This is a genomic window from Streptomyces sp. NPDC044704, assembly GCF_056433525.1.
This window is the reverse complement of record NZ_JBWKGY010000009.1, coordinates 1-54,997: the sequence shown is the minus strand read 5'-3', so window position 1 is coordinate 54,997 and position 54,997 is coordinate 1. Positions and strand designations below refer to the sequence as shown.

Annotated in this window: 56 protein-coding genes (1 of these 56 cut by a window edge); 25 read left to right on the top strand and 31 right to left on the bottom strand. The window is 72.1% G+C overall.

Translation table 11 applies throughout. From position 1 onward, the window contains the following. A protein-coding gene (locus AC07B0_RS22445) for an NAD(P)-dependent oxidoreductase (RefSeq protein WP_356882960.1) crosses the window boundary here: on the top strand, nt 1-515 show its 3' portion. 385 nt of this gene lie to the left of the window's left edge; 515 of the gene's 900 nt are visible here — the last part of the coding sequence; its start codon lies off the left edge, out of view; it ends in the stop codon at nt 513-515. A 78-nt stretch (nt 516-593) separates the two neighbouring features. Here AC07B0_RS22445 and AC07B0_RS22440 read toward each other — a convergent pair whose 3' ends face one another. The 4 genes from AC07B0_RS22440 to AC07B0_RS22425 form a co-directional block, all read right to left on the bottom strand. Beyond that, nucleotides 594-1,493 (bottom strand): sigma-70 family RNA polymerase sigma factor, encoded by a 900-nt coding sequence (locus AC07B0_RS22440; RefSeq protein WP_356882958.1) that lies wholly within the window; start codon nt 1,491-1,493, stop codon nt 594-596. Nucleotides 1,494-1,606: 113 nt separating this feature from the next. After that, nucleotides 1,607-2,410: a putative protein N(5)-glutamine methyltransferase gene (locus AC07B0_RS22435; protein ID WP_467296421.1), complete on the bottom strand. Its 804-nt coding sequence runs from the start codon at nt 2,408-2,410 to the stop codon at nt 1,607-1,609. Nucleotides 2,411-2,452: 42 nt separating this feature from the next. Then, complete coding sequence (locus tag AC07B0_RS22430) at nt 2,453-3,697, bottom strand: GNAT family N-acetyltransferase (RefSeq protein WP_478898787.1); 1,245 nt, start codon at nt 3,695-3,697, stop codon at nt 2,453-2,455. Between the two features lie 244 nt (nt 3,698-3,941). After that, on the bottom strand, nt 3,942-4,523 hold the full coding sequence (locus tag AC07B0_RS22425) for an RsiG family protein (RefSeq protein WP_478898786.1): 582 nt from the start codon (nt 4,521-4,523) through the stop codon (nt 3,942-3,944). A gap of 131 nt (nt 4,524-4,654) precedes the next feature. On the opposite strand from AC07B0_RS22425, the gene dtd reads away from it, so the two are divergent. Continuing rightward, a complete protein-coding gene (gene dtd / locus AC07B0_RS22420) occupies nt 4,655-5,080 on the top strand; it encodes a D-aminoacyl-tRNA deacylase (protein WP_356881956.1) in 426 nt (141 codons plus the stop codon). Nucleotides 5,081-5,122: 42 nt separating this feature from the next. Here the strand turns inward: dtd and ygfZ are convergent, their stop codons facing one another. The 13 genes from ygfZ to AC07B0_RS22355 all read right to left on the bottom strand — a co-directional run bounded on the left by ygfZ (nt 5,123) and on the right by AC07B0_RS22355 (nt 15,035). Continuing rightward, a complete protein-coding gene (ygfZ, locus tag AC07B0_RS22415) occupies nt 5,123-6,091 on the bottom strand; it encodes a CAF17-like 4Fe-4S cluster assembly/insertion protein YgfZ (protein ID WP_356881958.1) in 969 nt (322 codons plus the stop codon). 78 nt (nt 6,092-6,169) lie between these two features. Continuing rightward, entirely contained in the window at nt 6,170-6,622 is a 453-nt protein-coding gene (locus AC07B0_RS22410; protein WP_356881960.1) for a Fur family transcriptional regulator, read from the bottom strand. A 100-nt stretch (nt 6,623-6,722) separates the two neighbouring features. Then, the gene (locus AC07B0_RS22405; RefSeq protein ID WP_356881962.1) at nt 6,723-7,295 is read right to left on the bottom strand and encodes a heme-binding beta-barrel domain-containing protein; all 573 of its coding nucleotides are present in this window, start codon (nt 7,293-7,295) and stop codon (nt 6,723-6,725) included. 271 nt (nt 7,296-7,566) lie between these two features. Beyond that, entirely contained in the window at nt 7,567-8,451 is an 885-nt protein-coding gene (locus AC07B0_RS22400) for a hypothetical protein (RefSeq protein ID WP_478898785.1), read from the bottom strand. Continuing rightward, nucleotides 8,448-9,308 carry a hypothetical protein gene (locus tag AC07B0_RS22395; protein ID WP_478898784.1) on the bottom strand — a complete coding sequence of 287 codons (861 nt, stop codon included), beginning with the start codon at nt 9,306-9,308 and terminating at the stop codon, nt 8,448-8,450. The genes AC07B0_RS22400 and AC07B0_RS22395 overlap by 4 nt, the downstream gene beginning before the upstream one ends. Beyond that, nucleotides 9,305-10,114: a hypothetical protein gene (locus tag AC07B0_RS22390; RefSeq protein ID WP_356881968.1), complete on the bottom strand. Its 810-nt coding sequence runs from the start codon at nt 10,112-10,114 to the stop codon at nt 9,305-9,307. The genes AC07B0_RS22395 and AC07B0_RS22390 overlap by 4 nt, the downstream gene beginning before the upstream one ends. A 116-nt stretch (nt 10,115-10,230) precedes the next feature. Further along, nucleotides 10,231-10,566: a DUF3099 domain-containing protein gene (locus AC07B0_RS22385; protein WP_478898864.1), complete on the bottom strand. Its 336-nt coding sequence runs from the start codon at nt 10,564-10,566 to the stop codon at nt 10,231-10,233. 75 nt (nt 10,567-10,641) lie between these two features. Then, nucleotides 10,642-10,932 (bottom strand): DUF1416 domain-containing protein, encoded by a 291-nt coding sequence (locus tag AC07B0_RS22380; protein ID WP_356881972.1) that lies wholly within the window; start codon nt 10,930-10,932, stop codon nt 10,642-10,644. Between the two features lie 62 nt (nt 10,933-10,994). After that, entirely contained in the window at nt 10,995-11,840 is an 846-nt protein-coding gene (locus AC07B0_RS22375) for a sulfurtransferase (RefSeq protein ID WP_356881974.1), read from the bottom strand. A 189-nt stretch (nt 11,841-12,029) separates the two neighbouring features. Beyond that, nucleotides 12,030-12,113, bottom strand: coding sequence for a putative leader peptide (locus AC07B0_RS22370; RefSeq protein WP_467296631.1), 84 nt, complete (start codon nt 12,111-12,113; stop codon nt 12,030-12,032). 162 nt (nt 12,114-12,275) lie between these two features. Then, nucleotides 12,276-12,992 carry an LmeA family phospholipid-binding protein gene (locus AC07B0_RS22365; protein ID WP_478898783.1) on the bottom strand — a complete coding sequence of 239 codons (717 nt, stop codon included), beginning with the start codon at nt 12,990-12,992 and terminating at the stop codon, nt 12,276-12,278. 89 nt (nt 12,993-13,081) lie between these two features. Beyond that, nucleotides 13,082-14,770, bottom strand: a complete 1,689-nt coding sequence (locus AC07B0_RS22360) for a hypothetical protein (protein ID WP_478898782.1) — start codon at nt 14,768-14,770, stop codon at nt 13,082-13,084. Between the two features lie 10 nt (nt 14,771-14,780). Then, nucleotides 14,781-15,035: a MoaD/ThiS family protein gene (locus tag AC07B0_RS22355; protein WP_356881980.1), complete on the bottom strand. Its 255-nt coding sequence runs from the start codon at nt 15,033-15,035 to the stop codon at nt 14,781-14,783. Nucleotides 15,036-15,503: 468 nt separating this feature from the next. On the opposite strand from AC07B0_RS22355, the gene AC07B0_RS22350 reads away from it, so the two are divergent. The 5 genes from AC07B0_RS22350 to AC07B0_RS22330 all read left to right on the top strand — a co-directional run bounded on the left by AC07B0_RS22350 (nt 15,504) and on the right by AC07B0_RS22330 (nt 21,033). Then, nucleotides 15,504-16,319 (top strand): response regulator transcription factor, encoded by an 816-nt coding sequence (locus AC07B0_RS22350; RefSeq protein ID WP_356881982.1) that lies wholly within the window; start codon nt 15,504-15,506, stop codon nt 16,317-16,319. A 24-nt stretch (nt 16,320-16,343) separates the two neighbouring features. Next, nucleotides 16,344-17,366, top strand: coding sequence for a LacI family DNA-binding transcriptional regulator (locus AC07B0_RS22345; protein ID WP_356881984.1), 1,023 nt, complete (start codon nt 16,344-16,346; stop codon nt 17,364-17,366). A gap of 183 nt (nt 17,367-17,549) precedes the next feature. Beyond that, entirely contained in the window at nt 17,550-18,770 is a 1,221-nt protein-coding gene (locus AC07B0_RS22340) for a S1C family serine protease (protein ID WP_478898781.1), read from the top strand. 86 nt (nt 18,771-18,856) lie between these two features. Further along, nucleotides 18,857-19,591 carry a response regulator transcription factor gene (locus AC07B0_RS22335; protein WP_356882049.1) on the top strand — a complete coding sequence of 245 codons (735 nt, stop codon included), beginning with the start codon at nt 18,857-18,859 and terminating at the stop codon, nt 19,589-19,591. Then, a complete protein-coding gene (locus tag AC07B0_RS22330) occupies nt 19,588-21,033 on the top strand; it encodes a sensor histidine kinase (protein ID WP_356881988.1) in 1,446 nt (481 codons plus the stop codon). Before AC07B0_RS22335 ends, AC07B0_RS22330 begins: the two co-directional genes overlap by 4 nt. Here AC07B0_RS22330 and AC07B0_RS22325 read toward each other — a convergent pair. Next, nucleotides 21,013-21,897: a phosphatidylinositol-specific phospholipase C gene (locus AC07B0_RS22325; protein ID WP_478866566.1), complete on the bottom strand. Its 885-nt coding sequence runs from the start codon at nt 21,895-21,897 to the stop codon at nt 21,013-21,015. The two genes, AC07B0_RS22330 and AC07B0_RS22325, sit on opposite strands and share 21 nt — an antisense overlap. A gap of 60 nt (nt 21,898-21,957) precedes the next feature. Beyond that, a complete protein-coding gene (locus AC07B0_RS22320) occupies nt 21,958-22,545 on the bottom strand; it encodes a TetR family transcriptional regulator (protein ID WP_478898780.1) in 588 nt (195 codons plus the stop codon). A gap of 121 nt (nt 22,546-22,666) precedes the next feature. Between AC07B0_RS22320 and AC07B0_RS22315 the strand changes: the two genes are divergently transcribed. After that, nucleotides 22,667-23,449, top strand: coding sequence for an alpha/beta fold hydrolase (locus tag AC07B0_RS22315; RefSeq protein ID WP_469384615.1), 783 nt, complete (start codon nt 22,667-22,669; stop codon nt 23,447-23,449). A gap of 85 nt (nt 23,450-23,534) precedes the next feature. Here the strand turns inward: AC07B0_RS22315 and AC07B0_RS22310 are convergent, their stop codons facing one another. Next, on the bottom strand, nt 23,535-25,352 hold the full coding sequence (locus AC07B0_RS22310) for a bifunctional metallophosphatase/5'-nucleotidase (protein WP_356881996.1): 1,818 nt from the start codon (nt 25,350-25,352) through the stop codon (nt 23,535-23,537). 171 nt (nt 25,353-25,523) lie between these two features. Here AC07B0_RS22310 and mshD point away from each other — a divergent pair, with 171 nt between their 5' ends. From mshD to pstB, 7 genes are all read left to right on the top strand, one after another. Beyond that, nucleotides 25,524-26,450 carry a mycothiol synthase gene (gene mshD / locus AC07B0_RS22305; RefSeq protein WP_467296397.1) on the top strand — a complete coding sequence of 309 codons (927 nt, stop codon included), beginning with the start codon at nt 25,524-25,526 and terminating at the stop codon, nt 26,448-26,450. Nucleotides 26,451-26,726: 276 nt separating this feature from the next. Next, the gene (locus AC07B0_RS22300) at nt 26,727-28,982 is read left to right on the top strand and encodes an RNA degradosome polyphosphate kinase (protein ID WP_356882000.1); all 2,256 of its coding nucleotides are present in this window, start codon (nt 26,727-26,729) and stop codon (nt 28,980-28,982) included. Next, a complete protein-coding gene (locus AC07B0_RS22295) occupies nt 28,963-29,907 on the top strand; it encodes a CHAD domain-containing protein (RefSeq protein ID WP_478898779.1) in 945 nt (314 codons plus the stop codon). The genes AC07B0_RS22300 and AC07B0_RS22295 overlap by 20 nt, the downstream gene beginning before the upstream one ends. A gap of 551 nt (nt 29,908-30,458) precedes the next feature. Next, nucleotides 30,459-31,598, top strand: coding sequence for a phosphate ABC transporter substrate-binding protein PstS (gene pstS / locus AC07B0_RS22290; RefSeq protein WP_478898778.1), 1,140 nt, complete (start codon nt 30,459-30,461; stop codon nt 31,596-31,598). 129 nt (nt 31,599-31,727) lie between these two features. Continuing rightward, nucleotides 31,728-32,717, top strand: a complete 990-nt coding sequence (gene pstC / locus AC07B0_RS22285) for a phosphate ABC transporter permease subunit PstC (RefSeq protein ID WP_356882006.1) — start codon at nt 31,728-31,730, stop codon at nt 32,715-32,717. Beyond that, the gene (gene pstA / locus AC07B0_RS22280) at nt 32,717-33,799 is read left to right on the top strand and encodes a phosphate ABC transporter permease PstA (protein WP_356882008.1); all 1,083 of its coding nucleotides are present in this window, start codon (nt 32,717-32,719) and stop codon (nt 33,797-33,799) included. The genes pstC and pstA overlap by 1 nt, the downstream gene beginning before the upstream one ends. A gap of 29 nt (nt 33,800-33,828) precedes the next feature. Beyond that, complete coding sequence (pstB, locus tag AC07B0_RS22275) at nt 33,829-34,605, top strand: phosphate ABC transporter ATP-binding protein PstB (RefSeq protein WP_356882010.1); 777 nt, start codon at nt 33,829-33,831, stop codon at nt 34,603-34,605. Nucleotides 34,606-34,725: 120 nt separating this feature from the next. On the opposite strand, the gene AC07B0_RS22270 is transcribed toward pstB, so the two are convergent. Beyond that, complete coding sequence (locus tag AC07B0_RS22270) at nt 34,726-35,727, bottom strand: inorganic phosphate transporter (RefSeq protein ID WP_356882012.1); 1,002 nt, start codon at nt 35,725-35,727, stop codon at nt 34,726-34,728. 5 nt (nt 35,728-35,732) lie between these two features. Then, the gene (locus AC07B0_RS22265; RefSeq protein WP_356882014.1) at nt 35,733-36,353 is read right to left on the bottom strand and encodes a DUF47 domain-containing protein; all 621 of its coding nucleotides are present in this window, start codon (nt 36,351-36,353) and stop codon (nt 35,733-35,735) included. A 195-nt stretch (nt 36,354-36,548) separates the two neighbouring features. On the opposite strand from AC07B0_RS22265, the gene AC07B0_RS22260 reads away from it, so the two are divergent. After that, nucleotides 36,549-36,890 (top strand): metal-sensitive transcriptional regulator, encoded by a 342-nt coding sequence (locus tag AC07B0_RS22260; protein ID WP_356882016.1) that lies wholly within the window; start codon nt 36,549-36,551, stop codon nt 36,888-36,890. 91 nt (nt 36,891-36,981) lie between these two features. On the opposite strand, the gene AC07B0_RS22255 is transcribed toward AC07B0_RS22260, so the two are convergent. Together AC07B0_RS22255 and AC07B0_RS22250 are read right to left on the bottom strand one after the other, a co-directional pair. Beyond that, complete coding sequence (locus AC07B0_RS22255; RefSeq protein WP_356882018.1) at nt 36,982-37,134, bottom strand: hypothetical protein; 153 nt, start codon at nt 37,132-37,134, stop codon at nt 36,982-36,984. A 147-nt stretch (nt 37,135-37,281) separates the two neighbouring features. Further along, nucleotides 37,282-38,133: an SCO4651 family lipoprotein gene (locus AC07B0_RS22250; protein WP_478898777.1), complete on the bottom strand. Its 852-nt coding sequence runs from the start codon at nt 38,131-38,133 to the stop codon at nt 37,282-37,284. A gap of 142 nt (nt 38,134-38,275) precedes the next feature. Here AC07B0_RS22250 and AC07B0_RS22245 point away from each other — a divergent pair, with 142 nt between their 5' ends. Both AC07B0_RS22245 and AC07B0_RS22240 read left to right on the top strand, forming a co-directional pair. Continuing rightward, entirely contained in the window at nt 38,276-38,494 is a 219-nt protein-coding gene (locus tag AC07B0_RS22245; RefSeq protein WP_356882052.1) for a hypothetical protein, read from the top strand. Nucleotides 38,495-38,579: 85 nt separating this feature from the next. After that, entirely contained in the window at nt 38,580-38,813 is a 234-nt protein-coding gene (locus tag AC07B0_RS22240; protein WP_356882022.1) for a hypothetical protein, read from the top strand. 129 nt (nt 38,814-38,942) lie between these two features. Here the strand turns inward: AC07B0_RS22240 and AC07B0_RS22235 are convergent, their stop codons facing one another. The 5 genes from AC07B0_RS22235 to AC07B0_RS22215 form a co-directional block, all read right to left on the bottom strand. Next, nucleotides 38,943-39,638: a phosphatase PAP2 family protein gene (locus AC07B0_RS22235; protein WP_478898776.1), complete on the bottom strand. Its 696-nt coding sequence runs from the start codon at nt 39,636-39,638 to the stop codon at nt 38,943-38,945. Between the two features lie 182 nt (nt 39,639-39,820). Continuing rightward, nucleotides 39,821-40,837, bottom strand: a complete 1,017-nt coding sequence (locus AC07B0_RS22230; protein ID WP_356882051.1) for a C40 family peptidase — start codon at nt 40,835-40,837, stop codon at nt 39,821-39,823. Nucleotides 40,838-40,911: 74 nt separating this feature from the next. Next, nucleotides 40,912-42,666 (bottom strand): serine/threonine-protein kinase, encoded by a 1,755-nt coding sequence (locus tag AC07B0_RS22225; protein WP_478898775.1) that lies wholly within the window; start codon nt 42,664-42,666, stop codon nt 40,912-40,914. 63 nt (nt 42,667-42,729) lie between these two features. Beyond that, nucleotides 42,730-43,527 (bottom strand): thioesterase family protein, encoded by a 798-nt coding sequence (locus AC07B0_RS22220; protein ID WP_469384958.1) that lies wholly within the window; start codon nt 43,525-43,527, stop codon nt 42,730-42,732. A 54-nt stretch (nt 43,528-43,581) separates the two neighbouring features. Beyond that, entirely contained in the window at nt 43,582-44,190 is a 609-nt protein-coding gene (locus tag AC07B0_RS22215) for a LysE family translocator (RefSeq protein ID WP_356882030.1), read from the bottom strand. Between the two features lie 68 nt (nt 44,191-44,258). Here AC07B0_RS22215 and AC07B0_RS22210 point away from each other — a divergent pair, with 68 nt between their 5' ends. After that, a complete protein-coding gene (locus AC07B0_RS22210; RefSeq protein ID WP_478898774.1) occupies nt 44,259-45,080 on the top strand; it encodes a pentapeptide repeat-containing protein in 822 nt (273 codons plus the stop codon). A 436-nt stretch (nt 45,081-45,516) separates the two neighbouring features. Here AC07B0_RS22210 and AC07B0_RS22205 read toward each other — a convergent pair whose 3' ends face one another. Beyond that, nucleotides 45,517-46,668, bottom strand: coding sequence for an alpha/beta fold hydrolase (locus AC07B0_RS22205; protein ID WP_469384964.1), 1,152 nt, complete (start codon nt 46,666-46,668; stop codon nt 45,517-45,519). Nucleotides 46,669-47,239: 571 nt separating this feature from the next. Here AC07B0_RS22205 and AC07B0_RS22200 point away from each other — a divergent pair. From AC07B0_RS22200 to AC07B0_RS22175, 6 genes are all read left to right on the top strand, one after another. Further along, nucleotides 47,240-47,548, top strand: coding sequence for a hypothetical protein (locus AC07B0_RS22200; RefSeq protein ID WP_008742356.1), 309 nt, complete (start codon nt 47,240-47,242; stop codon nt 47,546-47,548). A gap of 102 nt (nt 47,549-47,650) precedes the next feature. Further along, nucleotides 47,651-48,484: a DUF8175 domain-containg protein gene (locus AC07B0_RS22195; protein WP_478898773.1), complete on the top strand. Its 834-nt coding sequence runs from the start codon at nt 47,651-47,653 to the stop codon at nt 48,482-48,484. Continuing rightward, entirely contained in the window at nt 48,474-49,790 is a 1,317-nt protein-coding gene (locus tag AC07B0_RS22190) for a hypothetical protein (protein WP_478898772.1), read from the top strand. The genes AC07B0_RS22195 and AC07B0_RS22190 overlap by 11 nt, the downstream gene beginning before the upstream one ends. Beyond that, complete coding sequence (locus AC07B0_RS22185; protein ID WP_356882039.1) at nt 49,787-51,349, top strand: SCO6880 family protein; 1,563 nt, start codon at nt 49,787-49,789, stop codon at nt 51,347-51,349. Before AC07B0_RS22190 ends, AC07B0_RS22185 begins: the two co-directional genes overlap by 4 nt. Nucleotides 51,350-51,368: 19 nt before the next feature. Beyond that, complete coding sequence (locus AC07B0_RS22180; protein ID WP_478898771.1) at nt 51,369-52,784, top strand: ATP-binding protein; 1,416 nt, start codon at nt 51,369-51,371, stop codon at nt 52,782-52,784. Nucleotides 52,785-52,786: 2 nt separating this feature from the next. After that, complete coding sequence (locus AC07B0_RS22175; RefSeq protein ID WP_478898770.1) at nt 52,787-54,325, top strand: type VI secretion protein; 1,539 nt, start codon at nt 52,787-52,789, stop codon at nt 54,323-54,325. On the opposite strand, the gene AC07B0_RS22170 is transcribed toward AC07B0_RS22175, so the two are convergent. Then, the gene (locus AC07B0_RS22170) at nt 54,322-54,873 is read right to left on the bottom strand and encodes a GNAT family N-acetyltransferase (protein ID WP_478898769.1); all 552 of its coding nucleotides are present in this window, start codon (nt 54,871-54,873) and stop codon (nt 54,322-54,324) included. The two genes, AC07B0_RS22175 and AC07B0_RS22170, sit on opposite strands and share 4 nt — an antisense overlap. Between the last annotated feature and the right edge of the window lie 124 nt (nt 54,874-54,997).

Genomic DNA, 54,997 nt, shown 5'->3' with positions numbered 1-54,997 from the left:
TCATGACCCCGACCACCACCATCGGCACGCCCGCCGCGGTGTTCCTCCACAGCGGCCCGCAGGACCTGTACGAGGAACTGCGGCCCGTACTCGACGCGTTGGGCGGCACCCACACCCACCTCGGGGAGGACACCGGCCGCGCGGCGGCGTACGACATCGCGCTGCTCGACATCTTCTGGACGGCGATGGCGGGCTACGCGCACGCCGTGGCGGTGGCCCGGGCCGAGGGCATCACGGCGCGGGAACTGGCCCCGTTCGCCCAGGGCATCGGCGCGATCCTGCCCCCGATCTTCGCGGAGACCGCGGCGGACGCGGACGACGGCGGCTTCTCGGGCGAGGGCAACCCCCTCACCTCGGCGGTGTCGTCCATGGCCCACATCGTGCACGCCTCGGAAGCGCACGGCATCGACGCGGGCGTGATGCGCGCCGCCGAGGGCATGGCCCGCCGCGCGATCGGGCTCGGCCACGGTACGGACGGGTTCATCCGGATCGCCGAGGTCCTCGGCCGCCGCTGAGGCACCCCTGAGGCAACCGCCGGGGCCGTCGCCGCCCGCGTCCCCCAGGGGGGCGGAGCGGCGACGGCCGCGGGTGGTTCAGCCCTCCAGGGCCGTCAGGTCGAGCTCCTTGAGGCGCTGCGGGTCGGACAGTACGTCGATCGCGACGATCTTCCCGTCGACGACCGTGAAGGCCATCACGGAGACCGCCCGCGCCTGCGGGACCACGACCACACCGGCGGCGCCGTTGATCAGCGCCGGGCGGACGAACGGCGACAGCGGGCCGAAGGTGACCGCCTGGCTCGCCACGGTCCGCGCCCCGGTGAGCACGACGGTGTGGCGGCCGCCGGCACCGCCGTCGGAACGGAGCACCACGTTCGGGTCGAGGACCGCGACGAGCGCCTCGAACTCGCCGTCCCGCGCGGCCGCGAAGAAGGCGTCGACGGCCTCCCGCTGCCGGGCCAGGTCGGGGTCGGGAGCCGGGGCCTGCCCCTGCACCTTGCGGCGTGCGCGGCTGGCCAGCTGCCGGGTCGCGGCGGCCGACTTCTCGATCAGCGGGGCGATCTCGTCGAACGGTACGGCGAACATGTCGTGCAGGACGAACGCCAGCCGCTCGGCCGGCGCCAGCGATTCCATCACCACCATCAGCGCCAGCCCCACCGAGTCCGCGAGCAGCACCTCCTGCTCGGGGTCGACGCCCCGCTCGGGGCTGATGACCGGGTCGGGAATGCGGGTGTCCACGCCCTCCACGGGCTCCATGGGTTCCTCGCGGCGCTGCTCGCGCGAGCGCAGCATGTTCAGGCACACCCGCGCCGTGACCGTGGTCAGCCAGCCGCCGAGGTTGTCGATCTCGCTCGCGTCGGTGCGGCTCAGGCGCAGCCAGGCCTCCTGGATGGCGTCGTCCGTCTCGCTGAGGGAGCCGAGCATCCGGTAGGACACCGCCCGCAGGTGGGCCCTGTGCTCCTCGAACCGCTCCGCCAACGAAGCATTACCGTCCACCTGTCACGTTCCTTCCCGGTCGGGCACCCCTACAGAAGATCAACTTGCCGGTCGGGGCGCGCGGAGGGAAGGGTTCCGCAACGGCGGCCGTCGGCCGCGCCGGCCGGCACCCACTAGCTCACCGGGGCCTGCCCGATCACCACGGTCGCGTACAGCTCCTCCGAGGTGACGGCCCGCACCGCGAGCCCGCCCGCCGTCAGCGCGGAGGCCGTCACCGGCGACTGCCGGGCGCTGGTCTCGATCAGCAGGTGCCCGCCCGGGGCGAGCCACCGCGCGGCTTCCGCCGCGACCCGGCGGTGGACGTCCAGCCCGTCCGCGCCCCCGTCGAGGGAGACGAGCGGCTCGTGGTCACGGGCCTCCGCCGGCATGAGCCCGATCTCCTCCGTCGGCACGTACGGGGCGTTGACCACGAGGACGTCCACCCGGCCGCGCAGTTGCGCCGGCAGCGCCGCGTACAGGTCGCCCTCCCAGACCGTGCCCGCGTACGGGGCCACGTTGCGCCGCGCGTACGCCAGCGCCGCCGGGTCGATGTCGGCGGCGTGCAGCTCGACCCCGCCGGGGACCTGGGAGGCGACGGCCGCGCCGAGGGCGCCGACCCCGCAGCACAGGTCCAGGACGACCGCTCCGGGCCGGGCCAGCGCCACCGCCTCCTGCACCAGGAACTCGGTGCGCCTGCGCGGCACGAAGGCGCCCGCGCCGACCTCCACGCGCAGGCCCCCGAACTCCGCCCAGCCCACCACGTGTTCGAGCGGTTCTCCGGCGACCCGGCGGGCGACCATGCCGGCCAGGTGTCCGTCGTCGGTGGCGGCCGCGACCAGCAGGTCCGCCTCCTCCTCCGCGAAGACGCAGCCGGCCGCGCGCAGGCGTTCCACAATCGATGCCACGGGAAAGTCGGTCCTCTTCGGTCGTCGGTGCATGTCCGTAGCCGGGCAGTGCGTCGGGGGTCTGGCAGGGGTGCGTCAGAAGACGTCCGGGCACCACGGCCGGCGCGCGGTGCGGAACACCGCGTCCGCCAGCGCCAGGGCTCCGGCCCGTTCCTCGGTGACCTCGCCCAGCGCCCCCAGCCGGACCGCCGAGGCGTCGCCCAGGTACAGGGAGCCCAGCGCGGCCGCGTCGAGCCGCAGGTCGGCGGGCTCCTCCGTACGGGAACAGGTGCCGGCGCCCGCGTCGAGGCGGTAGCGGCCCTCCGCCGGGCCGCCGGGGTCGGTGACCTCCAGGACGAGCACGCCCGGAACGGCGTACGTCCGCGCGCCCAGGGCCCGTACGACGTCCAGGACGCGTACCCACAGGAAGTCGGCGGCGGTCACCAGGGCGGCCGCGCGCGGGTCGGGCAGCAGCTGCGGGAGGAGGTCGTCGGGAGCCCGGTAGCCGCTGCGGACCCGGGTGACCCAGTCGATGGAGCACAGGAAGTGCCACAGGGCCCGCTCGGCGTCCGGGGTGACCGCGATCAGGTCCTTGACCCGCACCGTGTTCTGCGGGGTCTTCGCGTCGGTCCAGTGGTCGTCGGCGCCGTAGACGGCCAGGCCGGCGACCTCCCCCGCCGCCGTCCGGTACACGGCGTGGAACTTCTCCTTGTACGGGCGGTGCGACATCTCCTCCACGCCCGTCGTCAGGTTCCACCAGCGCGCGTCCCGGTCGACCGCGCCGTGGGTGCCGGCGCGCAGCCGCTCGTGCAGCGCGGGGCCGACCCGCCGGACCTCGGCGGCGTCCACCAGGTCGATCCGGCCGCCGTCCGCGGGGGCCGACCAGCGGCGGTCGAGGCCGGTGCGCGGGACGTCGACCTCCCATTCGGCGACGGCGGTGGCGGGCCCGAAGCCGTAGCGCCCGTAGATCGGGTACTCGGCGGCGATCAGCGTGGCCAGGACGTCACCGCGCTCGCGGGCGGCGGTCAGCTCGGCGGCCATCATGCGGGTCAGCAGGCCCTGGCGGCGGTGGGTGGGCAGCACGGCGACGTTGGAGATGGCGCTGCACGGGACGGCCGCCCCGCCCGGAACGGTCAGTTCCTGGCCGAAGGAACGGAAGGCGGCGACGCAGCGGCCGGTGTCCTTGTCGAAGCCGCCCTGGATGCGGGCGAGGTCGCTGTACTCGGCACGCTGGGCGACATCGGAGTCCGTCACACGGGTCGCGGTGAGGAAGCCGGTGTTCAGCGCGTGCAGCCAGTCGGGGAGTTCGGATGCGGCGATCGGCCGGACGTCAGCACTCATAACCGGCCACGCTAATCGCCCGGACGGCGGAGGTCGCCCGATTTTCCCGCCGCGGGACTCCCCCCGGGGCCTAGGGCCTGTCGTCAAACTCCCGTCGTCGCCCGGAGGGCGGCCCTGCGGCGTCTGGTGCGTGCTCTCGGTGCGCCGGGCGGAAGCCCGCGTACTGGACGTACTTGGCTTTCGCCCGGTGCGGCGAGAGCGCGTGCCAGGCGTCGCGGGGCAGACGGGAGTTTGACGACAGGCCCTAGGCCAGCAGGTCGTCCACCTGCGCCTCGCCCTCCCGGTAGCGGCGGGTGATCTCCGCGCTGGAGTCGTCCGCCATCCGCTGGAGCTGCTGCCGGCGGCGCGAGACCTGCTGCTCGTACCGCACCAGCCGGGCCATCCCGTCGTGCAGTTCGGCGTCGGTACGGGCCTCCAGGTCGGACAGTTCGACGTCGGAGAGCATCTCGGCGGCCAGCAGCCGGAACTCCTCGTTGTGCGGGGTGCCGAGCGTGACGTGCCGGGCGGAGGCGCTGCGGCTGGACGGCGCGTCGGCGAGGATCTCGGAGAGCCGGTCCACGACCGGCGCCTCGGGGTCCGTCCGGCGGGCGAGTTCGGCGCGCAGGATGTCGATGCGGCCTTGCAGGATTCTGCGGACGTAACTGAGGTCGGCCTCGTCGCGCTGCGCGTCGCGGCGCAGCGCGCGCAGCTCCGGCAGGCCGAGCGCGGTGGCGGGGGTGGCCTGGGTGGTCGGGCCCGGGCCGTCGCCGGTGCGCTGTGCGGGAGGCCGCCCGCCGGGCGACGTCGGTGACGCGGGTGCAGGTGCGGAGGTACCAGAGGTGTTCATCGTTCGTATCCGTCCCCTCGACCGGTGCAGGGGGCACCGCCTGCGTGCATGGTGCCACTCTCCGTGGTGCCGACGCAGTCCCACTGCACCCGATCGGCCCCGGACGGGTGCACGCCTGGTACACAGGTGGTATGCGAGCAGTGGTGCAGAGGGTGGACGGCGCGAGCGTGGTCGTGGCCGGGGAGACGGTCGGCGAGATCGTCGGCGAGGGGCTGTGCGTCCTGGTGGGGGTGACCCACGACGACACCCCGGAGAAGGCCGCGGTGCTGGCGCGCAAGCTGTGGTCCGTACGGATCCTGGACGCGGAGAAGTCCTGCAGCGACATCGGCGCGCCGCTGCTGGTGATCTCCCAGTTCACGCTCTACGGGGACGCCCGCAAGGGCCGGCGCCCCACCTGGAACGCGGCCGCGCCCGGCCCGGTGGCCGAGCCGCTGGTCGACGAGGTCGTGGCGCAGCTGCGCGCGCTGGGCGCGACGGTGGAGACGGGCCGGTTCGGCGCGGACATGCGGGTCTCGCTGACCAACCACGGCCCGTTCACCATCGTCATCGACGTCTGAGGCGCCGGCCCCGGCGTACGGGAGCTACGGCGCGCGCCGGGGCTACGGCGCTACGACGACCTCCTGCGCGGCGGCCGTGTTCCCGGCGAGCAGCGGCGCGTCCACGGGCACGTTCCGCTTGACCAGGGCGAGGGCGATCGGGCCGAGCTCGTGGTGGCGCACGGCGGTGGTCACGAAGCCGAGCTGGCGGCCCTCCTCCCCGTCCGCGGCGAGCCGTACGGGCGTGCCGTGCGCCGGGAGCAGGACCTCGGAGCCGTCCAGGTGCAGGAAGACCAGCCGGCGCGGCGGCTTCCCCAGGTTGTGGACGCGGGCGACGGTCTCCTGGCCGCGGTAGCAGCCCTTCTGGAGGTGCACGGCGGTGCCGATCCAGCCCAGCTCGTGCGGGATGGTGCGGTGGTCGGTCTCCAGCCCGACGCGCGGGCGGTGGGCCTCGACGCGCAGGGCCTCGTAGGCGAGGAGTCCGGCGGCGGGGCCGTGCGTGGCGGCGAAGGCCTCCAGCCCGTCCCGGGGCAGGAACACGTCGCGGCCGTACGGGGTTTCGCGTACGGCGAGTTCCTTGGCGACCTCGGCGATCGAGCCGGCCGGGAGGTGGACGACCGCGAAGTCGGCGGTGCGGTCGGCCACTTCGACGCGGTAGAAGAACTTCATCGCCTCCAGGTAGGCGATCAGCGCCTCCTGGGTGCCGGGCTCGACGTGCGCCCACACCGTCTCCCCGTCGTCGACGAGGTAGAGGGCGTGCTCGATGTGGCCGTTCGCGGACAGGATCAGCGCTTCGGTGGCCTGTCCGGCGGGGAGGTCGGTGACGTGCTGGGTGAGCAGCAGGTGCAGCCAGCTGAGGCGGTCCGCCCCGGTGACGGTGACGACACCGCGGTGGGAGAGGTCGACGAAACCTCGGCCGTCGGCGAGGGCGCGCTGTTCGCCGTAGAGCTCTCCGTAGTGGGCGGCGACGCCCTCGTCACGGCCTTCGGCCTGTACGGCGCCGGGGAGATGGAGCAAGGGGCTGCTGGTCATGCCACCAAGCGTACGACCCCGCCCGGACGCCCCCCAGGGCGCTCCCGCCGCGCGCCGCGACACGGGCTGCGGCACGGGCTACGGCTGCTCCGGCCCGTCCGGGTCGGCCGCGCGCCGGGCGGCGCACTTCTTGCACAGCCCGAAGATCGCGAAGTGCTTCATGTCGGTCTCGAAGCCGAAGGTGGTGCGGAGCTTCGCCGTGAACTCGGCGGCGATGTCCAGGTCCGCCTCGATGACGTCGGTGCAGTCCCGGCAGACGAGGTGGATGTGGTGGTGCCGGTCGGCGAGGTGGTAGGTGGGGGCCCCGTGCCCGAGGTGGGCGTGCGACACCAGGCCGAGCTCCTCCAGGAGCTCCAGGGTGCGGTAGACGGTGGAGATGTTGACCCCGGAGGCGGTCTTGCGCACCTCGACGAGGATCTCGTCGGGGCTGGCGTGCTCCAGGGCGTCGACCGCTTCCAGCACAAGCTGCCGCTGCGGTGTCAGCCGGTATCCGCGCTGCCGCAGGTCGCTCTTCCAGTCGGTGGTCACCACCCGGCCAGTGTAAGCGCGCGAAGGGGACCGCGGGCGAGTCCGCGGTCCCCTTCGTTTCGTACGGCTGTGCGCCCGGCCGGCGGGATCCGGCGCGGGGGGCTCAGCGGAAGAAGGCGATGCCGTCTTCCGGGAGCTCCGGGAGGTTGCGCGCCATGTCGGCGATCTCCTCCGGGGTGACGACCTTCTTCAGCTGGGCCGACATGTAGGGGCGCAGCTCGACGTCGGGCGTGGCCTTCTCGCCGACCCACATGAGGTCGCTCTTCACGTACCCGTAGAGGCGCTTGCCGCCGCTGTACGGGCCGGACGCGGCCGTGCGGGCGACCGCGTCGGTGACGACGTCGATCTGGGGCTTCTGGTGGGCGAGCTCGCCGTACCAGACCTCGACGACGCCCTGGTCACGGACCATGACGATCTCGACCTTGCGGTCCGCGTCGATGCGCCAGTAGCCCGACTCGGACTCCAGCGGGCGCACCTTGTTGCCCTCGGCGTCGAGGACCCAGGTGTGGGAGGTGTACTCCAGGAAGTCCCGGCCGTCGTGGCTGAAGACGACTTCCTGGCCGAAGTTGCACTTCTCCTCGCCGGGGAAGTCGAAGACGCCGGCGCCTTCCCAGTTTCCGAGGAGGAAGGCGAGGGGGACGAGACCCGGGTTCAGGTCCGACGGGATCTGGATCATGGTTGGCTGCTCAGGCGATCTGTTTGAGGGGTTCCGGGGCGGTCGGCTGGGCGGACGCTCAGCGCTGACCCTGGTACAGCTTCTTGACGGCCAGGACGGTGAAGGCCATGACGCCGACGCAGACCAGGACCAGCAGGGAGGTGAAGACTGCCTCAAGCACGGGGTGCTCCTCGGAGGATTCGATGGCGGGGTACGGGCCGGTCCCCAAGCCTACTGGCCCGGGGACCGGCGCACTGTGTGAGGTAGGCCGTACGCCCGTATGGCGGCCGGGTCAGCGCAGCAGCTGGTGCTGGAGGATCACCGTCTGGTGGAGGGGGACGGCGGGCACCGTGCCCTTGCGGGTCTGGAGGATCACGGCCTGGACGTCGCCGGACTGGACGCAGGCGGCCCGGACCATGTCGTCGCCGACGGGGGCGGACTCCTCCATCACGGTCACGCCGGTGGTGTCGGGGGCGCCCTGGTCGACCTTGGCCCTGCCCCAGACGGAGTCGGTCTCGATGCGGTTGACCCCGCTGAGGTTCATGTCGGCGCCGCAGCCCTCGAAGGCGTCCGCGAAGCCGGAGGAGTGGAAGCGCAGCAGGTAGACGCGGGTACGGGTGCCGTCCGGGGTGGTCCAGCCGCGGGCCACGGCCTGGCGCAGGCCGTTGTCGGCGAGGCCCTGCTTGAGCTTCTCGCGCGCGCTCCCCTCGTACTCCTCCATGAGGGTGTCCACGGAGACGGCCGAGTCCTTCTCCAGCTTCAGCGCGGCGTCCGGTACGGAGCCCTTCGGCGCGGGCAGCAGCAGCTGGGTCAGGCCGGCGTAGTGGATGCCGTCGGCGTTGTCCTTGGCGAAGGGCAGCGCGGCGCCCGGGGGCAGCGCGGGCTTGGCCAGGGCCGGGTACTCCCAGCGGCCGTCGCCGAGGGTGGCGAGGCCGGGGAGGTCGGTGCGGTCGGACTGGACGACGCCGTACGCGGCCCCCGTGCCGGCGGCGCCGAAGACGAGGACGGCGGCGGTCCAGCGCAGGGCCGCGAACAGCTTGCGGCGGTCCTTGGGGGCGGCGGGGACGGGGGCGGCAGCGGTGGGGGCCTGGGCCGGGGGCGCGTCGGCCGGGGGCGGGGGCGGCGGCGGGGTGTCCAGCGGAGACGTTTCCGCCGGGGTGGTGTGCTGCTCGGTCACGCGGACTCCCCGGGGGACTTCAGGTGGTTCAGCTGCTTCTTGAGGAAGTCGACCGCGTCGGTCGTGTAGAAGCCGGACTTGGGGCCGTAGGCACGGAAGTCGACCATCACGTCGCCCTCGACCGCCACGCAGTAGACGGAGTCGATCTTCTCCTCCTTCTCCTCGCCGACGGCCAGCAGCGAGCACTTGGCGTCCGGGTACCCGTCCACCTTGGGGCCCTCGCGGTCGTCCCCGAGGACCTCCAGGAACTTCTTCGACATCCCGGCGAAGGCGTTCAGGGCCTGCGGGTCGGCCTGGAGGATCCTGACCTCCACGACCAGGTTCCCGCCCCACTTCATGTACGTGCGGCCCGCCTGGCCCTTGAGCTTGAGATCGGCCAGCAGCTCGTCGCGCATCTTGCGCTCCGTGGTGGACAGGCCCTTGCGGACCTCCTTGAAGCCCTCGACGGCCTTGTCGCCCGAGACGACGAAGTCGTTGCCCTGGACCCCGAAGTCGGGACCGAGCTCGTAACTGGAGGGCACCGGGAGCAGCTTGGCCGACACCGCGTTGGCGGGCACGCTCTCCGGCTCCGGCGTCTTCCCCGGCTCCGTGCCGGCGGGGGCCCAGTAGGCGGTGGGCGCGCTGCGGTCGGCGTCCTCGACGGTGGCGGACGCCCAGACCCCGGCGCCCACCAGGACGGCCAGGCTGAGCACGCCGACCACCAGCGGGCCGGCCTTGACGCGGCTCCCCGCGGGGACGGCGGCGGGCGCCGCGGCGTCGGGGGCGGGGGCCGGCACGGCGGTCTGCACGGCGGTCTGCCCCGCGTTCTGCACGGCGGTCTGCGCGGCCGTCTTCGGGTCGTTCGTCGGCTCGGTCACAGTCGCTCCAGCTGTCGCTTGGCCAGGTCGATGACGTCGGATTCGGCGATCTTCGCGCCCCGGTTGTCGTTGTAGAAGATCTCCATGACCACGTCACCGCGCCGGACGACGGCGCGGGCACCGCGGATCGGCTCGTAGCCGGCCTTCTGCTGGACCTTCGAGTCCACCCAGACGTGGCCGAGGTCGTCGGGCACGCCGGGAACGGCCACACCCGGGTTGCCGGCGAACTTCGCCAACGGCATGTACTCGGCCTGCTGCTTCTGGTAGTCGTCCGCGTCCTCCAGTTCGGCGAACTGGATGAGCCGGACGTCCACGTAGTACCGGCCGTCCGTCACCCACGCGGTCAGCGCGACCCGGCGCACGCCGGTGGCGAAGTCCCGCAGGGCCGCTTCCGGGTTCTCGAAGGGCGCCGCGAAGAAGTCGAGCGACTCGAAGGACGGCGGCACGGTGACCTTCGCCCCCGACGGCGGCGCCAGCAGCAGCTTCGTCAGGTCGTCGTCGGTCTTGTGCCAGCGGTTGGCGTTGATCGACTTGAAGGTCGTCTCCGTGTCCGCGGCCAGCGGCTTCGGCGTGTCCAGCCCCTGCTGCGCCAGCGGGGGCAGCGGGGTCGGTTCGCGGTGGAACTGGACCGCGTAACCGGTGACCGTGCCGGCGAGGGCGCCGAGTACGAGGGCGGCGGCGATCAGGAGCGTCGTACGCCCGCGGCGTCGCGGCCGGGGCGCGGCGGGAAGGGCCGGTCCCGGAATTCCCGCGCCCTCACTCTCCCCCGGTGCGGGCAGCTCGGCAACGGTCTGTTCTGGTTCCAAAGGAGGTCCCCCCACAGGACTGGAAGGCGCCGGTTGACTTACCTGCGCACAGCCAAGACCGGCCGCAGCGGGAACCAGTTGTACGTACCCTTATTACATTTTTATATAGGCGGGTTTCAGTCCTCGTGCCGCCGCTTTCCGTCCAGTTCGTCCCACCACTCGTCCGATTTCGGATCCCCCGAGGGGTCGTCCCACCAGCGGTCTTCGGGGCCGCGCCGGTTCGCGATCATCGCGGCGACCGGCGGGATGACCATGGCGACCACGCAGAGGGCCACGGCGGCCTCCACCGACCACAGGCGCACGAAGGACCAGGCGGAGACGAAGAGGAACAGGCATCCGCCCATGAGCAGGAAGTAGGCGCGACGGCGCCGGGCGTACATGCCTCCAGCGTAGAGCGGCCGGCGCCGCCCGCAAGGCCCCGGGACGGCACGAAGGGCCGCACCCCGCTCCAGTGGCGTCCAACCCCCGGGGGTGCGGCCCTTCGGCCGGTCAGTCGTTCAGGCGTACGGTGCTCAGACCGCCGGTGCTCAGACCGCGATCGCCACGTCCGTCACGCCGCCGGCCTCGGCGACGACGACGCTGCGGTCGGCCGTGCCGCCCGGCACGAGCGCGCGCAGCGTCCAGGAACCGGTGGCCGCGTAGAAGCGGAACTGGCCCGTCGCCGAGGTCGGGACCTCGGCGGTGAACTCGCCGGTCGAGTCCAGCAGCCGGACGTAGCCGGACACCGGCTCGCCGCCCTGGGTGATCTGGCCCTGGATCGCGGTCTCACCGGGCTTCAGCGTCGCGAGGTCGGGCCCGCCGATCTGTGCTCCACACATGTTCTCTGTCCTGTCCTAGAGAGGTCGTACTGGCTACTACGGGCCCTGCGCGCCCGGCAGGGTTACTTGTTGGGGCCGAGCTCGATCGGCACGCCGACCAGCGAGCCGTACTCGGTCCACGAGCCGTCGTAGTTCTTGACGTTCTCCTGGCCCAGGAGCTCGTGCAGCACGAACCACGTGAGCGCGGAGCGCTCGCCGATGCGGCAGTAGGCGATGGTGTCCTTCGCCAGGTCGACCTGCTCGGCCTCGTAGAGGGCGGTCAGCTCGTCGTCCGACTTGAAGGTGCCGTCGTCGTTGGCGTTCTTCGACCACGGGATGTTGCGGGCGCTCGGCACGTGGCCGGGGCGCTGCGACTGCTCCTGCGGGAGGTGCGCCGGGGCGAGCAGCTTGCCGGAGAACTCGTCGGGCGAGCGGACGTCGACCAGGTTCAGGGAGCCGATCGCGGCCACGACGTCGTCGCGGAAGGCGCGGATCGAGGTGTCCTGGGCCTTGGCCTTGTACGTGGTGGCCGGGCGGTTCGGGACGTCCTTGCCGTCGACCAGGTCGCGGGAGTCGAGCTCCCACTTCTTGCGGCCGCCGTCGAGGAGCTTCACGTCCTGGTGGCCGTAGAGCTTGAAGTACCAGTAGGCGTAGGACGCGAACCAGTTGTTGTTGCCGCCGTAGAGGACGACGGTGTCGTCGTTGGAGATGCCCTTGGCGGAGAGGAGCTTCTCGAAGCCCTCCTGGTCCACGAAGTCACGGCGGACCGGGTCCTGGAGGTCGGTCTTCCAGTCGATCCGGACGGCGTTGGTGATGTGGTTCTTGTCGTAGGCGGACGTGTCCTCGTCCACCTCGACGATGACGACGTTGGCGTCGTTCAGGTGGGCCTCGACCCAGTCGGCGTCTACGAGGACGTCGCTGCGGCTCATGATGTTCTCCTCCGGGGCAGTGTGCGGCGGGGCTGTGCTGGTGCTGCTGCGGGGCTGGGCGGTGCGGTGGCGCGCCGTTCCGGGATGTCGCGCTCGGTCCCTGCGCGGGGAGGCGTCAGGGGCGGGAGGCGGGTGCGGTCACGCGGATGAAGGCCGTCGTTCCGGCCGGTGGAGCGGAAGGCTCACACCTCACATGGCGCGACAGAGCATGGCGGCGACGCGACACAGGTCTACTGCCCGCCGCTTCGTGAGGTCCGCCTGCTGATGCTTCATAGGCATGGATCGTAGGGACGAATCGGCCGCCCTGTCACCGGTGTGTCATATGTCGAGACAGGATCGTCCGGATGATGGGACGAGAAAGCCCCGGAGGCCTGCCTGGAGGCCTTCCGGGGCTCTTCGTACGGTCGTCCTATCTGCGGATCGGACCGCGCCGTCTCACGATCCGGCCAGGGACACGTCCGTACCGCTCAGGCTGAGGTGGACACCGGCTTCGTCCGAGGTCAGCGAGGAGAGGCCGAGCCCGGACGGCAGTCCGCCGTCGAGGCGGCGGTCGAAGTCGGTCCGCTTGCGGATCTCCCGCTCGATCCCGGGGAGGCCCTCGCCCGGGACCTCGTCCGCGCGCACCCGGACGATCTTGCCGCCCTTGCCGTCCTTCGCGTCGACGAGGGCGACGGTCGACACGACGTGCCGGGTGACGGACTTGCCGAGGAAGTCGAGCGTCGCGGTGACCTTCACCTTGCCCGGGGACCCGCCGTAGGTCAGCACCACGCCCTTGTCCGAGGCCTTGGTGAGGTCCTCGTACGAGATCAGCGCGCTGCCCTCGGCGCGCCGGGCGGTGCCGCCCGTGTAGTCGCCGTTCAGCTTCACCTCGCGAAAGCTCGCGTCGATCTGCGAGAGGCGCGTCTTGCGGCCGTCCGCGGTGGCCTCGACGCCGCTCAGCTTCAGGTTCACGCGGTCGAGCTCGTGGCTGAAGGCCTGGGTCAGGAAGGGGAAGCCCTCTATCTCCACCTCGGCGCTGCCCCCGGCCCCCTGCCGCGCCTGGATGCGGTCGGCGAGCTGGTTCTCGGCGTAGCCGACGGCCCAGCGGTCCGCCCCCACGAACAGGGCCCCCAGAACCACTCCGATGATCAAGACGACGCGCAGGAAACGCACGTGCCCTCCCCCTACTAGTCGGTACGTGCGTTCTAGTGGACCACGGCCGGCCGTGAGCCCGGTGTGAGGCCGCCGTCAGCGCCCGCGGATCAGCCCACCACCCGTCCGATCAGGTACACGGCGGGGGCGGCGACGGCCAGCGGCAGCGCGACCCCGGCCGTCATGTGGACGAACTTCGACGGGTAGTCGTACGCCGCCACCCGCAGGCCGACCAGGGCGCAGACCCCGGCGGCGAGACCGAGCAGCGCCCCGCCCGCCCCCAGGCCCGTGACGGTGCCGACCGCGATGCCCGCACCGGCCGCGGCGGCCAGCGAGACGCCGACGGAGGGCACGGTCGGCAGCGGCAGGGCCCGGGTGAAGACGGCGACCGCGACGGCCGCCGCACCCACGCTGACGGCCTTGCCGTCGGCCGCGAGGAAGCCCGCGCAGACGATCGCGAGGGCGGCGGAGGCCACCGAGGCCATCAGCCCGTACATCCGCTCGTCGGGGTCCGCGTGGCTGCGCAGCTGGAGGACCAGCGTCAGCAGCACCCAGGCGCCGAGGGTGCCGATGATCGCGCCGGGGCCGTACGTACTGTCCACGGCGAGTACCGCCGCGTCCGCGACGAGGGCTCCGAGGAAGGCGAGGGCGATGCCCTGACGGGCGGGCCACATGCCGTTCAGGCGGAACCAGCCGGCGGCGGTGAGGCCCTGGAGGGCGATCAGCGGGAGCAGCAGGGCGAAGTCCCCGAAGGCGGCGGCCACGGCCAGCAGCAGCCCGAGGGCGGCGGTCAGTATGGCCGGCTGCGGACCGGGGTCGATGATCGGCGAGCGGCCCTCGGCGCGGGCCTGGGCGGGGTCGACGGCGCGGATGGTGTTGCCGCCCAGGGTCGGGGGGGAGTACTCGGCGGCGGGCCCGGCCGCCGCCGGGGCGGGGGCGGCGGCGGGAACGGCAGCGGCAGCCGCCCCGGCGCCGTCGGGGCCGGGGTAGGGCGGCAGGTACGCCGTCTGCTCGGCGGCGTCCTCACGGACCGGCGGGAGGTACGCCGTCTGCTCGGCGGCACCCTCACGGACCGGCGGAAGGTACGCCGTCTGCTCGGCGGCGGGGTCGGGTGCGGCCGGCTGGGGCGGCAGGTACGCGGTGGACTCGGCGTCCCAGGCCTGCGGCAGGGGCTGCTGCGGCTGGAGGGGCTGCTGCGGCTGCTGCTGCGGGGTTTCCTCGCGGAACCACCCGTCCGGCGCCATCGGCTGCTGCTGCTGGGCGGCCTCCGGCCCGGGGTACGGCGGCAGGTACGCCGTCTGCTCGGCGGCGCCGGCGGAGGTGCCGGGGCTCACCGGCCACGGCTCCGCCTGCCCGCCCTGCGTACCCCACTGCTGCTGCGCCTGCTGCTGCACCTGCTGGGGCGCGGCCTCCTCGCGGAACCACCCGTCCGGCGCAATCGGCTGCTGCTGCGGCTGCTGTACGGCCTCCGGCCCCGGGTAGGGCGGCAGGTACGCCGTCTGCTCGGCAGGGGCGTCGGGCGCACCGGCGCCCGTGGGCCACCCGCCCTGCGCGCCCCACTCCTGCTGCTGCGGCTGCTGCGGCTGCGGCTGCGGCTGCTGCTGCTGCTGCTGCGGGGCGGCCTCCTCGCGGAACCACCCCTGCGGCGCGGCCGGCTGCCCGGGCACCGTGCCCAGCGGCGGCTGCACCGGCTGGTAGCTGGTGTCCCAGGTGTCGGCCTGCCAGGTCTGGGTCCCGTACGGGTCCTGCTGGTCATCGGCGGCCTGCTGCTGCCGGCGCTGTTCTTCCGGAGTGCTCATCGGTTCCCGTTCACCCGCCCGCGAAGGGCGGAAGCACCTCGACGGTGCCCCCTTCGGTCAGCAGCACGGCATCGTGGGGACGCTTGCCCACGGGCTCGTCGTTCACGAGGAAGGAGCAGCGCAGCAGGACCCGTGTCAGCTCTCCCGGGTGGCGTTCCCGCACGGCGTCGAGCGCCTCGGCCAGTGTGCGCGCCGAGTACGGCTCCTCCGCCGTCCCGGCCGCGGCCTTGGCCGCCGCCCAGTAGCGGATGGTTCCGGTTGCCACTGCAGCTCCTATCGTCGCCATCGTCGGCTCTCTACCGTCGGCCTCCATGATGACCCCTCCGGCCCTGCCCCCCGGCGTACCCCGACGCGCCCCGTGTGCGCCCCGGTACCCGTGCGGGGGTCCATCGATCCGGTGAAACCGGGGCATACGCTGGGGGAAGGCGTGTCGCGAACCACAGAACGGGGTGCGACGAGGCCTCGGCCGCGAAAGGGCCGGTGGGCTATTCTGGCGGCGTAGAGGATCCGGGCAACGTAGCCCCCGGGTCCTTTTGTGCTTTCAGCACGTTGAACGGACCGAGAACAGTGGTATCCATCCGGACCCCACGGGCGCGGGGGCCGGGCGGACGCCAGGCAGTAGTCGTACGAAGCAGTACCACGCACGTCCTCGACGGGACCGAGGAGGAACCGACGTGATGGACCAGCGAACCGTGCACGTGCACGACCACCCGAGCTGGGCAGGTGGTCGGGCATGAGCTCCCTCCTGCTGCTGACCAACGCCCTGCAGCCGTCGACCGAGGTGCTGCCCGCACTCGGCCTGCTGCTGCACAACGTCCGGGTCGCCCCCGCCGAGGGCCCCGCCCTGGTGGACACCCCCGGCGCCGACGTCATCCTCGTCGACGGCCGCCGCGACCTGCCGCAGGTGCGGTCGCTGTGCCAGCTGCTCCGCTCCACCGGACCGGGCTGTCCGCTGATCCTCGTCGTCACGGAGGGCGGCCTCGCGGCCGTCACCGCCGACTGGGGCATCGACGACGTCCTCCTCGACACCGCCGGTCCGGCCGAGGTCGAGGCGCGGCTGCGGCTGGCCACGGGCCGCCAGCAGCTGGGCTCGGACGACTCCCCGATGGAGATCCGCAACGGCGACCTGTCGGTCGACGAGGCGACGTACAGCGCGAAGCTGAAGGGCCGGGTCCTGGACCTGACCTTCAAGGAGTTCGAGCTCCTGAAGTACCTCGCCCAGCACCCGGGCCGGGTCTTCACCCGCGCACAGCTCCTCCAGGAGGTGTGGGGGTACGACTACTTCGGCGGCACCCGCACGGTCGACGTGCACGTACGGCGGCTGCGCGCCAAGCTGGGCCCCGAGCACGAGTCGCTGATCGGCACGGTACGCAACGTCGGCTACCGCTTCGTCACCCCGGAGAAGGTCGAGCGGGCGGCGGCGGAGGCGGCCTCGAAGGCCGCCGCGAAGCCCGCCGCCGCAGCGGAGTCCCCGGAGCCCGCCGACCTCCCCCGGATGGAGGAAGCACCTGTGAGCATCCACTCGGCCGGACGCCCTGCCCAGAGGTAGGTCACCCCGCGTAGACTTCCGCGCGTGGCCAAGGTGACGCGGGATGACGTGGCGCGACTTGCGGGTACCTCTACCGCCGTCGTGAGCTACGTCATCAACAACGGACCCCGGCCGGTTGCCCCGGCCACGCGCGAGCGTGTACTCGCCGCGATCAAGGACCTGGGCTACCGCCCGGACCGGGTCGCGCAGGCGATGGCGTCCCGGCGCACCGACCTCATAGGCATGATCGTCCCGGATGCCCGGCAGCCGTTCTTCGCGGAGATGGCGCACGCGGTCGAGCAGGCCGCCGCCGAGCGCGGAAAGATGGTGCTGGTCGGCAACTCCGACTACCGCGACGAGCGCGAGGTCCACTACCTGCGGGCGTTCCTCGGCATGCGGGTCTCCGGGCTGATCCTGGTCAGCCAGGGCATGAGCGAGCGCGCGGCCTCCGAGATCGAGGCGTGGGACGCCCGGATCGTGCTGCTGCACGAGCGCCCCGAGGCCATCGACGACGTCGCGGTGATCACCGACGACATCGGCGGCGCGCAGCTCGCCACCCGGCACCTGCTGGAGCACGGGCACCCGTACGTGGCCTGCATCGGCGGGGTCGAGAACACCCCGTCGGTCGGCGACCCGGTGGCCGACCACGTCGAGGGCTGGCGGCGGGCCATGCTGGAGGCCGGGCGTTCGGTGGAGGGGCGGCTCTTCGAGGCCCCGTACAACCGCTACGACGCGTACACCGTCGCCCTGGAGGTGCTGTCGGGGCCGGACCGCCCGCCGGCGATCTTCTGCGCCACCGACGACCAGGCCATCGGCGTCCTGCGGGCGGCCCGCGAACTGCGGATCGACGTTCCGGGGGAGCTGGCGGTCGCCGGCTTCGACGACGTGAAGGAGGCGGCGCTGACGGACCCGCCGCTGACCACGATCGCCTCGGACCGTCCCGCGATGGCCCGCGCCGCGGTGGACCTCGTCCTGGACGACGCCCTGCGCGTGGCGGGCTCCCGCCGCGAGCGCCTGAAGCAGTTCCCCTCGGCCCTGGTCATCCGCCGCTCCTGCGGCTGCCGCTGACGGCCCGTCCACCAGCCGGCCGGTCAGTCGCCGGCGAGGTACGGGCCGTCGCCCCGGCTGTGGGTGCACGAGCAGCGGCGCGGTCCGTCCGGGCCACTTCCTTATATCGGGCATACGAGGTTCTGCCGGGCTTCTCAGGCGGGGCTCAGGAAGCTCTCATGATCGGGCGGGACAGTCGGAGACATGACCGACAGCTTCCGCCGCGAAGGCGAGTACCCGCAGGAGAACCGCCCGGCCCAGGACCAGCCGTTCGGCGAGGACTGGCAGCGCGGACGTGACCGGCTGGCGCAGGACGCCGGGGCGGGGGGCTACCCGCCGCCGCCCGCGTACCCGCCGCCCGCCGCGCCCGGCTGGCACGAGGCGCACCGCCCGCCGGTCATCCAGGGCGAGACGGTCCCGCCCGCCACCACCTGGACCGCCCGCGAGGCGGCCCCCGAGGCCGGGCCCGCGCACGCCGCCCGCGCGAAGCGGCCGGTCGCGCTGCTGGCCGCCGTCGCCCTCGCGGCCGCCGTGATCGGCGGCGGGACGGCCACGGCCGTGCAGCAGTTCCTGGTCCACAACGGGGTCGCCTCCGGCGGGGTCAGCGCCTCCAACGTGTCGCAGTCCGGCACGGGCACCGTGAGCGGGGTCGCCGAGCAGGTCAGCCCGTCCGTCGTACGGATCGACACCCGCACCGGGTCGGGCCAGGGCACCGGCTCCGGCATCGTGATCACCGCCGACGGGGAGATCGTCACCAACAACCACGTCATCGACGGCGCCTCCGAGATCCAGGTGACGATGAGCGACGGCAAGAAGTACCCCGCCAAGATCGTCGGCACGGACCCCGACAAGGACCTCGCGCTGATCAGGCTCCAGGGCGCGAGCGGCCTGAGGCCCGCCTCGCTCGGCGACTCCGACCGGCTCAAGGTCGGCGACGAGGTCGTCGCGATCGGCTCCCCCGACCGCCTCACCGGCACCGTCACCAGCGGGATCGTCTCGGCGCTGGACCGCGAGGTGAACGTCCCGAAGTCGGAGCGGCAGCAGTCCCCGCAGCGCGGTCAGGGCGGCTGGCCGTTCTCGTACGACGGTCAGCAGTTCAACGGGAACACGGGCTCGGACACCACCTCGTACAAGGCCATCCAGACGGACGCCTCCCTGAACCCGGGCAACTCCGGCGGCGCGCTGGTCAACATGAACGGCGAGATCGTCGGCATGCCCTCCGCGATCTACTCCCCCTCCTCGGACAGTTCGAGCGCGGGCAGCGTCGGCCTGGGCTTCGCCATCCCCGTGAACACGATCAAGGCCGACCTCGACTCCCTCCGCAAGGGCGGCCCGGGCGGCACCGGCTCCGGCTCCGACAACAGCGGCAGCGGCAACGGCAACGGCAACGGCAGCGGCACCAACGGCTTCGGCACCTCCTTCTGAGCCGTGCACCGGCCGGCCCGTGCGACGCTGGGAAGCGCCGTCACCCACCACATCCCATGGCCGACCACCACCCCGAGGGGACCGAGATGAACGCCGCCGAAGGCGACCAGCAGCGCATCCTCGTCGTCGACGACGAACCGGCCGTACGCGAGGCCCTGCGCCGCAGCCTCGCCTTCGAGGGGTACGCCGCGCAGACCGCGGTGGACGGCCTCGACGCGCTCGACCGGGCCGCCTCCTACGCCCCCGACCTGATCGTCCTCGACATCCAGATGCCCCGGATGGACGGGCTGACGGCCGCCCGCAGGCTGCGCGCGTCCGGCAGCGTCACCCCGATCCTGATGCTCACCGCCCGCGACACCGTCGGCGACCGCGTCACCGGCCTCGACGCGGGCGCCGACGACTACCTGGTCAAGCCGTTCGAGCTGGACGAGCTGTTCGCCCGCGTCCGCGCCCTGCTGCGGCGCAGCGCGTACGCGGCGCCCCGGCCGGACGCGGACGGCCACGAGGACGCGCTGACCTTCGGGGACCTGCGCATGGACCTCGCGACCCGCGAGGTCACCCGGGGCGGGCGGGCGGTGGAGCTGACCCGTACCGAGTTCACGCTGCTGGAGATGTTCCTCGCGCACCCGCGCCAGGTCCTGACCCGCGAGCAGATCCTCAAGACCGTCTGGGGCTTCGACTTCGAGCCCAGCTCCAACTCCCTGGACGTGTACGTGATGTACCTGCGCCGCAAGACCGAGGCGGGCGGCGAGCCCCGTCTGGTGCACACCGTGCGCGGGGTGGGGTACGTGCTGCGCCAGGGCGACGGCGGTCCGGAGTGACGCCGGCCGCCAGATTCCGCGCGCTGCCGCTGCGTTCACGGATCGCGCTGCTGGTCACGGTCGCGGTGGCGGTCGCCGTCGCGGCCGTCGCCGGCGTGTCCTGGGTGATGGTGAAGGCGCAGCTCAGCGATCAGCTCGACCGCTCCCTGATGGCGACGGACGTGAGCGCCGAGGTGGCCCGGACGCTGCGGGAGGGCTGCATGACGCGGGTGCCGCAGCCGAACCAGCAGGTCGCCGGGAACCTGGGCGCGACCGTGCAGCTCGTCCTGGCCGACGGCACCCACTGCTGGGTGAGCGGGCGCACCAGCCTGCCCGTGACGGGCACCGACCAGGAGATCGCCTCGGGCGAGGGCACCCGCAAGAGCGCCCTGCACGACGTGACGACCGACGACGGCATCGACATGCGGGTCCTGACGCGCCAGTTGCAGACCCCCTCGACCGGCCAGTTCTTCGCGATCTCCATCGCGAAGCCGCACTCGGACGTCGACGAGCCGATGTCGACGCTGGCCTGGATCCTGCTGGTGGTGTCGGGCATCGGCATCTTCGGGGCGGGTGCGGCCGGGCTGTGGGTGGCCCGTACGGGGCTGCGGCCGGTGGACGAGCTGACCGGCGCCGTCGAGCACATCGCCCGGACCGAGGACCTCACCGTGCGGATCCCCGACGAGGGCGACGACGAGATCGCCCGTCTGTCGCGGTCCTTCAACTCGATGACGGCGGCGCTGGCCTCCTCCCAGGAGCGGCAGGCCCAGCTGATCGCCGACGCCGGGCACGAACTGCGCACCCCGCTCACCTCGCTGCGGACGAACATCGAACTGCTGGCCCGCAGCGAGGACACGGGCCGGGCCATTCCGCCGGAGGACCGCCGGGAACTGCTGGCCTCGGTGAAGGCGCAGATGACGGAGCTGGCCTCGCTGATCGGGGACCTCCAGGAGCTGTCCCGTCCGGACGCCGCCCCGCACGGCCCGCTCGGGGTGGTGGCCCTGCACGAGATCGCGGGGACGGCCCTGTCGCGGGCCCGGCTGCGCGGTCCGGAGCTGCGGTTCGGCTCGGACCTGGAGCCCTGGTACGTACGGGGCGAGGCGGCCGCGCTGGAGCGTGCGGTGGTCAACGTGCTGGACAACGCGGTGAAGTTCAGCCCGCCGGGCGGCGCCGTCGACGTGACGCTGCACGCGGGCGAGCTGACGGTACGGGACCACGGGCCGGGCATCCCGGCGGAGGACCTGCCGTACGTCTTCGAGCGGTTCTGGCGTTCCCCGTCGGCCCGCGCCCTGCCCGGCAGCGGTCTGGGCCTGTCGATCGTGGCCCGTACGGTCCAGCGGGCGGGCGGCACCGCCGCGCTGCGGGCGGCGGCCGACGGCGGCCCCGGTACGGAGGCGGTGCTCCGCGTCCCGGGGGCGCCGACGCCACCGCCGGCCGGGCCGTCAGTTGTGCCGGATCAGTGATTCGACCAGGCCGGAGCGGGTGTTCGGGAAGTCCAGCGGGACGATCCCGAGCCCGGTCCGGCCGGCCAGTTCGCCGCCGTCGACGAAGGCGTGGACCTGCGGGTTGAGCCGGTCGGAGTTCCAGCGCGGCGGCATGTACGCCGAGGTGCTGACGTAGTTCACGAACAGCTTGCCGGGCTGTTGCACGGCCCGCCGGAAGTGGTTCTCGATCTTGCCGCGCTTGGCGAAGGGCTCGGCGTTCCAGTCGTCCTGGACGTCGAAGACGTTGCCGTCGGCGTACCGCAGGCCGGGCAGTCCGCCGTTGTCGGCGAGGAGCACCACCTTGCCGCGGGCCGCGCCCAGCGAGGCGGGCAGCGCGTCGGCGATGCGGAACAGCGGCCGCCAGCCCCGGTTGTCGAGGTAGTCGTCGAAGACCGCGCGGAAGGTGGCGTCGCTGTCGCCGGAGTACTCCTGCTTGACCCGCATCAGGACGGTTTCGGAGGGGTGGGCGGCGAGGAAGTTCCAGCAGGCCACGAGCACGTCGCCGAACATCAGGTCCTGGAAGAACGATCCGTGGTGGATGGCGAACGATCCGCCCGTGACCCGGCAGCGGACGTCGAGGAAGCGGATGCCGGCGTCGAGCTGCTGGGCGATGGAGGTGTTCTGGCAGGCGACGTACAGCCCGCCCTTGCGGGCGCCGGAATCGTGGGTGCCGGGGATGGTCATCCGCTGGAGCGGGGTGGAGTCGGCGAGGCCGGCCATCCAGTCCTGGGTGCCGAGGGCGCGGGCGGAGGCCGGGGCCGCCGTCCCGAACCCCACGGCGGCCGCCGCCGCCAGTGCCCCCGCCCCGGTCAGAAACGTCCGCCGGTCCAGTGCCACGCCCATGTCCGCCCCTTTGCCGACCCAGTGATGGGACGGGATTATGGCGTGCCGGACCCGCCTTTACTACCCGTCGGTAGAGACGGGTTGGTCGAGCAACTCGGCCATCCTGCGCAGGCCTTGGGCCAGAGCGTGCCCGTCGGGCGCGTGCTCCGGGTCCGTCAGGGCCTGCACCATCACCCCGCTCAGCAGCGCGAGGTGCACCGACCCGAGACCGCGTACGTCCTCCTCCGCGACCGCCTCCTCGGGCACCCCGGCCAGCTGCGCCGCCACCATGCGCCGGGAGCGGCGCTGGCCCTCGGCGAGCGCCGCGAGCAGCTCGGGCGAGGACTGGGCGTGGACGAAGGCCTCGACGTTGGCGATCCACAGCCAGCGCATCTCGCCGAAGTCCCGGATCTTGCGGTCCCAGGTGTCGGCGTACCGCTCCTCGGTGGTGTCGCCCTGGCCGGTGAGCCGGCCCGAGCCGGCGGCCCAGTCGTCCATGGCGGCGAAGAGCGCCTGGTTGAGGAGGGCCTCCCGCGAGCCGTAGTGGTAGCCGATCGCCGCCATGCTCACCTGCGCGGCCGCGGCGATGTCGCGCACGGTCGTGCGCAGGTAGCCCTTCTCCTCCAGGCAGCGCCGCGCTCCGGCCAGCAGGTCCTCGCGATTTCCCATGGCGGGATCGTAGCCGCGCCGGTTTTGGGCAAGCGCCCTACACGATCGTATTGCGCGCACGCCCAAGTCCTGGCAGGCTGCGTCCATCGGATGATCCACCGGCACACGGAAGGCACCGGACATGCGCCACGAGCTGAAGATCGACGACCGCACCCTCTCCTACCTGGACTTCGGCGGCCCGGGCCGCCCGCTGCTCGCCCTCCACGGGGGCCTGTCCGAAGGAGTCGCGTTCAAGGCCCTCGCCCGGGAGCTCGGCGACCACTGGCGGGTCATCGCCCCCGACCAGCGCGGCCATGGCGACTCCGGCAGGGCCACCGCCTACGACCGCGAGGGGTACGTCTCCGACGCCGTGGCCCTGCTGGACCACCTCGGCCTCCACGAGCCCGTGGCCCTCCTCGGCTACTCCCTCGGCGGGCTCAACGCCTACCACCTGGCCGCCCGCCACCCGGAGCGGATCGGCGCCCTCATCGGCGTGGACTGCGCCGTCGAGGTCCAGCCCGGGGAGTCCGAGTGGTTCGCCTTCCTCCGCGGCCTGCCGTACACCGCGCCCACCACGGGGGAACTGCTGGCCGCGGCCGGCCCGGTGGGCGGCCAGATCGTCGGCGCCGCGCTGCGCCGGCTCCCCGACGGCGCCGGCTGGCGGATGCCGTTCCACCCGCAGGACATGCTCGACTCGATCGAAGGCTGCCGCGGCGACCACTGGGACGCCTGGCTCGGCAGCAGCTGCCCGGCCCTCCTCGTCCACGGCACGGACAGCCACGCCCTGCCCCGGGAGCAGGCCGACGCGATGGTGGCCCGGCGGCCCGGGACCTCGTACGCCCCGCTGGACGGGGACCACTTCGTGCCGTTCCGCAACCCGCGGGGCTTCCACCGGGCCGTCTCGGAGTTCCTCGCCACCCTCTGAGGAACCGGACACCGCTCCCGGGAAACGCCGGAGGGGCGGCGGACCTGGGGCCCACCGCCCCTCGTGGGCGTACCGCGTACGGGAGTTACTTGACGACGGTGATCCGGTTCGCCGCCGGCGGGGCGATCGGAGCCGACTCCGAGGAGTTGTTCGCCAGGTAGGCGTTGAAGCAGTCCAGGTCGGACGCGCCCACCAGCTTGTTCTTGTGCTCCTTCAGGACGGTGAAGCCGTCACCGCCGCCCGCGAGGAACTCGTTCATCGCGACCCGGTAGGTACGGGCCGGGTCGATGGCCGCGCCGTTCAGCTTCACCGAGTCCGCGACGATGCGGTCCGCGCCCGTCTTCGTCATGTCGAGGGTGTACGTGAAGCCCTTCGACACCTGGAGGATCTTCGGGTTCGGGCCGTTGACCGGGCCGGTGACCTGCTGCTGGAGCGCGGTCACGAGCTGCGCGCCGGTCAGGTCGACCACGTTCATCATGTTGGTGAACGGCTGGACCGTGAAGGCCTCCCCGTACGTCACCACTCCGTCGCCCTCGGCCCCGGAGGCCTTGTAGGCGAGGTCGGAGCGGATGCCGCCCGGGTTCATGATCGCCAGCTCCGCGCCGCCCTTGTCGGCGGGGGCCAGCGCCTCCAGCTGCGCGTCGGCGATGAGGTCACCGAGCGGCTTCTCGAACTCCGGCGAGCCGCGGCCCGGGATGTCCGCCGAGATGAAGCCCTGCGGGCGGTCGGCGACCGGGGCGGCCAGCGCGTTCCAGCGCTGGATCAGCTCGGTCATGTCCGCGGCCTTGGGCTGCTCCCGGGTGACGACCTTGTTGACCGGCTTGGGCGCCTTGACCGGCGTACGGACGATGTCCTTGGTCTGCCGGTCGTAGGTCAGCGTGGTGTCCGTGTACAGGCGGCCGAGCGAGGCGGCCGAGGTGACCGTACGCGGGTTGCCCGCCGGGTCGGGGATGTTGCAGCTGTAGGCCTGGTGCGTGTGGCCGGTCACCAGCGCGTCGACCTTCGCGTCGACGTTCTTGGCGATGTCGACGATGGCCCCGGAGATGCCGGCGCCGGCGCCCGGGACGTCGCAGTCGTAGTTGTACGCGCCGTTCGCGGGCAGCCCGCCCTCGTGGATCAGCGCGACGATCGACTTCACGCCCTGCTTGTTCAGCTCCGCGGCGTACTTGTTGATCGTCTCGACCTCGTCGCCGAACTTGAGGCCCTTGACGCCCTCGGCGGTGACGACGTCCGGCGTGCCCTCCAGGGTGACGCCGATGAAGCCGATCTTCACGTCCCCCTTCTTCCAGATGAAGGTGGGCGACATCATCGGACGCTTGGTCTTCTCGTCCGTCACGTTGGCCGCGAGGTACTGGAATTCCGCTCCGGTGAACGTCTTGCCGTACTCGAAGCAGCCTTCGACCGGGTGGCAGCCGCCGTACGCCATGCGGCGCAGCTCGGTGCGGCCCTCGTCGAACTCGTGGTTGCCGACGCTGGACACGTCCAGGCCGAGCTTGTTCAGCGCCTCGACGCTCGGCTCGTCGTGGAAGAGACCGGACAGCATCGGGCTGCCGCCGATCATGTCGCCGGCCGCGGCCGTGACGGAGTACTCGTGGCCCTTGCGGGCCTCGCGCAGGCTGGTCGCCAGGTACTCGACACCGCCCGCCGGTATTGCCTTGGTGGTGCCGTCTGCCTGGCGTTCGCTCACCGTGCCCGAGGAGCCCTGCGGGGGCTCCAGCGTGCCGTGGAAGTCGTTGAACGACAGCATCTGTACGTCGACGGTCCGGCTCTGGGCCGTACCGCCACCACTCGCGGCTCCGGCCGGCAGTGCGGCGGCGACCATGGCTCCGGCACCGGCCGTCAGGGCGAGTGCGGTGAAGGTCAACCGGCGGGCCGTGCGGGGCCGTTGTGGCGTCGCTGACATTTAGTCCCCTTTGTGGACAGCGAGACAAGTTGGGAGGTCCGCCGCAGCTTATTGTCAACGCGCGTAGCACGACAGGGGGTATCGGGTTGCGAGCTGGTTACGCGGCGGCGTTGCGGGGCCGGTGGGGCCCGCGGGGCACGGAACCGCGGGCGGCGGTCGTAGGCTCGGGGCATGACTGACGCAGCAGCGGCCCTGGAGCCCGGACGGCAGATTCAGACCCTCGACGAGCTGACGGAGGAACAGGCCGCCTCCGTCCTGGAGCTCATCGCGGAAGCGGCCCGCACCGACGGCACCACCGCGGTGTCCGAGCAGGGGCGGCTCCAGCTGCGCGGCGGACCGCGCGAGGGCATCCGGCACTTCCTCCTGAGCGACGGCACCCGGCTCGCCGGATACGGGCAACTGGAGGACACCGACCCGGTGGAGGCCCCCGCCGCCGAGCTCGTCGTGCACCCCGCGCTGCGCGGGCGCGGCCACGGCCGGGCGCTGGGCTCGGCCCTCCTGAACGCCTCCGGCAAGCGGATCCGGGTGTGGGCCCACGGCGGCAAGTCCGCCGCCCGGCACCTCGCGCAGGTGCTCGGCCTGACCCTCTTCCGCGAGCTGCGCCAGCTGCGCCGCCCCCTCGCCGACGGCGACCCGCTGCCCGAGCCGGCCCTGCCGGCCGGCGTGAGCGTACGGACCTTCGTACCCGGCCAGGACGACGCGGCGTGGCTCGCGGCGAACGCGGCGGCCTTCGCCCACCACCCGGAGCAGGGCTCGCTGACGCAGCGGGACCTGAACGACCGGATCGCGCAGCCGTGGTTCGACGCGAAGGGCTTCTTCCTCGCGGAGCGCGACGGCGAGCTGGTCGGCTTCCACTGGACGAAGGTCCACGGGGCGGAGCGGCTCGGCGAGGTCTACGTGGTCGGCGTCAAGCCGGGCGCCCAGGGCGGCGGCCTCGGCAAGGCCCTGACGGCGATCGGTCTGCGGCACCTGGCGGCGTCGGGCCTGCCGACGGCGATGCTCTACGTGGACGCCGACAACCCGGCGGCCCTGGCCGTGTACGAGGGCCTCGGCTTCACCACCCACGAGGTCGACCTGATGTACCGCACCGAAAGCTGACGGGCCGGTCACGCTCCGCGCCGGGGGAACGGCTCCGCGCGTCCGTGGAAAACGCAGAGAACGCGGAGAACGCACGTTTTCCACGACGTACGGGCCCGTGAGCCCGGCCGGAAGCGCCCCGGAGACGAAGGAAGCCCCAGGAAAGCCCAGAAGCCATACGCCATTAACCGGGCATTCAGAAGCGCTTGCCAGTCTCCGGTCATGCAGCCCCGACTCCGACTGACAGCCGATGCTTCCGACGCGCCTGTCCTGCCTCGTGCGCGGAAGAATGGAGGCATGAGCCAGAAGCCCAGCGCAGGTCCCACCGAGGTCCCCGCCCAGCACCCGTCTCACCCGTCCGGAAACTCCGCGGCAGCGGTCAAGGCGCGGCTGGGCTCCATAGCCGCCCACCGCCCGCACGGCGGCCTGGATCCGGACCTCGACGCGGATCTGGACGCGTACGAGGACAAGGACGAGACGGGCGAGCTGCCCGCGAACCGGTTCCTGGACCGGGAGCGCAGCTGGCTGGCCTTCAACGAGCGGGTCCTGGAGCTCGCGGAGGATCCGAACACCCCGCTGCTGGAGCGCGCGAACTTCCTGGCGATCTTCGCGAGCAACCTCGACGAGTTCTTCATGGTCCGCGTCGCGGGCCTGAAGCGGCGCATCGCGACGGGCGTCGCCACCCGTTCGGCCTCAGGCCTGCAGCCGCGTGAGGTGCTGGACCTGATCTGGACGCGTTCGCGCGAGCTCATGGCCCGGCACGCCGCCTGCTACCAGCAGGACATCGCCCCGCAGCTGGCGGAGGAGGGGATCCACCTCATCCGGTGGCCGGACCTCACCGAGAAGGAGCAGGCCCGCCTCTTCACGCTGTTCCGCAACCAGATCTTCCCGGTGCTGACGCCGCTGGCCGTGGACCCCGCGCACCCCTTCCCGTACATCTCCGGCCTCTCGCTGAACCTGGCCGTCGTCGTCCGGAACCCGGTCAGCGGCCACCGCCACTTCGCCCGGGTCAAGGTCCCGCCGCTCCTCTCGCGGTTCCTGGAGGCCTCCCCGCAGCGCTACGTCCCGCTGGAGGACGTCATCGCCGCGCACCTGGAGGAGCTGTTCCCCGGCATGGAGGTGCTCGCGCACCACATGTTCCGGGTGACCCGCAACGAGGACCTGGAGGTCGAGGAGGACGACGCGGAGAACCTCCTCCAGGCGCTGGAGAAGGAGCTCATGCGGCGCCGCTTCGGCCCGCCGGTGCGCCTGGAGGTCGAGGAGTCCATCGACCCCGGCGTCCTGGACCTGCTCGTGCAGGAGCTGAAGGTGTCCGCTGCCGAGGTGTACCCGCTGCCCGGGCCGCTGGACCTGACCGCCCTGTTCGGGATCTCCTCCCTGGACCGGCCGGAGCTCAAGTACCCGAAGTTCGTCGCGGGCACGCACCGTGACCTGGCCGAGGTGGAGTCGGCGTCCGCACCGGACATCTTCGCCGCGCTGCGCGAGCGGGACGTCCTGCTGCACCATCCGTACGACTCGTTCTCCACGTCCGTGCAGGCCTTCCTGGAGCAGGCCGCCGGCGACCCGGACGTCCTCGCGATCAAGCAGACGCTGTACCGGACCTCGGGCGACTCGCCGATCGTCGACGCCCTGATCGACGCGGCCGAGTCCGGCAAGCAGGTCCTCGTACTCGTCGAGATCAAGGCCCGGTTCGACGAGCAGGCCAACATCAAGTGGGCGCGCAAGCTGGAGGAGTCCGGCTGCCACGTCGTCTACGGCCTGGTGGGGCTCAAGACGCACTGCAAGCTCTCCCTCGTGGTCCGCCAGGAGGGCGACACCCTGCGCCGCTACTCGCACGTGGGCACCGGCAACTACCACCCGAAGACCGCCCGGCTCTACGAGGACCTCGGCCTGCTCACCGCCGACCCGCAGGTCGGCGCGGACCTCTCCGACCTCTTCAACCGACTGTCGGGGTACTCGCGCCGCGAGACCTACCGCCGGCTGCTGACCGCCCCGAAGTCCCTGCGCGACGGACTGATCTCGCGCATCGACAAGGAGGCCGACCACCACCGGGCCGGCCGGCCCGCGTACGTCCGGCTGAAGATGAACTCGATCGTCGACGAGGCCCTGATCGACTCCCTGTACCGGGCCGCCCAGGCGGGCGTCCCCGTCGACATCTGGGTGCGCGGCATCTGCGCCGTGCGGCCCGGCGTCCCGGGGCTGTCGGAGAACATCCGGGTCCGCTCGATCCTCGGCCGCTTCCTGGAGCACTCCCGGGTCTTCGCCTTCGGCAACGGCGGCGAACCGGAGGTGTGGATCGGCAGCGCCGACATGATGCACCGCAACCTCGACCGCCGCATCGAGGCACTGGTGAGGGTCACCGACCCCGCCCACCGCGCGGCACTGGACCGGATGCTGGAGACCGGCATGTCCGACGCCACGTCCTCATGGCACCTGGGTCCGGACGGCGAGTGGACCCGGCACAGCACGGATGCCGAGGGCCAGCCGCTGCGGCACGTTCAGGAGATGCTCATAGACGCCCGGAGGCGCCGGCGTGGCTCAGCCAAACCATGACCCGACCGCAGGTGACGTACTCGCCCCGTACCTGCGCTCCCAGGCCACCGCGTTCCTGCGCGCGCTGCGCCTGCACGACGAGAGCACCGGGAGCGGGGCGGACACCCCGGACAGCGGGGAGGCGGCGCGCGGCCTGCGGGGGGCGGCGCGCCGCATCGCCGGCTCCCTGAGCACGTTCCGGGTGGTGACCGAGTCGGGCTGGGCCGACGGGCTGCGCACCGAGCTGGTGTGGCTGTCCTCGACGCTCGCGGACGAACACGCCTACGCCGCCCGGCTGTCCCGGCTGATGGAGGCCCTGCAACGGCTCTCGGCGGCACCCGAGGTACCGGCGCCGCGGGGCGGCACGGGCTCGTCGGGGGCGCTGACGGTGGGATCGGCGCGCGCGGGCGCACTGCTGGAGCGACAGCTCACGCTGGCGCGGACCCGCGCCCATTCCACCACCCTCCAGGCACTCGGTTCGTCCCGCTTCCACGCGGTGGCCGACGCCGTGGCGGTGCTCGCCTCGGAGGTCCCGCTGGATCCCGTGGCGGCCCGCGGACCGGTGGCGGAGGTACTGGTCCCGCTGGCCGCGGTCACGGAGGGCCGGCTCGCCACCGCCGTCGCCGCCCTGCCCGCCACCGGGGACACCCCGTACTCGGCGCACGAGGACGGCGCCTGGCACGAGGTGCGCCGCCTGCTGCGGGTCCACCGGTACGCGCGGGAGACCCTCGGTGAGGACGTCGTCCGGCTGGCGGCCGCGGGCCGGGCCCTGGACCGGCACCGCGACGCCTCCGACGCGGCCACCGCCTCGGCGGCCGCCGCCCGCACCCCGAGGATCGCCCCGGCGACGGCGTACGCCCTGGGCGTCCTGCACGCCGACCAGCGCCACGCCGCCCTGGCCGCCCGCCGCGCCTTCCACACCATCTGGCACCCCCTGCCGGCGTAGGGCGCGTCCTCGGTACGCGCGCCCCTTGCGACGGCACGCCCACGACGCCGCCCTGCCCCCGGCGCCCCCGCGCCGGCGCCCGGACCAGGAGACCCCGGCCGGCGGGCGGCCGGGGTCTCGCCCGTTCCCGACCTGCGCGACCGGCGGGCCGGGGCGGCCGAACGTACCCTGGTGCCCAGGTGAAGACGCCCTGGACGGGCCCCGCCCGGCGCCCTTCGGCAGCCCGCGACCGGCGCATTCCAGCCACGCCCCACCACCGCGCCCCTCTGGCCCCGCGACGGGCGACCGGAAGTCACAGAGGGATAACGGGCGAACAACGCCCCCTTACGTCCGGGTACAAACCGCCCCATCCGCACCCGGTCGCCCGCCACGGTTCACTCGCCGTTCACCAAGCGCCGTCGACCGCTTCACCTGTTCTGCCTAATTTCAGTACTGCAAGGTGCGAGCCGGTCCGGAAACCACGGCGTACGCACCCCGCGACCCGTAGTCCTCTTCGCACGCCGCCCCGATACAGAAAGCGGCCGGCGGCTCCTCGGAAGGAACACCCGAAAGTGAAGCTTCAGCGCAAGAACCGGCTTCGTGCCTCCGCCCTCGGGGCCCTCGTCGTGTCCGGCGCCCTGGTCCTCACGGCGTGCGGCTCGGACGACAACACGAAGACCGGTGCCGGCGACACCCCGAAGGCCTCCGCCCCGGCCCCGGGTGACGTCAAGTGCGACGGCGCCAAGGGCAAGCTCCTGGCGTCCGGCTCCTCCGCGCAGAAGAACGCGGTCGACCTGTGGGTGAAGAACTACATGGCCGCCTGCTCCGGCGTCGAGGTGAACTACAAGTCCTCCTCCTCCGGTGAGGGCATCGTCGCGTTCAACCAGGGCACCGTGGGCTTCGCCGGCTCGGACTCGGCGCTCAAGCCCGAGCAGGTCGAGGAGTCGAAGAAGATCTGCACCGGCGGCCAGGGCATCAACCTGCCGATGGTCGGCGGCCCGATCGCCCTCGGCTTCAACGTCGCGGGTGTCGACAAGCTGAACCTCGACGCCACCACGATCGCCAACATCTTCAACGACAAGATCAAGAAGTGGGACGACGAGGCGATCAAGAAGCTGAACCCCGGCGTCACGCTCCCCTCCACCGCGATCCAGGCCTTCCACCGCTCCGAGGACTCCGGCACCACCGAGAACCTGGGCAAGTACCTCAAGGCCGCCGCCCCCGACGCCTGGTCCTACGAGGCCTCGAAGAAGTGGCCGGCCCCCGGTGGCCAGGCCGCCTCCGGCTCCTCCGGCGTCGCCTCCCAGGTCAAGGCCGTCGACGGCGCGATCGGCTACTTCGAGCTCTCCTACGCCAGCTCGCAGAGCATCAAGACGGTCGACGTGAACACCGGCGCCGGCACCCCGGTCAAGGCCACCGGCGAGAACGCCTCCAAGGCCATCGCCGCCGCCAAGGTCACCGGCACCGGCTCCGACCTGGCCCTGAAGCTCGACTACACCACCAAGGCCGAGGGCGCGTACCCGATCGTCCTGGTCACGTACGAGGTCGTCTGCGACAAGGGCAACAAGCCCGAGACCCTCGGCACCGTGAAGTCCTTCCTGGAGTACACCGCGTCGGACGCGGGCCAGAAGGTCCTCACCGAGAACGGCTACGCGCCGATCCCGGCCGAGATCAACACCAAGGTCCGCGAAGTCATCAAGTCGCTGGCCTAGTACTGATCCCCGCGCTGCCGGGCGGATCCCGTCCGATCCGCCCGGCAGCCGGGGACCCTCCCCCTCCACCCGGGGGAATCCGGTGCACCGCCGCCAGGGGGCCTGCCCCCCACTCAGACCGGAAAGACCATGGCTTCCACCACACCCACCCAGATAGACACGGCTCCGCCTGTCTCCAAGAGCGGAAGGTCCACCGGCCGCGCCGGTGACAAGATCTTCGCGGGGCTCTCCAAGGGCTCCGGCATCCTGCTCCTGGTGATCATGGCGTCGATCGCCATCTTCCTCACCTACCGCGCCGGGCTCGCGCTGTCGAAGAACGAGGGCAACTTCCTCACCACCTTCGACTGGAACGCCTCGGCCACTCCCCCCGTCTTCGGCATCGCCGTCCTGCTCTTCGGCACCGTCGTCAGCTCGATCATCGCGATGGTCATCGCGGTCCCGATCGCCGTCGGCATCGCCCTGTTCATCTCGCACTACGCGCCGCGCAAGCTGGCCGCGCCCCTCGCCTACGTGGTCGACCTGCTGGCCGCCGTGCCGTCGATCATCTACGGCATCTGGGGCGCCCTGTTCCTGGTGCCGCAGCTGAACGGGCTGAACCTCTGGCTGGACGAGTACCTCGGCTGGACCTACGTCTTCGAGAAGACCCAGGTCGGCGTCGCCCGCTCGCTCTTCACCGTCGGCATCCTGCTCGCGATCATGATCCTGCCGATCGTGACCAGCGTCAGCCGCGAGGTCTTCCTCCAGGTCCCGCGCATGAACGAGGAGGCCGCCCTGGCCCTCGGCGCGACCCGCTGGGAGGTCATCCGGATGTCGGTCCTGCCCTTCGGCCGCTCCGGCGTCATCTCCGCCTCGATGCTCGGCCTCGGCCGCGCCCTCGGCGAGACCATGGCCGTGGCCACCGTCCTCTCCCCGAGCTTCCTCATCTCGTTCCACGTCCTGAACCCGGGCGGCGGAACCTTCGCGCAGAACATCGCCGCGAAGTTCGACGAGGCCAACGAGTTCGGCCGGGACGCGCTGATCGCCTCCGGTCTGGTCCTCTTCCTCCTCACCCTGCTCGTCAACGGCGCCGCTCGCGTGATCATCGCGCGACGCAAGGAGTTCTCGGGGGCGAACGCCTGATGAGTCACGCACTGCAGGAGCAGCGGCCCGTACGGGACCGCAAGTCCGCCGCCCCCGCCACGCTCACCCGGGGCGGCCTCCCCCGCTGGGCCCCGGCCGGCATCGCCGTCCTGTCCGCCGCCCTCGGCAGCGGCATCGGGCTGGCCTTCGACCTCGACAGCAAGATCCAGTGGGGGCTCATCGCGGCCGTCCTGTTCGTGGTCGTCACGTACACGGCCAGCGCCGTCGTCGAGAACCGCCGCCAGGCCAAGGACCGGGTCGCCACCTCGCTCGTCTGGGTCTGCTTCATCCTGGCCGTCGTCCCGCTGCTCTCGCTGCTGTGGACCACGATCAGCCGGGGCGTCTCCGCCCTCGACGGGGACTTCCTCAGCCACTCGATGAACGGCGTGACCAGCTTCGAGGAGGGCGGCGGCGTCTACCACGCGCTCCTCGGCACCATCGAGCAGGTCGCCCTCGCCACCCTGATCGCGGCGCCCGTCGGTCTGCTGACCGCCGTCTACCTGGTCGAGTACGGCCGCGGCTCGCTCGCCAAGGCCGTCACCTTCTTCGTCGACGTGATGACCGGCATCCCCTCCATCGTCGCGGGTCTGTTCATCCTCACGACGTGGAACCTGATGCTCGGCTTCGGCCCCTCCGGCTTCGCCGGCGCCATGGCCCTGTCGATCCTGATGATGCCGGTCGTGGTCCGCTCCACCGAGGAGATGCTCAAGCTCGTCCCGAACGAGCTGCGCGAGGCCGCCCTGGCCCTCGGCGTGCCGAAGTGGCGCATGATCCTCAAGGTCGTGCTCCCCACCGCCATCGGCGGCATCTCCACCGGTGTCATGCTGGCCGTGGCCCGCATCGCCGGCGAGACCGCCCCGATCATGCTGCTGGTCTTCGGCTCCCAGCTGATCAACGGCAACCCCTTCGAAGGCGCTCAGTCCTCGCTCCCCCTCTACATCTGGGAGCAGTACAAGGTCGGCAGTGAAGCCTCCTACGACCGGGCATGGGCGGCAGCGCTCGTCCTGATCGCCTTCGTCATGATCCTCAATCTGGTGGCCCGCGGCATCGCCCGCTGGAAGGCCCCGAAGACCGGTCGCTGACGCGACTCATGAAAGCGAAGTGACCCCTCATGGCGAAGCGAATCGACGTCAGCGGACTGTCCGCCTTCTACGGCACCCACAAGGCCATCGACGACATCTCGATGACCGTGGAACCCCGCTCGGTGACGGCCTTCATCGGCCCCTCCGGCTGCGGCAAGTCCACCTTCCTGCGGACCCTGAACCGCATGCACGAGGTCACCCCCGGCGGCCGCGTCGAGGGCAAGGTCCTCCTGGACGACGAGAACCTGTACGGCGCCGGCGTGGACCCGGTCGCGGTCCGCCGCACCGTCGGCATGGTCTTCCAGCGCCCGAACCCCTTCCCCACCATGTCGATCTTCGACAACGTGGCCGCGGGCCTGCGCCTGAACGGCTCCTTCAAGAAGTCCGAGCTCACGGACATCGTCGAGAAGTCCCTCCAGGGCGCCAACCTCTGGAACGAGGTCAAGGACCGCCTGAACAAGCCCGGCTCCGGCCTCTCCGGCGGCCAGCAGCAGCGCCTGTGCATCGCCCGCGCCATCGCGGTCGAACCCCAGGTCCTGCTGATGGACGAGCCCTGCTCGGCCCTCGACCCGATCTCCACCCTCGCCATCGAGGACCTGATCGGCGAGCTGAAGGAGCGCTTCACGATCGTCATCGTGACGCACAACATGCAGCAGGCGGCCCGCGTCTCGGACCGCACCGCCTTCTTCAACCTCTCCGCCGTCGGTCAGCCGGGCAAGCTGGTCGAGATCGACGACACGGACCGGATCTTCTCCAACCCGTCCGTCCAGGCGACCGAGGACTACATCTCGGGCCGCTTCGGCTAGACCCGGGATGGACCAGGCGTCCTGCGGTGCTGCATGGCGGTGCCACCGCAAGGCGAAAGGAAAAGGGCCGGCTCCCCCTGGGTGGGGGGAGCCGGCCCGCTTTCGTGTCCGGTCAGGGCACTAGCTGACGAAGGCCAGGTTGACGATCCAGAAGCTGACCGCGGCGACCAGGGCCGCGGCCGGCATCGTGATGAACCAGCCGAGGATGATGTTCTTGGCGACACCCCAGCGGACCGCGTTGATCCGCTTGGTCGCGCCCACACCCATGATCGCCGAGGTGATCACGTGCGTGGTGGAGATCGGCGCGTGGAAGATGAACGCCGAGCCGAACATGATCGACGCGCCGGTGGTCTCCGCCGCGAAGCCCTGCGGCGGGTCCAGCTCGATGATCTTGCGGCCGAGCGTGCGCATGATGCGCCAGCCGCCCGCGTACGTACCCAGCGACAGCATCACGGCACACGCGATCTTGACCCAGATCGGGATCGCGTCGCCCGCGCCCTGCACGTCGGCGATGACCAGGGCCATCATCACGATGCCCATGGTCTTCTGGGCGTCCTGGAGACCGTGGCCCAGGGCCATGCCGGCCGCGGACACCGTCTGCGCGATGCGGAAGCCCCGCTTGGCCTTGTGCGGGTTGGCCCGACGGAACATCCACAGGATGGCCACCATCACCAGGTAACCGACCACGAGACCGACGACCGGCGAGACGAACATCGGGATGACGACCTTGTCGACCACGCCGGACCAGATGACCTCGGTGCCGCCCGCCAGCGCCGCGCCCACCATGCCGCCGAACAGCGCGTGCGAGGAGGACGAGGGCAGGCCGAAGTACCAGGTGATCAGGTTCCAGACGATCGCGCCGACCAGCGCCGCGAAGAGGATCCACATGCCCCGGTTGCCGTGGGGCGTCTCGATGAGCCCCTCACTGACCGTCTTGGCCACGCCGCTGCCGAGGAACGCACCGGCCAGGTTCATCACCGCCGCCATCGCCAGCGCCGCGCGCGGGGTCAGGGCCCGCGTCGAAACGGACGTGGCGATGGCGTTCGCGGAGTCGTGGAAGCCGTTGGTGTAGGTGAAGCCGAGCGCGACACCGATGGTCACGATCAGCGCAAAGGTGTCCACGAGGTTCAGGACTCCTTGACCGCGATGGTCTCCACCGTGTTCGCAACGTGCTCGAACGCGTCGGCCGCCTCTTCGAGCACGTCGACGATCTGCTTGAGCTTCAGCACCTCGATGGCGTCGTACTTGCCGTTGAAGAGCTGGGCGAGCAGCTTGCGGTGGATCTGGTCCGCCTGGTTCTCGAGGCGGTTGACCTCGATCCAGTACTCGGTCAGGTTGTCCATCGTCCGCAGGTGCGGCATGGCCTCGGCGGTGAGCTCCGCCGCCCGGGCCAGGACCTCGATCTGCTGCTCGACTCCCTTGGGGAGCTCCTCCACGTTGTAGAGGACGACCAGGTCGACCGCCTCTTCCATGAAGTCCATGATGTCGTCGAGGGACGAGGCCAGGTTGTAGATGTCCTCGCGGTCGAACGGCGTGATGAAGGAGGAGTTCAGCTGGTGGAAGATCGCGTGGGTCGCGTCGTCCCCCGCGTGTTCCGCAGCCCGCATCCGCTCCGCGATCTCGGCCCGGGCGGACATGTCCGCGCCGAGCAGTTCCATCAGGAGCTTGGAGCCCGTGACGATGTTGTCCGCGGATGCGGCGAACATGTCGTAGAAGCTCGTCTCCCTGGGGGTCAGACGAAATCGCACGTGTGGTCCTCGGGGTGCATTGGATTCGGTCAGGCTGATGCTAGGCGCATCCCCCGGCCACGGCTAACCGGCCGTTCTCCAGTGTGCTCCATCAGGCACAGTGGGCCGCACGGACCCCTGCCCCTCCGGCCAGGGCCAAGTACCCTATACCCATGAGGGGTATATACCCCCTCGATCCGGACCACGGGAGGACGCATGACGACCATCGAGGCGGAAGGCTCCGGAGCCGACGCCGGCACCGCCCCTGTCGCGGCCGTGCACGGGTACCACCACCAGAAGGACGAGCACCTGAAGCGGCTGCGCCGCATCGAGGGGCAGATCCGCGGCCTCCAGCGGCTCGTCGACGAGGACGTCTACTGCATCGACATACTCACCCAGGTCTCGGCGAGCACGAAGGCCCTCCAGTCCTTCGCCCTCCAGCTGCTGGAGGAGCACCTGCGCCACTGCGTGGCGGACGCCGCCGTCAAGGGCGGGGAGGAGATCGACGCCAAGGTCGAGGAGGCCACGAAGGCCATCGCCCGCCTCCTGCGCACCTGACGCGGCGCCCCCGCGCCCGGCTCCGTCCGCCGCTTCCCGGGCGGACGGGGGCGTCCGCTCCGCCTCGTCGCCCCTGGAGCCGTGACCGGAGCTAGAGCCCGATGCCCATCAGGACCTCGTCGATCCGGTCCTGGCTCAGCCGCTCCTCCGCGGCGGTGGACGCCGCGATGATCAACTCACCGCACAGCTCGATCTCGGCGAGTGCCACGTGGTCCTGCACCGTCGTACCGCCTGCGGGAGTCACGCGTGTCACCTCTTTCTGCCGCCCTCGCCCGTCGGCGCTCGGCCTCTCAGCGTAGGGATCGCACGCCGTGGCGCGCATGACACGGATGGACCATTTCCGGATAGTGGACCCATGGCCCGGACGTGCCCTTCCGGGCCGCGTGGGCCGCTAGTCGGCGATCTTCCCGGCGAAAATGTCCCCGCTTGCGGGCAATGCCACGGTGACCGGGGTCCCGAAGCCGTAGAGCATCGTGGTCGAGGAGACGTCGATCACGCCATTCTTGACGTACGTGAACCGGTGCCTGACCTTCCGCAGCCGTCCTTCCTCGTCGAGGTAGACGTCGAAGGGCACGCTGTCCTTGCTGAACCCTTTCGCCGCCGCCTCCAGCGACTCCTTCACCCCCGGTGACGCCGTCCGCGCCGCCCGCCCGATGTCCGTCGTCCCCTGGTAGTGCCACACCTTGGTGCCCGCCACCTCGTCCTCGCCCACGTACGTCACGCCCTGCGCGCCGCGCAGCAGCTCGACGGCGGTCAGCGGGTCGGTGGCCCCGCCCGTGACGAGGTTCCCGTCGGCGAGGGTGGTCGTGTCGACGCGGACCCACTTGTCGTCGGGAACGCCCGCGCCGCGGTTCTTCATGTAGAGGGAGCCCGGGACGAGGAGCTCGGTGATGGGCCGGTGCTCGGCCTTGCCCGTCACGTCGGCCGGGAGCATCACCAGGAGCTGGCCCATCCGCTTGCGGAAGTCGACCCCGCCCTCGCCGCGGATCGTGACCCGGGTGCCGCCCGTGGCCATCTCCATCGCCGTACGGGCCCGGGCGCTGCCGGTGGCCGCGAGCGCGTCGGCGGCCCCGCGGACCGCCGCGGCCGGGTCGCGCGGCGGCCGGGCGTCGCCGCTCCCGGAAACCTCCCCGGAGCCTTCGCCGCCGCACGCGCCGAGCGCGGCCACGGTCACCGCCATGCCGACCGCGATCACCGCCTCACCCGCACGCCCGCGCCGCCGCCTGTGCTGGTGCACCACCATCGCCTGCCAACCCCCAACGCATGACCGCTGTTTGCCCGAGGCCCCCACCCGCTCCGGTTAACGAGGTCCGGGGTTTCCCGTCACGGGCCACGGAGTTCCGGCGGCCGTACCGGGCCGGGGAGTACCCGGGTACCGTGGGGGTGTGGATCCGCACAGCAAGGCGACCCTGGTCCCTCCGTTTACCGCCGTGCCGCTCCCGCGTCACCCCGCGGAACCGGCGCAGCCACCCACCGGCCACACCACGAGCACCGCGGAACGCGGCTCGTTCTGCCTGGCCGTCTGCAGCTGCGGCTGGAGCGGGCCGGCCCGCCGCTCCCGTGACCTGGCCAGACGGGACGCCACCCGGCACACCTCGGGCTAGTGCCGCGCGGCCCCCGCGCCCGCGCGTGTCGCCCGTTCGGACGGCCCGGGTGGCCGGGCGGGCCGGGAGCGGATGCCCTGGTCTCATGCCAGGAACCGCACCCCGTGTCGCGGCCCTCCTCTGGGCCCTGCTCATCGCGCTCACCCCGGCCGCGGCCTGGGCCCGCCCCGTGGGCTCCGCGGACGGACCGGGCGACGTGGCCCTGGCCGTCGGGCTCACCACCGCGGCGGCCGTGGCGACCGGGCTGTGGCTGCGTTCCCGCTACCGCCGCGAGGAGACGGCCCGGGACGACACCCCGGGCCCCGGCGGCGACCGGTGACCCCTCGGTTCCGCCCGGCGGCGGTCCGGCTGTGCTTCGGAGCGGCGGTGCTGTGCCTGCTGGTGGCGGTCCTGCTCGCGGTCTGGAACGCGTACGCGGGCTGACCGCGCGGCGGCGTCCGGCCGGGGCTCAGGCCGCGAGGTCGCTCTCGGCCGGCCGCTGCGGCAGTTCCACCGGCCGGGCCACCACCCGGTCCCGGGCCCGGACGAGCCGTCCGACGCGGGGCGCGCGGGCGACCGTACGGACCAGCGGGGTCAGCAGGGCCATCGCGAGCGGCGCGAGGAGCAGGACGACGGCGGTGCCGAGGGCGAAGCCGCCGATCACGTCGGTCGGGTAGTGGACGCCCAGGTAGAGGCGGCACAGGCCCTCGGCGAGGGCCAGGGCGATCCCGATGAGCCCGAGCCTGCGGTTCGCGAGGAACACCCCGACCGCGAGCGCCATCGTGAGGGTCGCGTGCCCGCTGACGAAGGAGAAGCCCGCGGCCTGTCCCTGGCCGGCGGCGAGCACGTCGAGGCCGTCGTGCTGGAGGAACGGGCGCGGACGGCCGACGAACTCCCGCAGCGGCACGTTCACGAGCAGGGCGAGCCCGGCGGCCAGCGGGGCCCACGCGAGCGCGGCGAAGGATTCGACGGCGGTGGTCTCGTCCTGCCTGCGGGCGCCGTGCCAGCACCACAGCACCAACAGGACGAGGGCGAGCGGGAGTCCGTACTCCGCGGCGGACGCGACGGCCCGGTCGACCGCCTCGGGGGCGCGCCGGGCCAGTCCGTTGACCTCGTACAGCAGGCCGACATCCACATTCGGCCCACCACTTGTGAGTCCAGCCATGCGAAGCGGCCCCTTGCCTAGGTCCCCTGCGGACGCACTGCGGTGTACGCCCCTACAACCCTCGTCGATCAACCCCCGTGTCCATGGAACGCCCGTTCTGGCAGGTCCGTTCCACTCTCCACCGAATGATCACTCCAACGTTATCGAAGAGTGACTCATCGTCGCAGCTCAAGGCCTTTGGTTTACGGAGAGTTGCCAGGGGCCGGAGCGGCCGCCGAGCGCTCCGGAAGGGCTTCCGCGCCGTCCTTGGTGACGCGGGTCGCGCCGAAGTAGTCCGGGGTGTCGATCTTGTCGAAGCGGATGACCGCACCGGTGAAGGGAGCGTTGATCATGTAGCCGCCGCCCACGTACATGCCGACGTGCCGGATCTCCCGCGAATTCGTCAGATCGTCGGAGAAGAAGACCAGATCACCGGGGAGCAACTCCTGGCGCGACGGGTGCGATCCGGCGTTGTACTGGTCGTTCGCGACGCGTGGCAGCTCGATCCCCACCGTCTCGTACGCCGCCTTGGTCAGCCCCGAGCAGTCGAAGCGCCCGTCCTGGTCGGGAGTTCCGTTGCCGCCCCACAGGTACGGCGTCCCCAGCTGCTTCTGCGCGAAGTAGATGGCCCCGGCCGCCTGCTGGGAGGGCGCGACCCGGCCGAGGGGCCGGGCGAAGCTCTTCTCCAGGGACCGGATGGCCTTCACGTATCCCTGGGTCTCGCTGATCGCGGGCACACCGCCCGCCTTGATCACGCGGTAGGGACCGGCGTTGTAGGCGGCGAGCATGTTGTCCGACTGATCGCCCGGCACCTTCGCGACGTCCTTGGCGAGTTGACAGTCGTACGAGGCCGCCGACGGGATCGCGTCCTTCGGATCCCAGATGTCCCGGTCCCCGTCACCGTCACCGTCGATCCCGTACGTGGCCCACGTGCCCGGGATGAACTGGGCGATGCCCCGCGCGTCGGCGTGGCTCACCACGTCGGGCTTCCAGCCGCTCTCGGTGTACAACTGAGCCGCCAGCATGGCCGGATTCAGTGCGGGGCAAAGGTTTCCCCACTTCTCCACCAGTGGCTGGTAGATCGCCGGGACGGCCCCCTTGACCAGTCCCACGGCGCCTTGCCTGCCGCTGTTCGCGATCCCCGCCGCCGCCGAGTACGTGCCGACGACGAGCAGCGCGACGAAGGCCATGCACACGCCGATCCCGAGCCCGCTTGCCATCCAGAACTTGCGCACCCGTCAACACTGCCTCATGGCAGGAGACCTGACAGCGCATTCGTCGGCCTGTCTTGGCACTATTTCACCGGAAAGCCGGTGCAGTAGATGTTGCTGTACTCCGTGATGCCCCTGACGCGGTAGACCACCACGGTCCAGTCACCCGGGTCGTTGACGAGCGGGATGGCCGGGAAAGTCCTCGGGGCGCCCTGGTAGTCGTCGAACTTCATGGAGAAGTCGTCGGGGTAGGTGAGCTCCACGTCCCCGCCGGAGGCCTCGTCCGCGAGGTCGACGGGCTTGCTCGTGTAGCCGATGGTCTTGTTGTAGTCACGGACGTGCTCGTAGGGCCGCTGGGTGCTCAGCTCGATGTCGTGCGGGGGCTTGACCCCGACGGAGACGGCGTAGGGGGCCTTCTCCGTGTGGTACGGCTTCAGGTGAAGACGGATCTTGACCTTGCCCGTCACCGACTGCGCTTCCGGGGAATCGGCGTCGACCACCGAGCCCACCAGGAACTCCGCCCGCTCCTCCCCGGGCAGGTTGCAGCTCCCGTTGCCCGGAGCGGTGCCCTGCCACAGGTCCCGCGACACCGAGTTGTTCTCGATGTGGTCGGGCAGGGCGCTCCCCGCCCCACCGCCCCGCGCCGCGGCGGACGGGCCCGCCGGCGACTGCGCCACGGGGTCCTGCGCGGCCGGCGCCGACCCCGAAGGCGGCCCGCCGGCCCGCTTCCCCCGGTCCCCGCCCCCGTCCTCCCCGTCCGGCAGCAGCAGGTAGCCGCCCGTGGCGAGGCCCCCCGCGACGAGCCCGGCGGCCACCGCCAGGACCCAGCGCGGCGGACGCCGCCCGCCGGACGGCAGGGCGGTGGGCGCGACCGCCGGGCGCGGGGGAACGTACGTCGGCACGTAGCCGCCCGCTCCGACGGACAGCCCCGGCCCGGCGGTGGCGGGCAGTCCGGCCCCGCCGGTGGCGGGCAGGCCCGCGCCCCGGTCGCCGCCCGAGGCGAGCAGCGTCGCGTACACCGGGTCGTCGACCAGCGCCGAGTCCACGGCGCAGCGCCGGATGACCTCCGCGAGGGCCGGCCGCGCAGCCGGTTCCGCCGCCACACAGGCCCTGATCAGCTCGGCCAGCCGGGGCTCCACGCCCGCCAGGTCGATCTCGCCGTGCACCGCCCGGAAGTTGACCGCGGTCGGCTCGCCCGTACCGTACGGCGCCCGCCCGGTCGCCGCGTGGGCGAGCGTGGCCCCCAGCGCGAAGACGTCCGCCGCGTCCGCCACCTCGCCCCGCAGCAGCACCTCGGGAGCGGTGTAACCGGGCGTGCCCGGGGCGGCGCCGAACTGCGTCAGCGCCGTATGGGCCGCCGCCTTGGCGATGCCGAAGTCGATGAGCTGGGGCCCCTGCACGCCCAGGATGACGTTCTGCGGCTTGAGGTCCCGGTGGGTGACCCCGTACGCGTGGACGCTCGCGAGCCCCTCGGCCAGCGCGGCGAACAGCCGACGGCAGGAATCGGCCGGCAGCGCGCCGCGCTCGCGCACGGCGTCGCCGAGCGTGGGACCGGCGACGTACTCGGTCGCGAGCCAGTAGGGCGGCGCCGCCAGCGAGGCGTCGATCAGGTTCGCGGTGTAGGCCGACCGCACCGCCCGGACCGTCTCGGCCTCCCGGCGGAACCGGGCGAGCGCCTCCGGATGCCCGGTGATCTCGTCCTTGATCACCTTGATGGCGACCAGCCGGCCGCCCGGGGACCGTCCCAGGTACACCTGCCCCATGCCCCCGGCCCCCAGCCGGGCCAACAGGGCCTGCGCCCCGATGTGGGTGGGATCGGTGTCTCTCAGGGCCTCCATCCGCACGAGCCTGCCACACCGACTCCCGCACCCGGCAGGCGGGTTGACACCGGCAACTCCCGGCTAGCCCCGCGGTGCGACGAACAGGCTCTGCGCGCCGCGCCCGATGGGCCCCTTCTCGTCGTGCAGCCGGGAGTCGGCGAGCCCGATGCCGGCCGCGTCCACGCTCGTACGGGCCTCCACGCAGACCCACTCGCCGGCCGGGTGGCGGTGCAGGTGGACGCTGAGGTCCCCGTTGACGAAGACGTACCGGCCGAAGTCCATGACGGAACTGATCCCGCTCCCGGAGTCCGCGGCGACGAGGACCCGGTCCAGCGGCCGCGTCTCCTCGCCCGCCACGAGCGGCACCTTCATCCGCATCCAGCAGGTCCCCGGGCCAAGCTCGGTGAAGGCGCCGTCGGTGAACCGGGTCTCCATGGCCGAGTGGTAGCCGGTCTCCCACGGCACCGGGAAGAACGGCGTCACCGCCACCTCCCCCGGCGGCGGCAGCAGCGCTCCCGCGGCGACCGCCGGCACCGGCTCCCCGGCGACCCTGATCCGCAGGGCCCGCGCGAGCATCACCGGTGCGTCCGCGCCCTCCGGCACGAGGGCGGCCTCGACCAGCTCCGTGCTCCGCCCGGACCGCAGCACGCCGGTGGTGATCGTCAGCGCGCCGATCGGCACCGGCCGCAGGATCTCGTACGTGATCCGCGCGATCCGCATGTCCGTACGCCCGCCCGGCCGCTCCTCGACCGCCCGCCCGAGCAGGGCGGCCGGCGGCCCGGCGTGCTGCGAGGCCGCGTCCCACGGCCCCCGCGTGGCCTCGGTCGCGCGGAACCGCCCGGTGTCGACCCGCTCGTAGAACCCGTCGGCAGCATCCATGCCGCCGACGCTACCCACAGGTAACCCCGGGCGCCACCCCCCTCGGGAGCACGCTCAGCGCGCGAAGCCGAGCCCGACGCCCAGCCCCACCAGCACCGAACCGATCACCCGGTTCAGCGCCTTCTGCGCCTTCAGCATCCGCTCGCGCAGCCGGGAATCGGAGAAGAACAGCGCGACCGCCCCGAACCACACCAGGTGCGCGGCCGCCATGAACAGCCCGTACCCGGCCTGCTGCCACGCCGAGGTCTCCGGATTCACCACCTGCGTGAACGTGGACACCACGAACAGGGTGGTCTTCGGATTCAGCACGTTCGTCAGGAACCCCGACCGCAGCGCGCCGAGCGGGCTGAGACCCGGCTTCGACTCCAGGTCCACCGTCAGCTCGGCCCGCGCCCGGAAGGTGCGGATCCCGATCCACACCAGGTAGGCGGCGCCCGCCAGCTTGATCGCCGTGAACAGGGCGGTGGAGGACGCGATGAGCAGCCCGACGCCGAGCATCGTGTACGAGACGTGCACCAGCACGCCCGCCGCGACCCCGGCCGCCGCGAACAGCCCGGTCGGCCGCCCGTACAGATAACTGTTCCGGACCACCATGGCGAAGTCCGCACCGGGACTGATGACGGCGAGCAGGGTAATGACGGCAACGGCGATCACTTCTGTCATGTACAGATACTCCCCACTCCCCCCACCCACATCAACCCCCTACCGCTCCCACCGGCGACAATGGAGGAGTGCCCACCCCCGCCACCCCCGCCCTCCCCGTCCTCCAAGCCGACTGCTCCCAGTGCTTCGCGCTCTGCTGCGTCGCCCTGCCCTTCGCCAAGTCCGCCGACTTCGCGGTGAACAAGGCCGCCGGAACCCCCTGCACGAACCTCCGGCAGGACTTCCGCTGCGGCATCCACACGAGCCTGCGCGACAAGGGCTTCCAGGGCTGCACCGTCTTCGACTGCTTCGGCGCCGGCCAGCAGGTCTCCCAGGTCACCTTCGAGGGCCGGGACTGGCGCGCCCACCCCGACACCAGGAGCCCGATGTTCGAGGCCTTCCCCGTGATGCGGCAGCTCCACGAGCTGCTCTTCTACGTCGCCGAGGCACTCACCCGCCCCGAGGCCGCCCCCGCCCACCCGGACCTGCGGCGCGCCCTCGCCACGACCGAAGCCCTGACCCGCTCGGACGCCGCCGCGCTCGCCGCCCTGGACGTGGGCGCCCTCCGCCAGGAGATCAACGTCCTGCTCCTGAAGACCAGCGAACTGGTCCGCGCCAAGACCCCCGGCCGCAAGAAGAACCACCGCGGCGCCGACCTGATGGGCGCCCGCCTCGCCGGAGCCGACCTGCGCGGAGCGAACCTGCGAGGCGCCTACCTGATCGCCGCCGACCTCTCCCGCGCCGACCTCCGCGGAGCCGACCTGATCGGCGCGGACTTCCGCGACACCAACCTGCGCGGAGCCGACCTCCGCGCCACCCTCTTCCTCACCCAACCCCAACTGAACGCCGCCCAAGGCACCCCCACCACCCAAATCCCCCCCCACCTCACCCACCCCACCCACTGGACCTAACCCCGCACCCGCCCCTGCCGACGTTCGAGACCCAGGGGTCCGGACGCAAACACCCGCCCCGACCCCGCCCCCGTTCCCGCGCCCGAACTCCCCCGCCCGCGGCCAACCCCCGCTCTTCCAGCTGCCCCGCGCAGCCAGCCCGCCGTTCCAGCCGCCGGCTGCACACGGCCGACCCCGCCGTTCCAGCCCCGCCGGCGTTTGAGGCGCGGGGGTCCGGGGGCGGAGCCCCCGGGAAACGGTGAAAGGGCGGGTAGGGGACCAGCCCCGCGCAGCGGCACCGCAACCCCGCACCACCTCCCCACCCCGGCCAGGACCAGGCACCGGGCTCGGGCCGCCCCGCCAGAGCACACGCACCCGGCACGGGCACGGGCACCCGCACCCGCCAACCGGCCCCCGGCCCCAAGAACCCCCCACCCCCTCCAACGCCCGGCCAGGGCTAAAGCCCCCGCAGGAACTCCCCCACCACCCCCCTGAACCCCTCCGGATCCCCGGCCCGCACCCCGTGCCCCGCCGGCAACTCCACCAACCGCACCCCACCCCTCCGCACCGCCATCTCCCGCGCATGCTCTGCGGACAGCACCCCGCTCCGATCCCCCCGCACCAGCAGCGTCGGCTGCCGCGCCGCCAGCCAGTCCCCCCAGTGGTCCCCGTTCAGCCCCCGCTGCGACTCCACCGCGTCCCGCGCGACGAACGCCGTCCCCCACCCGTCCGCGTACTCCCTCAGCGACCCGGCCACCGCATCCGCCGCGCTCCCCACCCCCGCCAGGAACCCGGCCCGCGTCGCCGCCCGCCGCGGCCACTCCCGTACGTACGACAGGTCGCCCTCCACCACCGCCCCGACGTCCTCGACGACCACCGCCCGCACCAGCTCCGGACGCCGCGCCGCAAGCTGGTACGCGTTGACCCCGCCCAGCCCGTGCCCCAGCACCACCGCCGGCCCCAGCCCCAGGTGCTCCAGTACGGCGGCCGCGTCGCCCACGTACCCCTCGCGCCCGTACTCCGGCGCCCGGTCCGACTCCCCGTGCCCCCGCTGGTCGAGCGCGATCACCCGCCATCCGGGACCCACCTCCCGGGCGAACCGCCCGAAGGACCGCCCGTCCTGGAAGTGCCCGTGCAGCACCAGCAGCGGCGCCCCCGCCCCGCCGAAGTCCGTGTACGCGAGCCGCCGTCCCCCGACCTCTACGACCCCCGGCAACGGCCCCAGCTTCTCCGCCACCCGCTGCCGCAGGAGCTGGTACTCCTCCCACCGCCTCGGCAGCCGCCCGCCCGGCCGCTTCCCCATCGGCCGGCCCGGCGTCACCAGCTGCCCCCGCCGGAACTGCTCCCGCGTCAGGTCGATCCGGATCCCGCCGGGCAGCACGTTCCAGCAGTGGTAGCCGTGCTGTTCCCCGTCCAGCCAGACCTCGCCGACCATCAGTTCCCCGCCGACCAGGTCCTGCACCACCAGCGCCGTGATGTCGCAGTGCCCCCAGGCCGGATTGTCGGCCGTCCAGGGCGCCCGCTCGACGTCGTCGGGCGAGCAGGTCTCGGCCGACCAGCCCGCACGGATGGCCGCCTCGAGGTCTGCGAGTGTCCAGGGAGTCGTCATCCTCCAAGCCTCCCGCATCGCACTGACACCGAACGGCCGCCCGCCCCCGCCCGCACCGCTCCCCCGAGCCCGGCGCCCCGCGCCCACCAGGCCGGACGAGCCCCGACCCGGCGCGCGCCCCGCCCGTATGCGCCCCTCATGCCTCCACGCGCCCCGCCCGCCCGGCGGAAGCACCCACCCCGAAGTCACCGCGCCGCCGCTCAACCACTCATGTGGACGCAACGACTGACGGAACGAATGTCAGATGGTCTGAAAAGAGAGGCCCACCGACACGCCGCCCCACTGCGCCGAACGGCCGCCCCTCACACGGCCCCCCGCACGGCGGACCGACAATCATTGCCCGGGGTCACCCCCCGTGATACACAGAGTGACCATACGTTCTTTCGCATGCACCCCACCCCCGCCCAGGTCAGAGCGCACGGACGGGGCGCGGGCGGGGCACGGGCCGGGAGATCGGGTAAAGAGAGCCGCCAAGTCGACGACGGCGGCGGTTTCATCAGCGAAGATAGTGCGTGACCCCTGCCGTCGGGCACGGGCTACCGGAACTACCCATACAGGGGCGGTGAGTTACATGATCCTGGCAGCCGAAAAGGGCGACATCACCACCATCATCGGCGGAATCGCCCCGAATTGGGGGCCGTTCGGCAGTCTCGGCAATGAAGCGAAGGTCATGATCGAGGTGGTCATGGCCGTGGCGATCCTCCTCTGCCTCGGCATCGCCATCTGGGGCGCCGCCAAGCAGCGCATCGGCGCGACGGCCCTGCGCGACACCTTCAGCGCGGAACAGGGCAAGGGCCTGATCGTGGCCGGCCTCACGGGCGTCTTCATCATCGGCTCGCTCGGCACCCTCTTCACGATCGTCTACGGAATGGCCGTCTAGCCGTGCAGCCCGGCGGCCGTCGTACCTGATGGCGAATCACCACACCGCGTCCGCGCGGGAACGAGCGCTACCGTCGTACGAGGCGGAGGGGGCGGACACGGAATGAGCAACGACGACCAGTACGGCGGCGGCGGGAGCCACGGCGAGGTCGGCGGCACGGGCCAGACCCGCACCCGCCTCCCGGACTCCCCCTCCGACGCCTACGGCACCCCCCGCCGCACCCCCCGCGCCTCCCGCGGCCTGATCACGGTGGTCGGCGTGGTGGTCCTCCTCATCGCCGCCATCGCGTTCGCGAACCAGTCCCCGGACACCCCCCCACCCACCGCCTCGAACAAGCCCCCGACGGACACGTCCACGGCCGCCACGGGAGTCCCTCCCGTGACCACCCCCCCAGGCCAGATCCCCAAGGGCTTCGCCCAGAACGAACAGGGCGCCCAATCGGCAGCCGCAAACTACGCGGTGGCCCTGGGCTCGGATGCGATGTTCAAGAAGGACACCCGGCACGCCCTGGTCGACAGCATCTTCACGCCGGACGCCGCAGCCCGGCTGAAGGGCCCACAAGACGAGGCGTACTCGGCTGCGTTCCTCACCAGACTCGGGCTCGACGCGAACGGCAACGCCCCTCAGGGCAGCACTTTCGTGACCCGCACCGTCCCGGTAGGCACCCGTGTCGAGACCTACACGGCAGCCACCACGAAGGTCGCAGTCTGGTGCACGGGCCTGATCGGAATGTCAGGGGCCAAATCCATCGACCCGGTCCACACCACCTGGGCGACATGGACCTTCGAGCTCACTTGGGCCGACGGCGACTGGAAGGTCGCATCCGAGAGCCAGCAGAGCGGCCCCGCACCGGTTCCCGGCGACGCAGCCGCCTCCTCGTCCGATGACATCAGCAAGGCCGTCAAGGAGTTCGGAGGCTTCACCTATGCCCGCTAGCCTCCGGCTCCGCACGGCTGTCGTCGCGTCGGTCCACCTGGCCGTCACAGCTCTGGCGTCCCGCGCCTACGCAGCTCCCACGCCTTCGCCCACCCCGTCCCCGCAGGCCAGCACCGACCCCTGCGCAGCTCTCAGTGGCGCCTCCAAGCAGTACTGCGAACTGGGAGACGGCGCGGCCCCCGGCAGCTCCCCCGGTGCCGGCATCCCCTCGGAGAATCCGACGGGCGCCCTAGACCCCCTGTCCTCCCTAGCCCGCGGCTGCGCCGACGCCGCCGCCTGGATCGTCGGCAAACTCAGCGAAGCCGTAAAAAGCACGGCCACCGTCGACTTCACCAACACCGCCTTCCTCCAGCAGTACGCGGTCGTCTTCGCCGCCTCCACCATCCTCACCCTCGTCCTGTGGCTCCTCGCCGTCGCCAAGCGCGCCATCCGCGGCGTCCCCTTCACCACCGCCCTCTCCGAGGCCATCGGCTTCCTCTGGCTCACCGTCCTCGCCTCCGCCTTCACCCCCCTGATCCTCTACACCGTCGTCTCCGCCACCGACGGCGTCACCGAGGTCATCGCCTCCGCCACCGGCGGCCAGACGGACGTCTTCTTCGGCTCCTTCACGGAAGCCCTCAAGAAGGGCGAGGACATCGGCGGCGGCCCGATCATGCTGATCGTCGTCGCCCTCGTCACCGTCCTCGCCGCCGGCGTCCTGTGGCTGGAGCTCGTCATCCGGGCCGCCCTCCTCTACGTCGGCGCCCTCCTCGGCACCGTCGTCTACGCCGGCCTCGTCGACCGCAACATGTGGGGCCACGTCCGCCGCTGGGCGGGCATCATGATCGCTGTCATCCTCGTGAAGCCGGTCATCGTCATCGTCCTCGGCCTCGCCGGCGCCCTCGCCGGCGACAAGGGCCCCGACGCCTTCTCCGCCGTCGTCTCCGGACTCGCGATCATCCTCCTGGCGATCTTCGCCTCCGCGATGATCTACCGCTTCGTCCCCGGCTTCGGCGACGAGATCGCCTCCGCCCGCAACAACCGCTCCAAGGCCACCGACGGCGCCCAGGCCGCCGCCGTCATCAGCTCCCCGGCCTCCCTCGTCTCGCAGGGCATCAAGACGCACAGCAGCCGCAGCGGCGGCGGTGCCCACCGCGCCGACGGCGGCGGCGGGTCCGGCGGCGGCGCCAACCAGATCTCCGGAGGCATGGCCGCCCACAGCAGCCGCGGCTCCGGCAGCGGGTCCGGCGGCGGATCCGTCCCCTCCGCCGCACCCCCGCCCCGCACCGGCTCGAGCACGAGGAACACAGGAGGTGACGGGCGTTGACGACCCAGTCCCACCAGCTCCACCCGATCACGCCCCGCCGCACGTATCTCATCGGCCGGGCCCGGCCGAACGCGATCGTCGGCAAGAACCGCGAGACGGGCGAGATCGCCCTGATCATCGCCGGCGCCTTCGTCGGCATGATGAGCGGCCTGCTCGTCCCCGACCTCACCCTGCGCATCGTCGCGCTGGTCGGCTTCCCCTTCCTCGCCCTCGCCGCCGTGTACGTCCCCTACAAGGGCCGCACCTTCTACCGGTGGTTCGAGATCAGCCGCAGCTACAAGCGCATCCTGCGCCGCGGCACCGCCTACCGCTCCTCCGCCGTCGAGGCCGGCACCCGCGCCGCCGACGGCCGCGAGGTCGAGATCGGCCCGCCCCCCGGCATCGGCCGCATCAACTGGCTCGCCGCGCCCTTCGGCCCCGACGAGATCGCCGTACTCCTCCACGCCGACCGCAGGACCGTCACCGCCGCCATCGAGATCGAAGGCCCCGGCGTCGGCCTGCGCGACAGCGAGGACCAGGAAGCCCTCGTCGACCGCTTCGGCACCCTCCTCAAGCACGTCGCCAACGGCGACGGCTTCGTCACCCGCCTCCAGATGCTCGCCCGCACCCTCCCCGCCGACCCCGACGCCCACGCGAAGGACGTCGCCCAGCGCGGCGACACCCACGCCCCGGGCTGGCTCCGCGACTCCTACGACCAGCTCCAGTCGATGGTGTCCACCTCCTCCGAGCAGCACCGCGCGTACCTCGTCGCCTGCATGCACTACACCCGCGAGCTCGCCGCCGAGGCCCACACCATCGCCCGCGCCTCCAGCCCCCACAAGGGCCGCAAGCTCGACCGCGACTCCGGCCTCGCCATCGTCATGGCCCGCGAGCTCACCGACATCTGCGCCCGCCTCGCCGAAGCCGACATCCGCGTCCGCCAGCCCCTCGGCCAGGGCCGCCTGGCCTCCCTCGTGCACTCCATGTACGACCCGGACCACCCCATCGACCACATCCAGGCCATGACCAAGCGCAACGCCTGGCCCGCCGAACTCGACGCGGTCGAACCGACCTACCTCCAGGCCAAGACCCGCGAGTCCTCCACCCGCGCCCCCTGGTGCCACGCCACCGCCTGGGTCAAGGAATGGCCGATGACCCCGGTCGGCGTGAACTTCCTCGCCCCGCTCCTCGTCCACACCCCGGACGTCATCCGCACCGTCGCCGTCACCATGGACCTCGAACCCACCGAGATCGCCATCGAGCGCATGCTCACGGAGAAGACGAACGACGAGGCCGACGCCTCCCGCGCCGCCAAGATGAACCGCACCGTCGACCCCCGCGACATCGCCGCCCACGGCCGGCTCGACCAGAGGGGTGAAGATCTGGCCAGCGGTGCGGCAGGAGTCAACCTCGTCGGGTACATCACGGTGTCCTCACGTTCACCCGAAGCCCTCGCCCGCGACAAGCGCACCATCCGCGCCTCCGCCGGCAAGTCCTACCTGAAGCTGGAGTGGTGCGACCGCGAGCACCACCGCGCCTTCGTCAACACCTTGCCGTTCGCCACCGGCATCCGACGCTAGCTGGAGGGAAGTGCCGCCCATGCGAGATCCCATGTCCGCTCTGACGGACGCCTTCACCAGCTTCCTCTTCGGCAAGGTCGAAACCACCCGTCTGCCCGTACGCACCTCCACCGGCCAGGCGCAGGCCGTCTACCTGCCCACCGCCGCCCCCGGCCTCGGCGACTCCGGCGTCATCATCGGCCGCGAGGTCTACAGCGGCAAGGGCTACATCTACGACCCCTTCCAGCTGTACGGCCAGCAGCTCCCGGCGCCCCACTGGCTCGTCCTCGGCGAATCCGGCAACGGCAAGTCCGCCCTGGAGAAGACGTACGTCCTGCGCCAGCTCCGCTTCCGCGACCGCCAGGTCGTCGTCCTCGACGCCCAGGGCGAGGACGGTGTCGGCGAGTGGAACCTGATCGCCCAGCAGCTGGGGATAACCCCCATCCGCCTGGACCCGATCGCCGCCAACGACGACGGGATCCGCCTCAACCCCCTCGACCCGGCGATCACCACGACCGGCCAGCTCGCGCTGCTCCGGACCATCATCGAAGTCGCCATGGGCCACGGCCTCGACGAACGCTCCGGCTTCGCCCTCAAGGTCGCGCACGCCTACGTCGTCGACACCATCCGCGAACGCCAGCCCGTCCTCACCGACATCGTGGAACAACTGCGCCACCCCGAAGCCGAATCGGCCCTGGCCATGAACGTCGACATAGACGATGTCCGGGCCTGGGGCCTCGACGTGGCGCTCGTCCTCGACCGCCTCGTCGACGGTGACCTCCGCGGCATGTTCGACGGCCCCACCACCGTCGGCATCAACCTCGACGCCCCGCTGATCGTCTTCGACCTCTCCCACATCGACCGCAACTCCATCGCGATGCCGATCCTCATGGCGATCGTCGGCGTCTGGCTGGAGCACACCTGGATCCGCCCGGACCGCAAGAAGCGCATCTTCCTCGTCGAAGAGGCCTGGCACATCATCAACAGCCCGTTCGTGGCCCAGCTGTTCCAGCGGCTCCTGAAGTTCGGCCGCCGCCTCGGCCTGTCCTTCGTCGCCGTCGTCCACCACCTCTCGGACGTCGTCGACGGCGCGGCCGCCCGCGAAGCCGCGGCGATCCTCAAGATGGCCTCCACCCGCACGATCTACGCCCAGAAAGCCGACGAGGCCCGCGCCACCGGCCGCGTACTGGGCCTCCCGCGCTGGGCCGTCGAGATCATCCCGACCCTCACCCCCGGCATCGCCGTCTGGGACGTCAACGGCAACGTCCAGGTCGTCAAACACCTGATCACCGAAACCGAACGCCCCCTCGTCTACACCGACCGCGCGATGACGGAGTCCTCCGCCCCGCAGCTCCCCGACGAGCTGCTGGCCGCCGAACTCGAAGCGGAAGAACGGGCCCTGTACATGGAACGCCACCGCCACAACGGCCCCGGTTCAGCGACCACGGTGGCCTGACCATGCCGCACGCCGGACGTACGGAGCCCCCGGCGCGAGCCGGCGGCATCCCCGACGGACTCCTCATCGGCCTCCTGGCGTTCCTCCTCGGGCTGGCCGTCCTGGTGTGGTCGGCCACCGGCCTCGCCGCGTTCTTCTCCAAGGGCTCCTGGCCGGACACGGTCACGTTCACCCGCACCCCGGAGGCCGTCCGCGCCCTGATAGCGCAACCGCACGACATCGCGGCGGCCTGGCCCGAGACCACCCCCTCCGCCCTTCCGGGCTGGGGCCTGTTCTGGGGCCTGTTCATCAGCCAGATCATGGTCCTGGTGGTGCTGACCATCTTCACCCTGGGCGTCATCGCCCGCACGAAAGCCCGCCGCAGCACCCCACCGTCCCACCCGATCCCGCCGCAGGCCGCGGCGCCGGCGAGCACCCCCGCAGCCGCGCCCGCCCCCGCACCGACGACGGCCCCCGTCCCCGCCCCGGCGGCCGCCCCCACCCCCCGGCACCAGCCCACGCCGGAACGCCACTCCTCCCCGACGGACGAGGCCTACCGCTACGGCTTCGGCTACGCCCCGCCGGCGCCCCCCGGCACCGGCACCAACACCGGCATCCCGGCCGGAACCGCCACCACTCCGACCCCCACGCCCCGCCTGGTCTACGGCACCCCGGCGGAACGCCACGGCCCGGCCGCCCAGGCCATCGCGGCCGCGGAAGGCGCGGTACTGGTGGTCACGTCCTCCCCCGCGCTGTGGGCGGACACCAAGGACGCCCGCGCCAAACTCGGCCCGGTCCTCCTCTACGATCCCTCGCACCTGTGCGACACCCCGGCCCGCATGCACTGGAACCCCGCCGAGGGCTGCGCCGACCGCGACACCGCCGCCGCCCGCGCCGCCGCCCTGCTGGCTCCCGTACGCCCGCAGGCCCGCGCCGACTCGGCGCTCGCGGACACCGCGGAAACGCTCCTCCGCAGCTGGCTCCAGGCGGCCGCGCTCGAAGACCGCCCCTTCAAACAGCTCCACCGCTGGGCCCAGGGCAATGCCGCCCAGGACCCGGTACGCATCCTGCGCACCCACCCCCACGCGGCCCCGGGCGCCGCCGGGGAACTCGAAAGCGCCCTCACGTCCCACCCGGAACGCCGCGAGCAGGCCCAGCACCTGACGGCCCGTGCCCTGTCGTCCCTGACGTCGATCCACATCCGCGAGGCCTGCAATCCGAACCGAACGGATTCGCTCACCCTGGCATCGTTCCTGACCGAAGGGGGCAGCCTGTACGTGGTGGGCGAACCCCTGGAAGACCCCCGGTCCCACCCGGGTGCGATGCCGTTGCTGACCGCACTCGCCTCCAGCGTGGTCGAGCACGGCCGGCGCATGGCCGCACGGTCATCCCACGGTCGGCTCGACCCACCACTGGCCCTGGTCCTGGAGGACGTCGCGGCCGTGGCCCCGGTCCCCGCCCTCCCGGAACTGCTCCAGGACGAGTCGCTCCCCCTCCTCGCCCTGTGCCGCAGCCGCGAACAGGCCCGCTCCCGCTGGCCGCAGTCCGCCGCCTTCGACTAGGCCGGCCGCCCCAGCACGTACTCGTGCTCCTCCGCGCCCGTCTCCAGCCGCACGGTACGCCCGGACGCCGCGAACCCGAACCGCCGGTAGAAGGCGGCGGCCCGCGCGTTGTCCTCGTGCACGAAGAGGCGTACGCCTTCCAGCGCCGGCTCCTCCAGCGACCAGGCCCAGTCCACCGCGGCCGCGAACAGCGCCTCGGCCAGCCCGGTCCCGCGCTGCCCCTCACGCACGAACACCCCGACGACGTGCCCCTGCTCCTGCTCGACGGCCTGCCCGAAGAAGTCGACGGTCCCGGCTTCCTCGACCAGGACGGTCACCGACCCGTCCCAGGTCCCGTCGGGCCCCTCGGCGATGAACTGCCGGGCACCGCGCCCGCGCGAGCCACCCTCCGTCCGTCCCTGCCAGAACTCGTCGGGCTGCGCCGCCGCGTTCTCCGCGGTCTCCAGGAACGCCACCGGAGCCGCCGGATCGTTCAGCGCGGCGATCCGCAGCTCCTTGACCTGCTTCCACTCGTCGGCACGTACGGGACGTATCACATGCTGGTTCATAGTCCGCGATCCTAATCGGAAGCGTTCCGGGCCGTAAACGCAGAAAAGCCCCGCACCATAAGGTGCGGGGCTTTCCCACAATGATTGTTCGGCGGCGTCCTACTCTCCCACAGGGTCCCCCCTG

What these genes read in the sequence shown, in the direction of transcription:
- AC07B0_RS22170 (WP_478898769.1), bottom strand. Translation starts at nt 54,873, where the DNA reads ATGAACCAGCATGTGATACGTCCCGTACGTGCCGACGAGTGGAAGCAG.
- AC07B0_RS22250 (WP_478898777.1), bottom strand. Translation starts at nt 38,133, where the DNA reads ATGGTGGTGCACCAGCACAGGCGGCGGCGCGGGCGTGCGGGTGAGGCG.
- AC07B0_RS22180 (WP_478898771.1), top strand. Translation starts at nt 51,369, where the DNA reads ATGCGAGATCCCATGTCCGCTCTGACGGACGCCTTCACCAGCTTCCTC.
- AC07B0_RS22340 (WP_478898781.1), top strand. Translation starts at nt 17,550, where the DNA reads ATGACCGACAGCTTCCGCCGCGAAGGCGAGTACCCGCAGGAGAACCGC.
- AC07B0_RS22200 (WP_008742356.1), top strand. Translation starts at nt 47,240, where the DNA reads ATGATCCTGGCAGCCGAAAAGGGCGACATCACCACCATCATCGGCGGA.
- AC07B0_RS22215 (WP_356882030.1), bottom strand. Translation starts at nt 44,190, where the DNA reads ATGACAGAAGTGATCGCCGTTGCCGTCATTACCCTGCTCGCCGTCATC.
- AC07B0_RS22195 (WP_478898773.1), top strand. Translation starts at nt 47,651, where the DNA reads ATGAGCAACGACGACCAGTACGGCGGCGGCGGGAGCCACGGCGAGGTC.
- AC07B0_RS22300 (WP_356882000.1), top strand. Translation starts at nt 26,727, where the DNA reads ATGAGCCAGAAGCCCAGCGCAGGTCCCACCGAGGTCCCCGCCCAGCAC.
- pstB (WP_356882010.1), top strand. Translation starts at nt 33,829, where the DNA reads ATGGCGAAGCGAATCGACGTCAGCGGACTGTCCGCCTTCTACGGCACC.
- AC07B0_RS22325 (WP_478866566.1), bottom strand. Translation starts at nt 21,897, where the DNA reads ATGGGCGTGGCACTGGACCGGCGGACGTTTCTGACCGGGGCGGGGGCA.
- pstA (WP_356882008.1), top strand. Translation starts at nt 32,717, where the DNA reads ATGAGTCACGCACTGCAGGAGCAGCGGCCCGTACGGGACCGCAAGTCC.
- AC07B0_RS22350 (WP_356881982.1), top strand. Translation starts at nt 15,504, where the DNA reads ATGAGCTCCCTCCTGCTGCTGACCAACGCCCTGCAGCCGTCGACCGAG.
- AC07B0_RS22260 (WP_356882016.1), top strand. Translation starts at nt 36,549, where the DNA reads ATGACGACCATCGAGGCGGAAGGCTCCGGAGCCGACGCCGGCACCGCC.
- AC07B0_RS22220 (WP_469384958.1), bottom strand. Translation starts at nt 43,527, where the DNA reads ATGGATGCTGCCGACGGGTTCTACGAGCGGGTCGACACCGGGCGGTTC.
- AC07B0_RS22335 (WP_356882049.1), top strand. Translation starts at nt 18,857, where the DNA reads ATGAACGCCGCCGAAGGCGACCAGCAGCGCATCCTCGTCGTCGACGAC.
- ygfZ (WP_356881958.1), bottom strand. Translation starts at nt 6,091, where the DNA reads ATGACCAGCAGCCCCTTGCTCCATCTCCCCGGCGCCGTACAGGCCGAA.
- AC07B0_RS22430 (WP_478898787.1), bottom strand. Translation starts at nt 3,697, where the DNA reads ATGAGTGCTGACGTCCGGCCGATCGCCGCATCCGAACTCCCCGACTGG.
- AC07B0_RS22405 (WP_356881962.1), bottom strand. Translation starts at nt 7,295, where the DNA reads ATGATCCAGATCCCGTCGGACCTGAACCCGGGTCTCGTCCCCCTCGCC.
- AC07B0_RS22230 (WP_356882051.1), bottom strand. Translation starts at nt 40,837, where the DNA reads ATGGCAAGCGGGCTCGGGATCGGCGTGTGCATGGCCTTCGTCGCGCTG.
- AC07B0_RS22360 (WP_478898782.1), bottom strand. Translation starts at nt 14,770, where the DNA reads ATGAGCACTCCGGAAGAACAGCGCCGGCAGCAGCAGGCCGCCGATGAC.
- AC07B0_RS22380 (WP_356881972.1), bottom strand. Translation starts at nt 10,932, where the DNA reads ATGTGTGGAGCACAGATCGGCGGGCCCGACCTCGCGACGCTGAAGCCC.
- pstC (WP_356882006.1), top strand. Translation starts at nt 31,728, where the DNA reads ATGGCTTCCACCACACCCACCCAGATAGACACGGCTCCGCCTGTCTCC.
- mshD (WP_467296397.1), top strand. Translation starts at nt 25,524, where the DNA reads ATGACTGACGCAGCAGCGGCCCTGGAGCCCGGACGGCAGATTCAGACC.
- dtd (WP_356881956.1), top strand. Translation starts at nt 4,655, where the DNA reads ATGCGAGCAGTGGTGCAGAGGGTGGACGGCGCGAGCGTGGTCGTGGCC.
- AC07B0_RS22235 (WP_478898776.1), bottom strand. Translation starts at nt 39,638, where the DNA reads ATGGCTGGACTCACAAGTGGTGGGCCGAATGTGGATGTCGGCCTGCTG.
- AC07B0_RS22315 (WP_469384615.1), top strand. Translation starts at nt 22,667, where the DNA reads ATGCGCCACGAGCTGAAGATCGACGACCGCACCCTCTCCTACCTGGAC.
- AC07B0_RS22435 (WP_467296421.1), bottom strand. Translation starts at nt 2,410, where the DNA reads ATGCACCGACGACCGAAGAGGACCGACTTTCCCGTGGCATCGATTGTG.
- AC07B0_RS22310 (WP_356881996.1), bottom strand. Translation starts at nt 25,352, where the DNA reads ATGTCAGCGACGCCACAACGGCCCCGCACGGCCCGCCGGTTGACCTTC.
- AC07B0_RS22190 (WP_478898772.1), top strand. Translation starts at nt 48,474, where the DNA reads ATGCCCGCTAGCCTCCGGCTCCGCACGGCTGTCGTCGCGTCGGTCCAC.
- AC07B0_RS22240 (WP_356882022.1), top strand. Translation starts at nt 38,580, where the DNA reads ATGCCAGGAACCGCACCCCGTGTCGCGGCCCTCCTCTGGGCCCTGCTC.
- AC07B0_RS22425 (WP_478898786.1), bottom strand. Translation starts at nt 4,523, where the DNA reads ATGAACACCTCTGGTACCTCCGCACCTGCACCCGCGTCACCGACGTCG.
- AC07B0_RS22175 (WP_478898770.1), top strand. Translation starts at nt 52,787, where the DNA reads ATGCCGCACGCCGGACGTACGGAGCCCCCGGCGCGAGCCGGCGGCATC.
- AC07B0_RS22370 (WP_467296631.1), bottom strand. Translation starts at nt 12,113, where the DNA reads ATGAAGCATCAGCAGGCGGACCTCACGAAGCGGCGGGCAGTAGACCTG.
- AC07B0_RS22375 (WP_356881974.1), bottom strand. Translation starts at nt 11,840, where the DNA reads ATGAGCCGCAGCGACGTCCTCGTAGACGCCGACTGGGTCGAGGCCCAC.
- AC07B0_RS22205 (WP_469384964.1), bottom strand. Translation starts at nt 46,668, where the DNA reads ATGACGACTCCCTGGACACTCGCAGACCTCGAGGCGGCCATCCGTGCG.
- AC07B0_RS22225 (WP_478898775.1), bottom strand. Translation starts at nt 42,666, where the DNA reads ATGGAGGCCCTGAGAGACACCGATCCCACCCACATCGGGGCGCAGGCC.
- AC07B0_RS22320 (WP_478898780.1), bottom strand. Translation starts at nt 22,545, where the DNA reads ATGGGAAATCGCGAGGACCTGCTGGCCGGAGCGCGGCGCTGCCTGGAG.